The 56,782-nt window shown below is 75.9% G+C and carries 50 protein-coding genes and 1 pseudogene (1 of these 51 cut by a window edge); 33 read left to right on the top strand and 18 right to left on the bottom strand.

All coding sequences use genetic code 11. The features are described from left to right. Window positions 1–311, bottom strand: the 5' portion of a protein-coding gene (locus DMH08_RS11335) for an amidohydrolase family protein (RefSeq protein WP_026400403.1). It extends 589 nt beyond the left edge of the window; 311 of the gene's 900 nt are visible here — the first part of the coding sequence; it begins with the start codon at window positions 309–311; its stop codon lies beyond the left edge, outside the window. Window positions 312–473: 162 nt separating this feature from the next. Here DMH08_RS11335 and DMH08_RS11330 point away from each other — a divergent pair, with 162 nt between their 5' ends. Continuing rightward, the gene (locus DMH08_RS11330; RefSeq protein WP_125613507.1) at window positions 474–1,460 is read left to right on the top strand and encodes a diacylglycerol/lipid kinase family protein; all 987 of its coding nucleotides are present in this window, start codon (window positions 474–476) and stop codon (window positions 1,458–1,460) included. A gap of 43 nt (window positions 1,461–1,503) precedes the next feature. On the opposite strand, the gene DMH08_RS11325 is transcribed toward DMH08_RS11330, so the two are convergent. The 4 genes from DMH08_RS11325 to DMH08_RS11310 form a co-directional block, all read right to left on the bottom strand. Continuing rightward, window positions 1,504–2,136 (bottom strand): PadR family transcriptional regulator, encoded by a 633-nt coding sequence (locus tag DMH08_RS11325; protein ID WP_125613505.1) that lies wholly within the window; start codon window positions 2,134–2,136, stop codon window positions 1,504–1,506. Between the two features lie 68 nt (window positions 2,137–2,204). After that, complete coding sequence (locus tag DMH08_RS11320; RefSeq protein WP_233617529.1) at window positions 2,205–3,776, bottom strand: MFS transporter; 1,572 nt, start codon at window positions 3,774–3,776, stop codon at window positions 2,205–2,207. Beyond that, on the bottom strand, window positions 3,773–4,336 hold the full coding sequence (locus DMH08_RS11315; RefSeq protein ID WP_026400406.1) for a TetR/AcrR family transcriptional regulator: 564 nt from the start codon (window positions 4,334–4,336) through the stop codon (window positions 3,773–3,775). The genes DMH08_RS11320 and DMH08_RS11315 overlap by 4 nt, the downstream gene beginning before the upstream one ends. Window positions 4,337–4,413: 77 nt before the next feature. Further along, window positions 4,414–5,286 (bottom strand): oxidoreductase, encoded by an 873-nt coding sequence (locus tag DMH08_RS11310; protein ID WP_026400407.1) that lies wholly within the window; start codon window positions 5,284–5,286, stop codon window positions 4,414–4,416. 97 nt (window positions 5,287–5,383) lie between these two features. Here DMH08_RS11310 and DMH08_RS11305 point away from each other — a divergent pair, with 97 nt between their 5' ends. Further along, a complete protein-coding gene (locus DMH08_RS11305) occupies window positions 5,384–6,076 on the top strand; it encodes a helix-turn-helix transcriptional regulator (protein WP_051299979.1) in 693 nt (230 codons plus the stop codon). Window positions 6,077–6,078: 2 nt separating this feature from the next. Here the strand turns inward: DMH08_RS11305 and DMH08_RS11300 are convergent, their stop codons facing one another. The 3 genes from DMH08_RS11300 to DMH08_RS11290 are packed head-to-tail and all read right to left on the bottom strand — an operon-like array spanning window position 6,079 to window position 9,040. After that, window positions 6,079–6,474, bottom strand: coding sequence for a hypothetical protein (locus DMH08_RS11300; RefSeq protein ID WP_125613504.1), 396 nt, complete (start codon window positions 6,472–6,474; stop codon window positions 6,079–6,081). Beyond that, entirely contained in the window at window positions 6,471–8,825 is a 2,355-nt protein-coding gene (locus tag DMH08_RS11295; RefSeq protein ID WP_125613502.1) for a DUF4132 domain-containing protein, read from the bottom strand. The genes DMH08_RS11300 and DMH08_RS11295 overlap by 4 nt, the downstream gene beginning before the upstream one ends. Next, window positions 8,792–9,040, bottom strand: coding sequence for a hypothetical protein (locus DMH08_RS11290; RefSeq protein ID WP_125613499.1), 249 nt, complete (start codon window positions 9,038–9,040; stop codon window positions 8,792–8,794). Before DMH08_RS11290 ends, DMH08_RS11295 begins: the two co-directional genes overlap by 34 nt. A 97-nt stretch (window positions 9,041–9,137) precedes the next feature. Between DMH08_RS11290 and DMH08_RS11285 the strand changes: the two genes are divergently transcribed. The 5 genes from DMH08_RS11285 (at window position 9,138) to DMH08_RS11265 (ending at window position 13,737) form a co-directional block, all read left to right on the top strand. Further along, entirely contained in the window at window positions 9,138–10,595 is a 1,458-nt protein-coding gene (locus DMH08_RS11285; protein ID WP_034516267.1) for a flavin-containing monooxygenase, read from the top strand. A gap of 9 nt (window positions 10,596–10,604) precedes the next feature. Then, on the top strand, window positions 10,605–11,372 hold the full coding sequence (locus tag DMH08_RS11280) for an SDR family NAD(P)-dependent oxidoreductase (RefSeq protein ID WP_125613497.1): 768 nt from the start codon (window positions 10,605–10,607) through the stop codon (window positions 11,370–11,372). A 100-nt stretch (window positions 11,373–11,472) separates the two neighbouring features. Then, window positions 11,473–12,399, top strand: coding sequence for a DMT family transporter (locus DMH08_RS11275; RefSeq protein WP_051299982.1), 927 nt, complete (start codon window positions 11,473–11,475; stop codon window positions 12,397–12,399). Window positions 12,400–12,497: 98 nt separating this feature from the next. After that, entirely contained in the window at window positions 12,498–13,406 is a 909-nt protein-coding gene (locus tag DMH08_RS11270) for an NAD-dependent epimerase/dehydratase family protein (protein ID WP_034516073.1), read from the top strand. Between the two features lie 10 nt (window positions 13,407–13,416). Beyond that, a complete protein-coding gene (locus DMH08_RS11265) occupies window positions 13,417–13,737 on the top strand; it encodes a GroES family chaperonin (protein ID WP_026400412.1) in 321 nt (106 codons plus the stop codon). Here DMH08_RS11265 and aztA read toward each other — a convergent pair. Then, the gene (gene aztA / locus DMH08_RS11260) at window positions 13,728–14,393 is read right to left on the bottom strand and encodes a zinc ABC transporter ATP-binding protein AztA (RefSeq protein ID WP_125613495.1); all 666 of its coding nucleotides are present in this window, start codon (window positions 14,391–14,393) and stop codon (window positions 13,728–13,730) included. The genes DMH08_RS11265 and aztA overlap by 10 nt on opposite strands. Window positions 14,394–14,442: 49 nt before the next feature. Here aztA and aztB point away from each other — a divergent pair, with 49 nt between their 5' ends. The 4 genes from aztB to aztD are packed head-to-tail and all read left to right on the top strand — an operon-like array spanning window position 14,443 to window position 18,728. Beyond that, on the top strand, window positions 14,443–15,297 hold the full coding sequence (gene aztB / locus DMH08_RS11255) for a zinc ABC transporter permease AztB (RefSeq protein WP_034516086.1): 855 nt from the start codon (window positions 14,443–14,445) through the stop codon (window positions 15,295–15,297). A 20-nt stretch (window positions 15,298–15,317) separates the two neighbouring features. Continuing rightward, on the top strand, window positions 15,318–16,532 hold the full coding sequence (locus DMH08_RS11250; RefSeq protein WP_125613493.1) for a hypothetical protein: 1,215 nt from the start codon (window positions 15,318–15,320) through the stop codon (window positions 16,530–16,532). Further along, on the top strand, window positions 16,526–17,485 hold the full coding sequence (gene aztC, locus DMH08_RS11245; RefSeq protein WP_125613491.1) for a zinc ABC transporter substrate-binding protein AztC: 960 nt from the start codon (window positions 16,526–16,528) through the stop codon (window positions 17,483–17,485). The genes DMH08_RS11250 and aztC overlap by 7 nt, the downstream gene beginning before the upstream one ends. 55 nt (window positions 17,486–17,540) lie before the next feature. Further along, a complete protein-coding gene (gene aztD / locus DMH08_RS11240; RefSeq protein ID WP_125613489.1) occupies window positions 17,541–18,728 on the top strand; it encodes a zinc metallochaperone AztD in 1,188 nt (395 codons plus the stop codon). Window positions 18,729–18,839: 111 nt separating this feature from the next. Here the strand turns inward: aztD and DMH08_RS11235 are convergent, their stop codons facing one another. Next, window positions 18,840–19,067, bottom strand: coding sequence for a hypothetical protein (locus DMH08_RS11235; protein WP_034516088.1), 228 nt, complete (start codon window positions 19,065–19,067; stop codon window positions 18,840–18,842). A gap of 279 nt (window positions 19,068–19,346) precedes the next feature. On the opposite strand from DMH08_RS11235, the gene DMH08_RS11230 reads away from it, so the two are divergent. From DMH08_RS11230 to DMH08_RS11200, 7 genes are all read left to right on the top strand, one after another. Further along, entirely contained in the window at window positions 19,347–19,550 is a 204-nt protein-coding gene (locus DMH08_RS11230) for a cold-shock protein (RefSeq protein WP_026400418.1), read from the top strand. 111 nt (window positions 19,551–19,661) lie between these two features. Continuing rightward, on the top strand, window positions 19,662–21,221 hold the full coding sequence (locus DMH08_RS11225; protein WP_125613487.1) for a DEAD/DEAH box helicase: 1,560 nt from the start codon (window positions 19,662–19,664) through the stop codon (window positions 21,219–21,221). Window positions 21,222–21,289: 68 nt separating this feature from the next. Beyond that, entirely contained in the window at window positions 21,290–21,652 is a 363-nt protein-coding gene (locus DMH08_RS11220; RefSeq protein WP_026400419.1) for an STAS domain-containing protein, read from the top strand. Window positions 21,653–22,047: 395 nt separating this feature from the next. After that, complete coding sequence (gene chvE, locus DMH08_RS11215; RefSeq protein WP_325052919.1) at window positions 22,048–23,175, top strand: multiple monosaccharide ABC transporter substrate-binding protein; 1,128 nt, start codon at window positions 22,048–22,050, stop codon at window positions 23,173–23,175. A gap of 23 nt (window positions 23,176–23,198) precedes the next feature. Further along, a complete protein-coding gene (gene mmsA / locus DMH08_RS11210) occupies window positions 23,199–24,740 on the top strand; it encodes a multiple monosaccharide ABC transporter ATP-binding protein (RefSeq protein WP_125613485.1) in 1,542 nt (513 codons plus the stop codon). Next, window positions 24,737–25,978, top strand: coding sequence for a multiple monosaccharide ABC transporter permease (mmsB, locus tag DMH08_RS11205; RefSeq protein ID WP_125613483.1), 1,242 nt, complete (start codon window positions 24,737–24,739; stop codon window positions 25,976–25,978). Before mmsA ends, mmsB begins: the two co-directional genes overlap by 4 nt. A gap of 42 nt (window positions 25,979–26,020) precedes the next feature. Continuing rightward, window positions 26,021–27,031: a LacI family DNA-binding transcriptional regulator gene (locus tag DMH08_RS11200; RefSeq protein ID WP_125613481.1), complete on the top strand. Its 1,011-nt coding sequence runs from the start codon at window positions 26,021–26,023 to the stop codon at window positions 27,029–27,031. 71 nt (window positions 27,032–27,102) lie between these two features. On the opposite strand, the gene DMH08_RS40060 is transcribed toward DMH08_RS11200, so the two are convergent. The 3 genes from DMH08_RS40060 to DMH08_RS11185 form a co-directional block, all read right to left on the bottom strand. Further along, window positions 27,103–27,420: a PGPGW domain-containing protein gene (locus DMH08_RS40060; protein WP_158642294.1), complete on the bottom strand. Its 318-nt coding sequence runs from the start codon at window positions 27,418–27,420 to the stop codon at window positions 27,103–27,105. A 98-nt stretch (window positions 27,421–27,518) separates the two neighbouring features. Next, entirely contained in the window at window positions 27,519–28,514 is a 996-nt protein-coding gene (locus DMH08_RS11190; protein ID WP_125613477.1) for a pirin family protein, read from the bottom strand. A gap of 41 nt (window positions 28,515–28,555) precedes the next feature. Then, the gene (locus DMH08_RS11185; RefSeq protein ID WP_125613475.1) at window positions 28,556–29,545 is read right to left on the bottom strand and encodes an SMP-30/gluconolactonase/LRE family protein; all 990 of its coding nucleotides are present in this window, start codon (window positions 29,543–29,545) and stop codon (window positions 28,556–28,558) included. A gap of 101 nt (window positions 29,546–29,646) precedes the next feature. On the opposite strand from DMH08_RS11185, the gene DMH08_RS11180 reads away from it, so the two are divergent. After that, window positions 29,647–30,135, top strand: coding sequence for a MarR family winged helix-turn-helix transcriptional regulator (locus DMH08_RS11180; RefSeq protein ID WP_199747738.1), 489 nt, complete (start codon window positions 29,647–29,649; stop codon window positions 30,133–30,135). Between the two features lie 130 nt (window positions 30,136–30,265). Next, window positions 30,266–31,036, top strand: a complete 771-nt coding sequence (locus DMH08_RS11175; RefSeq protein ID WP_125613473.1) for an SAM-dependent methyltransferase — start codon at window positions 30,266–30,268, stop codon at window positions 31,034–31,036. A gap of 22 nt (window positions 31,037–31,058) precedes the next feature. Here the strand turns inward: DMH08_RS11175 and DMH08_RS42345 are convergent, their stop codons facing one another. Next, window positions 31,059–33,092 carry a DUF4132 domain-containing protein gene (locus tag DMH08_RS42345; protein WP_125613471.1) on the bottom strand — a complete coding sequence of 678 codons (2,034 nt, stop codon included), beginning with the start codon at window positions 33,090–33,092 and terminating at the stop codon, window positions 31,059–31,061. A 208-nt stretch (window positions 33,093–33,300) separates the two neighbouring features. Here DMH08_RS42345 and DMH08_RS11165 point away from each other — a divergent pair, with 208 nt between their 5' ends. Further along, entirely contained in the window at window positions 33,301–34,281 is a 981-nt protein-coding gene (locus tag DMH08_RS11165) for a hypothetical protein (RefSeq protein ID WP_125613469.1), read from the top strand. A gap of 24 nt (window positions 34,282–34,305) precedes the next feature. On the opposite strand, the gene DMH08_RS11160 is transcribed toward DMH08_RS11165, so the two are convergent. Genes DMH08_RS11160 through DMH08_RS11150 form a run of 3 tightly spaced genes read right to left on the bottom strand, consistent with a single transcriptional unit; the run spans window position 34,306 to window position 41,671 of the window. After that, on the bottom strand, window positions 34,306–37,476 hold the full coding sequence (locus DMH08_RS11160) for a DUF4132 domain-containing protein (protein WP_125613467.1): 3,171 nt from the start codon (window positions 37,474–37,476) through the stop codon (window positions 34,306–34,308). 38 nt (window positions 37,477–37,514) lie between these two features. Then, window positions 37,515–40,541, bottom strand: a complete 3,027-nt coding sequence (locus DMH08_RS11155) for an AAA family ATPase (protein WP_125613465.1) — start codon at window positions 40,539–40,541, stop codon at window positions 37,515–37,517. Next, window positions 40,538–41,671, bottom strand: coding sequence for an exonuclease SbcCD subunit D (locus DMH08_RS11150; RefSeq protein ID WP_026400430.1), 1,134 nt, complete (start codon window positions 41,669–41,671; stop codon window positions 40,538–40,540). The genes DMH08_RS11155 and DMH08_RS11150 overlap by 4 nt, the downstream gene beginning before the upstream one ends. Before the next feature lie 123 nt (window positions 41,672–41,794). Between DMH08_RS11150 and DMH08_RS11145 the strand changes: the two genes are divergently transcribed. Together DMH08_RS11145 and DMH08_RS11140 are read left to right on the top strand one after the other, a co-directional pair. Then, window positions 41,795–42,481 carry a RibD family protein gene (locus tag DMH08_RS11145; RefSeq protein WP_026400431.1) on the top strand — a complete coding sequence of 229 codons (687 nt, stop codon included), beginning with the start codon at window positions 41,795–41,797 and terminating at the stop codon, window positions 42,479–42,481. Between the two features lie 8 nt (window positions 42,482–42,489). Next, window positions 42,490–42,942, top strand: a complete 453-nt coding sequence (locus DMH08_RS11140; protein ID WP_026400432.1) for a deaminase — start codon at window positions 42,490–42,492, stop codon at window positions 42,940–42,942. A 61-nt stretch (window positions 42,943–43,003) separates the two neighbouring features. Here DMH08_RS11140 and DMH08_RS11135 read toward each other — a convergent pair whose 3' ends face one another. Next, the gene (locus tag DMH08_RS11135; protein ID WP_125613463.1) at window positions 43,004–43,615 is read right to left on the bottom strand and encodes a mycothiol-dependent nitroreductase Rv2466c family protein; all 612 of its coding nucleotides are present in this window, start codon (window positions 43,613–43,615) and stop codon (window positions 43,004–43,006) included. A gap of 139 nt (window positions 43,616–43,754) precedes the next feature. On the opposite strand from DMH08_RS11135, the gene DMH08_RS11130 reads away from it, so the two are divergent. From DMH08_RS11130 to DMH08_RS11080, 10 genes and pseudogenes are all read left to right on the top strand, one after another. Then, window positions 43,755–45,188, top strand: coding sequence for an aldehyde dehydrogenase (locus DMH08_RS11130; protein WP_125613461.1), 1,434 nt, complete (start codon window positions 43,755–43,757; stop codon window positions 45,186–45,188). A gap of 137 nt (window positions 45,189–45,325) precedes the next feature. Further along, on the top strand, window positions 45,326–46,285 hold the full coding sequence (locus DMH08_RS11125) for an ABC transporter ATP-binding protein (protein ID WP_051299985.1): 960 nt from the start codon (window positions 45,326–45,328) through the stop codon (window positions 46,283–46,285). A gap of 9 nt (window positions 46,286–46,294) precedes the next feature. Further along, complete coding sequence (locus tag DMH08_RS11120) at window positions 46,295–47,029, top strand: ABC transporter permease (protein ID WP_026400435.1); 735 nt, start codon at window positions 46,295–46,297, stop codon at window positions 47,027–47,029. A gap of 29 nt (window positions 47,030–47,058) precedes the next feature. Then, window positions 47,059–48,330 (top strand): sensor histidine kinase, encoded by a 1,272-nt coding sequence (locus DMH08_RS11115; RefSeq protein WP_233617527.1) that lies wholly within the window; start codon window positions 47,059–47,061, stop codon window positions 48,328–48,330. Between the two features lie 74 nt (window positions 48,331–48,404). Beyond that, window positions 48,405–49,025, top strand: a complete 621-nt coding sequence (locus DMH08_RS11110; RefSeq protein WP_199747739.1) for a response regulator transcription factor — start codon at window positions 48,405–48,407, stop codon at window positions 49,023–49,025. 49 nt (window positions 49,026–49,074) lie between these two features. Then, a complete protein-coding gene (locus DMH08_RS11105) occupies window positions 49,075–50,280 on the top strand; it encodes a hypothetical protein (protein WP_125613455.1) in 1,206 nt (401 codons plus the stop codon). Continuing rightward, window positions 50,277–51,134, top strand: coding sequence for a hypothetical protein (locus DMH08_RS41550; RefSeq protein WP_233617526.1), 858 nt, complete (start codon window positions 50,277–50,279; stop codon window positions 51,132–51,134). Before DMH08_RS11105 ends, DMH08_RS41550 begins: the two co-directional genes overlap by 4 nt. Beyond that, window positions 51,131–51,805, top strand: coding sequence for a hypothetical protein (locus tag DMH08_RS11090; protein ID WP_026400439.1), 675 nt, complete (start codon window positions 51,131–51,133; stop codon window positions 51,803–51,805). Before DMH08_RS41550 ends, DMH08_RS11090 begins: the two co-directional genes overlap by 4 nt. Further along, entirely contained in the window at window positions 51,802–54,918 is a 3,117-nt protein-coding gene (locus DMH08_RS11085; RefSeq protein WP_125613453.1) for a chromosome partitioning protein ParA, read from the top strand. Before DMH08_RS11090 ends, DMH08_RS11085 begins: the two co-directional genes overlap by 4 nt. Window positions 54,919–54,951: 33 nt before the next feature. After that, a pseudogene (locus tag DMH08_RS11080) lies at window positions 54,952–56,782 on the top strand (hypothetical protein); the annotation flags it as partial.

The following is a 56,782-nucleotide window of genomic DNA, read 5'->3' as shown; positions in this document are numbered from 1 at the left end:
GCGGCGAACTCCGCGGCCCACGCGTTCAGCGATTCGGCCATGCCGGGACGGTGCGGGTACAGCAGGGACGTGAACGCGCGGACGCCGCGGTCGCGCAGGAACGCGATCCGCTCGTCCTCGGGGAGCCGGTACCGGATGGGCCACTCGGTGCCGATCAGCGGTCCGGCCCGGTCGAAGTACTCCCACACCGCGTCCATCAGGCGCGGCGGCATGAAGTGGGTGTGGACGTCGATCAGCCCGGGGAGGCCCAGCGCCCGCCAGAAGCCGGTGATCTCGGCGTCCGAACGCGGCCCGGAACGTGGTTCGGTCACGCCCGCACTCTACGTGATCTCTGTCGGGAGCCCCGGCTCACACGGTGTTTCAACGTTGAGTAATCGGTTTATAAAATATCGGGCCGGGGATCGCGGTCCACGTCACCGGTAGGGTGGCGCCGAACGTGGAATGGGCGAGCGCCCGGAGGCGGAGCACCTGAGATGCGCAGCAAGACCGAACTGGAGTCGGCCATCCGGTCCGGCGGCCGGGCCGTGCTGGTGGTCAACGCGCGGTCGCGCCGCGGGCGCCGGCTGTACGGGACGGCGCGGCGGCTGCTGGACGAGGCCGGGCTCGAGTTCGTCCGCGTGTTCCCGGTGACCGACCCCGGCACGCTGCGCGGCATGTTCGAGGACGTCCTGGCGCTGGAGCCCGACCTCGTCGTGGTCGGCGGCGGCGACGGGACGGTCGCCGAGGCCGTCGGAAACCTCGCGCACCGCGACATCGCCCTCGGCGTCCTGCCGCTCGGCACCACCAACAACTTCGCGCGCAGCCTGGAGCTGCCGCTCGACCTGCCGGGCGCCGTCCGCACCCTGCGGGTCGGCGGTCCGGCGGGCGGCAAGGTCGCGGACGTGGACGTCGGCTGGTTCGACAGCACCGACGACCCGCGCGCCGAGGGCCCCGGCGACGACCGCGCGCACATCTTCGCGAACATGGTCAGCCTCGGGCTGTCGGTGCACGTCGCGGGCAAGGTCCCGCACCTGCTCAAGCGGTACGCCGGACGGGCGGCGTACGCGCTGACGGCCGCGGGCCTGCTGCCCCGGCACCGGGCGTTCACGGCGCGGATCACCATCGACGGCGAGACCCGCGAGATGAAGACCCACCAGCTGAACATCGCCAACGGCGCCCACCACAGCGGGACCCGCATCGCCCGCGACGCCAGCCCGGACGACCGGCTGCTGGCCGTCTACCGGCTGGGCGACGAGCGGCGGCTGCGGCTGGCGTCGGCGACGGCCCGGCACGTGCTGACCGGGCCGCGCCGCTCGCTCGCCGAGGACGTGTTCCTCACCACCGACCGCGTCGAGATCGAGACCGACCCGCCGCTGCGGGTCGACGTGGACGGCGAGGTCCGCGGCCGGACGCCGGTGACGATCCGGCTGCGCGGCAACGCGCTGCGCGTCGTCGTCCCGCAGACGTTCGTCGACACCTGATCCGGCCCGCACCCGGCCGCGCCGGGTACGGGCGGGACCGCGCCTACCCCGTGGTGCCGGCGGTCGCGGCGGCCTCGGACGTCCCGCCCGCCTCGGACGCCCCGCCCGCCTCGGCGGTCTCGGCGGTCTCGCCCGCCATAACGTACGCGCCCGCCTCGAGCCGCTCGATCAGCCCGTGCGTCCACGCGGTCGCGGCGTCCGCGGAGTGCGTCCACCAGCCGAGCAGCTCCCGCAGGTGGTCGCCCGGGTCGAGCCGCTCCGCGGGCGGGGCCACCGACGCCCGCCAGGCCGCGAGGCCGTCGAGCCGCCCCCGCAGCAGCGCGACCGCCTCGGCGCGCGGCAGCTCGGTGAGGAAGCCGAGCCCGGCGGTCAGCATCTCGGGGTGCCGGACGTCGACCGTCCCGATCGCGGACCGCAGCAGCCGCAGGAACTCCTCCCGGCCCGCGTCGGTGATCTCGTAGTCCACGTGCGGGGGGCCCGCGTCGCTCTCCTCGACGCCGTGGGCGTGCAGCAGGCCCTCCTTGGCGAGCTGCCTGAGCGCGTGGTAGATCGAGCCGGGGTTCACGTGCGCCCACTCGTCCGATCCCCACGACAGCAGTTCGCGCCGGACCGTGTAGCCGTGCGCCCGCCCCGACCGCCGCACGCCGCCGAGCACCAGCAGCCGCGTCGCCGACATCTGGCTCCCTTCCCATCGGTGACGCACCAGGCTACGGCCTCGGCGGGCCCGCGCGCGGCGCGCGGCGCTCAGTGGTCGGCGGCCGACAGATCGAGATCGCGGGGGGTGAGGCGCCACACGACGGCCGCGGCGGCCAGCATGAGGAGCGCGCCCGCGAGGCCGGTCAGCCCGAGGGAGTGCTCGAACGCGGTCCGCGCGGAGTCCGCCAGGGACGCGTTGACCGGGCCCGCGACGTCCAGCGCGCCGGTGAGGGACTCGCGGGCCGCGTCCGCGGCGCCGCCGGTGACGCCCAGCGACGCCAGCTCGCCGGTCGACAGGTCGCTCCGGTACACCGCGGCGGCGAGGCTGCCGAGCAGCGCGATGCCGAGCGCGCCGCCGATGTCGTAGCTGGTCTCCTCGACGGCGGCGGCGCTGCCCGCCTTCTCCGGCGGGGCGCCCGCCATGATGACGGCGGACGCGATCGCGAGCGACCCCATGCCGAGCCCGATCAGCATCAGCGCGAGGGCGACCGGCCAGTACCCGATCGGCTGCGGGGCCAGGCCGAGGACGGCGAAGCCGAGCGCGGCGACCGCGAGCCCGCCCGCCAGGACGGTCCGGGCGCCGACCCGCGCGGCGACGGCGGGCGCGGCCGGGGACGCGACGATCGCGGCGAGCGCCGTCGGCAGCAGCCGCAACCCCGTCTCCAGCGGCCCGTAGCCCTGGACGAGCTGCATCCACTGGGCCATCAGCAGCATCATGCCCGCCATCGCCAGCTCGGTGGTCATGGCCGCGAGGGCGCCCGCGCCGAACGAGGGCCGGCGGAACAGCCGCAGGTCCAGCAGCGGGTCGGGACGGCGGAGGCTGCGGCGCACGAACCAGCCGAGCGCCGCCGCGGCGACCGCGGCCGACACCAGCGCGGTGGCGTCGGTGAGGCCGTACTTGCCGGCGTTCTTGATGGCGTAGACGAGCGCGACCATGCCGGCCATCGACAGCACGACGGCGGGGAAGTCGAGCGGCCCGGGGCGTGGGTGGCGCGCCTCCGGCAGCAGGAGGAGCCCCGCGACGATCGCCGCGGCCATCACCGGCACGTTGACCAGGAACGCCGAGTGCCAGGAGAAGTGCTCCAGCAGGAACCCGCCGACGATGGGGCCGAACGCCGCGCCGAACGCCGCCATGGCCGCCCAGACGCCGAGCGCGGTGGCGCGCTCGCGCCCGTCCGGGAACAGGGTGCGGATCATGGACAGCGTGGACGGCATGATCATCGCGCCGCCGACGCCGAGCAGCGCCCGCACGGCGATGACGTCGCCCGGGCTGTCGGCGAACACGACCAGGACCGACGCGGTGCCGAAGACCGCGAACCCGCTGATCAGCATCCGCTTGCGGCCCCAGCGGTCGCCCAGCGCGCTGACGGTGACGAGCAGGCCCGCGACGACGAGCGCGTAGACGTCCACCATCCACAGCAGCGAGACGGTGTCGGGCCGCAGGTCGGCGGAGATCGCCGGGAGGGCGACGTTGAGGATGGTGATGTCCATGACGACGAGCAGCAGGCTCGCCGACAGGACGGCCAGGCCCGCCCAGCGGCGCGGGTCCGGCGCGGCGGCCGCGCGGGGCGCGTCCGGGGCGTCGGAGGCGTCCGGGGCGGGCGGCGTCTTCGAGGTCACGGCCGGGCCCCCGCCCCGGTCAGGAAGGTCTCGGCCATCAGCCGGGCGACGTCGCGGGGCGCGACGTCGCCGCGCCGCAGGCTCTCCCGGGCCGTGACGCACAGCCCGTAGACGCAGTTGCTCACCCACCGGACGGGCAGGTCGGGGCGGAGCACGCCGGACCGCTGGGCGGCGGTGTAGAGGCGCATCTCGCGCTCCTCCAGCCGGTCCGACCGCTCTTGCAGGCGGGCACGGGACTCCGCCGGGGCGAAGGTGATCGACCAGCCGTGCTCGTGGGCGAGGTCGGCGAAGACCTCCAGGAGCGCGCGGACGGTCGCCAGGTGCACGTCCGGGTCGGCGGACGCCGCGGCGGCGTCCACCCCGGTGGAGTCCAGGGCTGCCTCCCAGCGGTCGAGCGCCTGGGTGCCGATCTCGTCGATCAGCTCGTCGCGTCCGGCGAAGTGGCGGTGCAGGGTGGCCCGGCTGATCCCGGCGGCCTCGGCGAGGTCGGCCATCGAGGCCGCCGGGTCCTCGTTGAGGCGGCGCAGCGCCGCCTCGATGATCTTTTCGCGCATCTGCATGCGCGATACCCCCGTATCAAGTAAGACATATTTGTCTCACACGATACGCACGAGTTTCACCGTTTCGGTACCGATTTTTACCGCTCTGCTCCGCCCGCCAGGTCCGCGAGGTCCTCCGCGGTGAGCCGCAGGTCGGCCGCGGCCATGTTCTCCTCCAGGTGCTCGACCGAGCCCGTGCCGGGGATCGCGAGCATCACCGGGGACAGCGCGAGCAGGCCCGCGAGCAGCACCTGCGCGGGCGTCGCGCCGTGCCGGCCGGCGATCCGCGCGACGCGGGCGTCGTCCGGGATCCCGAAGCCGCCCAGGGGGAAGTACGGGACGCACGCGATCCCCGCGGCCTCGCACTCGGCGAGCAGGGCCGCGTCCTGCGGCATCGTGATGTCGAACCTGTTCTGGACGCACGCGACGGGGGCGATCGCCCGCGCCTCCGCGAACTGCGCCGCGTCCACGTGGCTGACTCCGAGATGCCGGATGAGCCCCTCCTCGCGGAGCGCGGCGAGCGCCTCGAACCGCTCGGCGATCGACTCGCCGCCCGGGTCCGCCAGGCCGCCGGGGCGCAGGTTGACGAGGTCGAGCCGGTCGAGGCCGAGCTCGGCCAGGTTCTGCTCGACCTGGGCGCGCAGCCCGTCCGCCGCCACCTGCCCGGTGGGGAACGGGTCGTCCGGCCCCTTGAACGGGCCGACCTTGGTGGCGATCACGAGCCCCTCCGGGTAGGGGCCGCCGAGGGCCTCCCGGATCAGCCGGTTCGCCGCGACGCCGCCCCGCGCGTAGAACGCGGCGGTGTCGATGTGGTCGACGCCGAGCTCCACGGCCCGCCGCAGGACCTTCAGCCCCGTGTCGGGATCGCGCGGCGGCCCGTCGACGTTCCCCGCGGCCAGCCGCATCGCACCGAACCCCATCCGGCGGACCCGCAGGTCCCCGCCCAGCATGAAATGCGTTTCATTCGTCATGACACCAACCGTGCCGTTTTGCCCCGGTACGGGCGAGCGGCTGGCAGCTTGCTGCCATCTGGCCGCCCGCACGGGCGCGGTGGCACACTGGATCCCGATGAGCGTCGGCACCCGTCCGGACACGAGCACCGGAAGCACGGACCTCAACGTCACGCTGCGCGGCGAGGCCGCGCTGCTCGAACGCGCCGGGCACCTGTTCGAGGCGCGCGAGGAGTTCGCCTGCGCGGCCCGCGACCTCGACACCTGGGCGCTCCCCGGCTTCCGCGAGCGGCTCCTCGCCAAGCGGCGGGCGATGCGGCACGCGCCCGCCGTCCGCAAGCTCTACACCCCGGCGGCGCTGGCGACCGAGGAGGCCGAGCGGCACCTGCTGGACGTCTCGCGCGCGGGCGTCGCCGTCCGCATCTGCACCGCCCCGCTGCCCCACGAGACGATCGTCGTCGACCGGCGCGTCGCGATCCTGGCGGGCCCGCCGCGCGCCGGGGTGCGCGAGTACACGGTCGTCCGCTCGCCGGGCGTGGTCGCGGGCGTCGTCTCGCTGCTGCAGGCCGCCTGGGACCGGTCGGCCGACCTCGCCGACCACCGCCGCGACCGGGCGCCCGCGCTCACCGACGAGAGCCGCCGCATCCTGCGGCTGCTCGCCGAGGGCCTGAAGGACGAGGCGGCGGCGCGGCGGCTCGGCATGTCGCTGCGCACCTACCGGCGGCGCGTCGCGGAGATCCTCGTGCTGCTGGACGCCGAGTCGCGCTTCCAGGCGGGGCTGCGCGCCCACGAGCTCGGGCTGCTCCCCTAGGGTCACCCGCCGGCGAGCGGGACGAGCCTGATGAAGACCAGCTCGGGATCGGCGGCGAGGTCGACCTCCTCGTCGAGGTCCTCCACCTGCCGGTCGCCGGCCAGCACGACGAACCCGTTCGCGGCGAACGCCCGCTCGGCGAGCTCGGCCTGCCGCTCCCAGTCGAGCCGCCGCGGCTCCCGCGGCCGGCGGCCGTCCGGTCCCGCCTCGGCGCCGCCCGGACGGACGAGCCCGTGGAACCGGTCGGACGCGGGCGCCGCGTCGTGCCGCGCGACCTCCTCCCGGACCCGCAGCCGGATCAGCTCCCGGACGGTCATCCGCGCGGGCAGCCCCGCCACGGCGAACTCCGCGACGGCCCGGCCGGCCGCGGTCTCGTCCCGGAAGGTCACCTCGGTCATCGCGCGCCCCGCCCGATCTGCTCCAGGATGGACGGGTCGGTGATCGCGTCGTCCGCGGCGAGCAGGAACGCCTTGCTGAGGATCAGCGCGAGCCGCTCCTCCTCGAACGGGAGGAGCACCCGCCCGGACGGCCGCCGGTCGGGGACGACGCACAGGTAGGCGTCGTCCGGGTCCATCCGGACGTTCGCCGACCCCAGGTGGATCCGGTACGTGCGCAGCGCGCCGCGCACCACGAGGAACCGGCCGTCCAGCTCGCACCGGTCGGCGATCTTCGTGCGGGGCAGGACGCGGGCGAGGGCGTCGCGACGGGTGAGCGCGCTCTCGTCCAGCTCGCCGAACCGGGCCCGCTCCCAGTACGCGAGGGCGGGGCCGTCGCCCGTCCAGTCGGGGTCGGCGGCGATGGAGGCGACGGAGACGAACAGGTCCACGTCCCGCATCGCCTCGCTGAACACGGCCGGGGGGACGTCGGGGAGTTCGGCCGCGCGCCACGCGCCGTCCGCGAACCGGTCGAACCGGACCCGGTCGGTGGCCGCGAGGTCCTCGGGCCCCGGCTCGGCCAGCACGTGCCCGAACCGGATCCGCCACTCCCCCGCCAGGACGCGCGACGCCTCGTCCGCCGAGCCGCCGTCCCACGGGCCGAGCATGCCGCTCGTCCAGCCGCGCGCCCGGAACAGCGCGTACATCCGCCGGTAGCGGACGAGGTGCCCGGCGAACCGGGCCGAGTCCGCGCGGGCCTCCCGCTCGGCGGGCGTGAGCCGGTAGGTCTCGCGGAACGCCTGCTTGAACGGCTGCCGCACGCCCCGCTCGACGACCGCGTCCCGCCAGGCCCGGACGTCCTCGGCCGGGGCGCCGACCGGGTGCCACAGCCGCACGGCGGCGTCGTCCGGCGCGTCCGGGAGCGCGCCCGTCTCGGGCAGGACCGCCGTCCACGCGCCCGGCGCCGTCTCGACCTCCCAGATCAGGGCGCGGACGGTCGCGCCCGCGACGGGGTGCCCGGCGAGCCGGTCGCGCCACCACCCGAACGGGTGCGCGGCCCGGCCGGCGAGGCCGCCCTCCAGCGCCCGGCAGAGCGTGGCGAGCTGGGCGCCGACCCGCTTGACGAGGTCGCGCAGCTCCTTCAGCGCGTCCTTGTGGTCGCGGCGGACGGCCGCCGGCGCGCTCCGCAGCTCCCGCCCGTCCTTGACGAACGCCAGCCGCGCCGCCGTGCCCTCGATCGCGACCACGGCGGTGTGCCCGCCGAGGTCGCGGCGGAGCACGCCGTCCGGGCCGAAGCCGAGGTCGGGCAGGCGGAGCGCCACCTCGGTCCGCTCGGCGAGGGCCGCGTCGGCCTTCTTCAGCATCCGGTCGAGCTGCTTGGGCACCGCCGCGTGCCGGACGGTCCCCCGCACGTCCCGCAGCGCCGTGACGAGCTCGGGCGTCGGGACGTCCTGGGCCGCGCGGGCGATCTCGTAGAGCAGCGCCTGGGACGGCAGCGTCTTCGCGGCGGTCGGGGCGACGGCGATGCCGGGCAGGAGCCGGTCGAGCAGGGCGGGGAGCCACGGCGCGTCGGCGGCGAGCGCGACGCGCGCGGCGCGGCCGAGCGCGACCACCTCGTCCGCCGCGAACGCCTTGTCGGCCTTGTAAGGGATCGTCCCGTCCTGGACGGCGTCGGCGCGGTCGGCCGCCTCCCGCAGCGCGCTCTCGGCCCACGCCGCGTACGCGGGGATCGCGGCGGCGCGGTGCCAGGCGTCCGGCAGCGGCGGCGGCGCGGTGTGCGTGCGGCGGCGGTCCAGCTCGGTCAGCCCGACCCGGTCGGACGGCCGCAGCCCGGCGATGACGCCGATCTCGCTCCGCGCGATCGGCCCGGCGCCCCGCGAGAGCCGCCCGGCGGCCTCCGCGAGGAGACCGCCCTCGCCGCCCGGTTCCGGCGGGTCCGCGGCGAGGCCCGCGGCCGCCAGCAGGGCGAGCGGCGCGCCCAGGTCGTCCGCGTCCAGCAGGAACCGGACGAGCGTGCGCGCGGGGGCGCCGAGATCGTCCGGCCACGGGCCGGTGCAGCGGACGAGCGCCGCCGTGCCGAGCGTGAGGTCGGCCCACTTGCGGCGCTCCAGCCCGGTGACGAGCGCGTCGAACATGCGGCGGCACGCGTCGGGGCCGAAGGCGGGCTGCCGCTCCTTGGCCGCGTCCTCGACGGCGAACCGCGCGCTCGTCGCCTCCCACGCCTTCACCGCGGACGGCACCGCGTACGCGGCGGGGAGCAGGTCCCCGAGCGCCGCGTCGGGCAGCGCGGCCAGTTCGGCACCGGTGACCGTGAAGCCCGCGTCCTCGGGGGCGGGGCCGGTCAGGACGCGGTGCAGACGGGCGACGAGGTCCATGCGGGGCTCCTGGGTCGGCGGGCGATCCGGCGGCGGACGGCCGGGTCGGTGATCTCGGCGGCGGCGAGGTGCGGGGCGGACGTGCCGCCGGTCAGCGCCGCCGCCCCCACGACGCCGCGCGCGAGGTCGGCGTCCCCGTCATGGACGAGGTCGTGCCGGGCGCGGCCGGGGAGAGCGCGGGTGCGTCGGACATGGGGGAGATCGTGACAGAACATCCCGACAAAAACGCCCGTTCCGCCGCTCTGGTCAGTGACCTCATGGTCACCTACGCTCGGACCAGAGTTCACCAGAACGACATTCGGGACGGCGCCCATGACGCACAGCGTGGTGATCATCGGAAGCGGGTTCGGCGGCATCGGGATGGCGATCCGGCTCGGCATGGCCGGGGTCCGCGACGTGGTCGTCCTCGAGAAGGCCGGCGAGCTGGGCGGGACCTGGCGCGACAACACCTATCCCGGCGCCGCCTGCGACATCCCCTCGCACCTCTACTCGTACTCCTTCGAGCCGAAGACCGACTGGACGCGCCGGTTCCCGCCGCAGCCGGAGATCCTCGACTACCTGCGGCACTGCGCCCGCAAGTACGGCGTGCTCGAGAAGATCCGGTTCGGCACCGAGGTCACCGAGGCCCGGTTCGACGAGGACGCCGCGCTGTGGCGGATCTCCACGACGGGCGGCGCACTGGAGGCGCGCGTCCTGGTGTCGGCGTCCGGGCAGCTCAACCGGCCCGCGCTCCCCGACATCGCGGGCCGCGAGTCGTTCGCCGGCCCGGCCTTCCACTCCGCGCGCTGGGACCACGGCGTCGACCTGCGCGGGCGCCGCGTCGCCCTGGTCGGGACGGGCGCCAGCGCGGTCCAGATCGTCCCCGAACTCGCCCGGGAGGCCGCCGAGCTGCACGTCTTCCAGCGGACGCCCCCGTACGTCATCGACAAGCCCGACCGGCCCTACCCGCCGTGGAAGCAGGCCGTCCTCCGGAACGTGCCGGGCGCGTACGGGCTGAGCCGCGCCCGCATCTACGCGCAGCTCGAGTCGCGCGCGCTGGGCTTCTTCAAGTACCCGAAGCTGATGGGGCTCATGGAGACCCGGTTCCGGCGCGACCTGCGCGACGCCGTCGACGACCCCGGCCTGCGGCGCGCCCTCCAGCCCGGCTACCGCATGGGCTGCAAGCGGATCCTGGTGTCCAACGACTACTATCCGGCGCTCACCAGGCCCGGCGTCCACCTGGTCACCGACCCGATCGAGCGGATCACGCCGGCGGGCGTCCGGACGTCCGGCGGCGAGCACGCGGCCGACGTGCTGGTGTACGCGACCGGGTTCAGCACCACCGACTTCCTCGCCCCCATGAAGATCGTCGGACGGGACGGGCGGGAGCTGAACGAGGCGTGGCGGGACGGCGCCCGCGCCCACCTCGGCATCACGGTCAGCGGCTTCCCGAACCTGTTCCTGCTCTACGGCCCGTACACCAACCTCGGGCACAACTCGATCATCTACATGCTGGAGTCGCAGTTCCGGTACGTCGTCGGCTGCGTGCAGGCCCTGCGCCGCCACCGGCTCGACTGGATCGACGTCCGCCCGCACGTCGAGGACGCGTTCGTCCGGGAGATGCGGGAGCGGATGCGGGCCACCGTGTGGGAGGCGGGCTGCGACAGCTGGTACCGGCAGGCGGACGGGACGGTCGTGAACAACTGGCCCGGGTTCACGTTCGCCTACCGCCGCGCCACCCGGCGCCCCGACCCGCGGCACTTCCGCGCACGCCCCGCTACCACTGGGTAGGCTCGGCGCATGCCGACCGCCTTCATCACCGGCGCGACCGCCGGCATCGGCGCCGCCTTCGCCCGGCGGCTCGCGTCCGACGGTTTCGACCTCGTGCTGCTCGCCCGCGACACCGCCCGGCTCGACGAGACCGCCGCCGGCCTGCGCGACCGGTACCGGGTGCGCGCCGAGACGCTGACCGCCGACCTCGCCACCGAGGAGGGCCTCGCCGCCGCCGAGGAGCGCGTCCGCAAGGACGTCGACCTCCTGGTCAACAACGCCGGGTTCGGAAACCGGGGCGTCTTCCTCGACGTCCCCGTCTCCGACGAGCTCACCATGCTGAAGGTGCACTGCGAGGCCGTCCTGCGCCTCACCCACGCGGTGCTGCCCGGCATGCTCGAGCGCGGCCGCGGCGGCGTCGTCAACGTGTCGTCGGTCGCGGCGTTCGCGACGCGCGGCACCTACGGCGCGTCCAAGTCCTGGGTGGTGGGCTTCAGCCAGGGCGTCGCCGCGGACATCGCGGCCCGCTCCGGCGGCCGCGTCCGCGTCATGGCGCTCTGCCCCGGCTTCGTGCACACGGAGTTCCACGAGCGCGCCCGAATGGACATGTCGGACGTCCCCGGCTTCATGTGGCTCGACAAGGACGCCGTCGTCGACGCCGGGCTCCGCGACCTGCGCCGCGGCGCGCGCGTCAGCGTCCCCGGCGTCCAGTACAAGGCGATCGTCGGCCTCACCCGGCTGGTCCCGCAGGGCCTCGTCGCGCGTCTCTCCTCCAAGCGCGGCCGCAGATACGACTGATCCCTTGTCAGGCGGGGTTCGGCGGGGCAAGGTATGAGTGCACGTTGCTCTTCCGGCGCGCGAGCGGCGTCCTTCGCCCTGCACGCCGGGAGGTATACGCATGCACGAACCGGGCCACGCGGCCCTGGCGCTGATCGCGACCACCACCTACTACGTCGCGTTCCTGATCTTCCGGGTGTCCGCCCGCCGGATGGAGCCGCTGCGCGGCGGGCGGCCGTTCCGCGTCGCCCGGCTGATGCTGACCGACCCGATCTGGCTCGGCGGCGGGCTGCTGCTGTTCCTCGGCCTCGGCTACGAGATCGTCGCGTTCTCCCTGCTGCCGCTCACCGTCGCCCAGCCGGTCTTCGCCGTCGGCCTCGTCCTGCTCGTCGCGTACGCCGTGTGGTTCCTCGACGAGCGGCTGACGCCCCGCGAATGGACGAGCATGGCGCTGTTCGTCCTCGCGACCCTGCTGATCGGCATGTCCGCCGACCCCGCCGGCGAGCCGGTCGCGGACGCGACCCTCGTCGGCACCCTCGCCGCGCCGTGGCCGATGCTCGCGCTGTGCGTCCCGGCGTTCCTCGTCGCGGCGCTCGTCTGGCTCGTCGGCGACCGGCGGGCCGGCGGCCGGCACGCCCGCCGCCTGTCGGGCGTCGCCTACGGCATCGGCGCCGGGGCCTGCGCGGGCCTCGCCGAGGCCGGGATCCGCGGCATCGCCCTCGTCCACGCCGAGACCGGCGGCCTCCGCGCGATCCTGGAGTCGCCGTACCCGTACCTCACGCTCGGGTTCGCCGCGATCGCGCTCGGACAGCTCCAGGTCGCGCTGCAGCGCTGCCGGGTGTCGATCGTCGCGGCCGTCCTGACCGTCATCGGACGGCTGTACCTGATCGTCAGCGGGACCGTGCTGTTCGGCGAGGCGTGGCCGCGCGAACCCGGCCCGTTCCTGCTGCGCACGGCCGGGTTCGGCCTGGCCCTCGCCGCGCTCGCCCTCTTCCCCCGCTACGAGGAGGACGCGCGCCGCGAAGAGCGCGTGAAGGCCGCCGCGTGACGGCCGCCGCGTGACGGCCGCCCGGCGGCGTCCGCTTCCGGCCGGGGAGCGCGCGGGTCGCCCCCGCATCGGCCCGCGCGATGGGCGATGCTGAACGCATGCGGATCCTGGTGACCGGGGCGGGCGGCTACATCGGTTACGCGGTGGCGCGGCGGCTCGCGGCGGCGGGCCACGAGGTGGACGGGCTCGTCCGCCGCGGCGCGGACCTCCCGCGCGGCGTCCGCCCCGTCGCGGGCGACCTGCTCGGCGCCCTGCCGGAGGGGCCCTACGACGGCGTGTGCCACCTCGCGGCGCTCACCCGCGTCCGCGCGTCGTTCGACGACCCCCTCGCCTACTACGAGACGAACGTGGGCGGCACCCTCGCCCTCCTGCGCGCCGTCGGCCGCGGCGGGACGCGCGTGGTGTTCGGCTCGACCGCCGCGGTGTACGGCGCCCCGCCCGGGGGCGGCCCCATCCCGGAGACGGCCGGGACGGCGCCGGCGAGCCCGTACGGCGCGACGAAGCTCGCCGCCGAGCAGATGATCCGCCACCACGCCCGCACGGGCGCGATCGGCGCGGCGGTCCTGCGCACGTTCAACGTGTCCGGGTCCGTCGACGGCCGTCCCGACCCCGACCTCACCCGGCTGATCCCGAAGGCGCTCGCGGTGGCCGCCGGGCACGAGCCGCACCTGGAAATCAACGGCGACGGCCTGGCGGTCCGCGAGTACCTGCACGTGGACGACCTCGCGGACGCGTACGTCCGCGCCCTGCGGGCCGTCCGTCCGGGCGAGGACCGCGTCTACAACGTCGGGACGGGCGCGGGCGCGGCCGTCCACGAGGTCGTCGCGACCGTCGAGCGGGTCACCGGGCGGCCCGTCCGCGCGCTGCGGCGCCCGGCCCGGCCGGAGCCGGCGGAGCTGGTCTGCGACGCCGCCGCGATCCGCGCGGACCTCGGCTGGCGGGCGTCCCGCGCCCTCCCGGAGATCGTCGCGGACGCCTGGAACGCCCTCACCCGCACAAACGACTAAACTCGCCCGCGTGTCCGAGCCGAAGTTCGAAGTCCAGATGCTTCACGACCGTGTCATGATCAAGGTCGAGAAGGACAGCGGGGAACGCCGCAGCACCGGCGGGATCGTGATCCCCGCGACGGTCGAGGAGACCAACCGCCTGGTCTGGGGCGAGGTCTGCGGGGTCGGCCACCACGTGCGCGTCGTCAAGCCCGGCGACCGCGTCCTGTTCCACCCCGAAGACCAGTACGAGGTCGAGATCAAGGGCGAGAACTACCTGGTCATGCGCGAGCGCGACCTGCACGCCATCGCCAGCGAGCGCCCCGAGCACGGGACCGGCCTCTACCTGTGATCCCGCGGTAGGGCCGGCCGCTCGGCGAGCAGCCGGCCCTCCTTCAGCGGCAGCCGGTGGTCGGCGCGCGCCGCCGCGCGGGCGTCGTGCGTCGCGTGGACGACCGTGACGCCGTCCGCGGCGAGGTCGTCGAAGATCTCGAGGAGCCGCTCCCGGGACTCCCGGTCGAGCCCCGCCCCCGGCTCGTCGAGCAGCAGCAGGTCCGACCGCTGCGCGAGCCCCTGCGCGATGAGCACGCGCTGGTACTGGCCGCCGGACAGCTCGCCGAGCTGCCTGCGGGCGAGCCCGGCGACGCCCACGCGCTCCATGCAGCCGGCGACCAGCGCCCGGTCGGCCCCGGTGAGCGGCCGCCACCAGCCGCGGTCCGCCCACCGCCCCATGGCCACGGCGTGCCGCACGGTCATGGGCAGGGCGGCGGGGACGTCGGTGTGCTGGAGCACCAGCGCGGGCCGCCGGTCCCCGGCGCGCTCCACCGTGCCCGCCGTCGGCGCGAGCGCCCCCGCGAGGACGCCGAGCAGCGTCGACTTTCCCGAACCGTTGTGGCCCACGAGGGCGGTCACGCGCGCCCGCGGCACGCGGGCCGTGATGTCGTGCAGCACCGTCGTGGCGCCGTAGCCCGCCCGGATCCCGCGCATCGTGATCGCCGTCTCGTCCATCGACCCTCCCTTGCAAACGATAACGGTTTTCATTGTACGATCCTTGCTCATGGAGTGGCTTTTCGCCCCCTTTGGGGTGTCTTTTGTCGAGCGGGCGCTGGTGGGCGGGCTGCTGGTCTCCGGCATCTGCGCGCTCGCGGGCACCTGGGTCGTGCTGCGCGGCATGGCCTTCCTCGGCGACGCGATGTCGCACGGCATGCTGCCCGGCGTCGCGGCGGCGTCCCTGCTGAACGGGAGCCTGTTCGTCGGCGCCCTGCTCAGCGCGGCCGCGATGGCGCTGGGCGTGACGGCGCTGTCGCGGTCGCCGCGGCTGTCCCGGGACACCGGCATCGGGCTGCTGTTCGTCGGCATGCTCGCCGCCGGCGTGATCCTGGTGTCGCACTCGCAGAGCTACGCGGTGGACCTGACCGCCTTCCTGTTCGGCGACGTCCTCGCGGTGCGGCCGCGCGACCTGGCCGTCCTGGCGGCGGCGCTGGGCGCCGCGGCCGGCATCGCCGCCGCGGGCCACCGCGCGTTCGTCGCGCTGGCCTTCGATCCGCGCAAGGCGCGGACCCTGGGCCTGCGGCCCCGGCTCGCCAACGCCCTGCTGCTGGCGCTGCTGACGCTCGCGATCACCGCGTCCTTCCACGTGGTGGGCACCCTGCTGGTGTTCGGGCTGCTGATCGCGCCGCCCGCGGCGGTGGTGCTGTGGGCGCGCAGCGTCCCGCTGGTGATGGCCGGGGCGGCGCTGCTCGGCGCGCTCTCGACCTTCACCGGCCTGCTCGTCTCCTGGCACCTGGGCACCGCGGCGGGCGCGACGATCGCCGCGACCGCGGTGGCCCTGTTCTTCCTCTCCGCGCTGGGCGCCGGCCTGCGCGACCGCCGCCCGCGCGGCGCCCCGGCACGGCCCGGAGGCCCCCGATGAAAGGAACCCGAGTACCCGTCATGAACTGTGGCAGCACGAGACGCGCCCGGTGGCGCGCGCCGGCGACCGTCCTCGCGGCGGGGGTCCTCCTCGCGGCGTGCGGCGGCTCCGGCGGCGAGCGGGAGCGCGCGGACGCCGCGCCGGTCCCGCACGGCCACGTCGAGGGCGCCGAGGAGACGGCCGAGGCGCAGTGGCGGCTCGTCCTGACCGAGGCGGACGGCGGCCGCGTCCGCACGCTGGACCCCGCCACCGGCGAGACCGCGCCCGCCGGAGAAGGCGCCGGAGAACCCGCCGGGGTCACGGCGGTGGGCACCGACGGCCGCTTCGCCTACCTGTCGACCCCGGACGGCCTGCGCGTCTTCGACGGCGGAACCTGGACCGTCGACCACGGCGACCACGTGCACCACTACCGCGCGGACGCGCGGACGGTGGGCCGCCTGGACGTCCCGGAGGCGCCCGGCGTCAGCGGCGACCCCGCCGTGACCGCCCTCGCGGCCGGCGGCAAGGTGCGCGTCCTCGACCGGAAGGCCCTCGACGCCGGGAAGGTCGCCGAGCTCGCCCGCATCCCCGGCCGGGTGGCCGTCGCCCATGCCGGGCACCTGGTCGTCGCCTCCGCGGACGGCGAGGTGGCGGTCCACGGACGGGACGGCCGCCGCGTGTCGCGGCTCCCCGCGGCGTGCCCCGAGCCGCGCGGGCAGGCGGCGACCCGGCGCGGCGCCGTCCTCGGCTGCGCGGACGGCGCCCTGCTGGTGACCGGCGAGGGCGGAGCGTTCCGCGCGGCGAAGATCGCCTACCCGGGCGCGGTGCCGCGCGCCGAGCGCGCGGCGGAGTTCCGCCACCGCCCCGGATCGGACGTGCTGGCGGCCCGGGCCGGGGACGCGGGCGCCTGGGTCCTCGACGTCCGCGCCCGCGCGTGGCACCGCGTCGGCGACGGTCCCGCGGTCGCGGTGAACGCGGTCGGCGCGGACGCGCCCGTCCTCCTGCTCGGCCGGGACGGCGCGCTGCGCTCCTACGACCCGGCGACGGGCGAGGAGCTGGCGCGCACCGACCTGCTGGACGACCCGGACGGCGCGGACGGTGCGGCGCCGGTGATCGAGGTCGACACGGCGCGCGCGTACGTCAGCGACCCGGCCGCCCGGGCCGTCCACGAGATCGACTACAACGACGACCTGCGGACGGCGCGCACGTTCGACCTGCCCTTCTCACCCGCGCACATGGTGGAGACGGGATGGTGACCGCACCGGCGGCCCGCCCCGCGGACGGCCGCCGCCGGGACCTCGCCGCGCTCCGCGCCGCGCTCCTCGCCGTGCTCTGCCTGGCGGTCGCGGGCTGCTCCGTTCCGGGCTCCAAACGGACCGGGATCGTCGTCACGACGAACATCCTCGGCGACGTCGCGCGCGCCGTCGCCGGCGACCGGGCCGAGGTGACGGTGCTGATGGAGCCCGGCGCCGACCCGCACTCGTTCGGCGTCTCCGCGCGGGACGCGGCCCGCATCGAGGAGGCCGCGCTGCTGATCCACAACGGGCTCGGCCTCGAGGAGGGCGTGGCCCGCAACGTCCGGGCGGCCGAGGAGCAGGGCGTCCCGGTCCTCGCCGTCGGCGCGGAGGTCGACCCGATCCCCTACGCCGGGGGCGACACCGCCCGCGCACCGGACCCGCACTTCTGGACCGACCCCGTCCGGATGCTCGAGGCCGTCGACGTCATCGCCGACCGGATCGTCGAGCACGTCGACGGGATCGACGAGGCGGGGGTCCGCGCGGCCGCGGCCGCGTACCGCGCGGAGGTCGCGGAACTCCACGCGCACATGCGCGGCGCGTTCGCGCGGATCCCGCCGGACCGCCGCAAGCTCGTGACCAACCACCATGTGTTCGGGTACCTCGCCCGGCGCTACGGCTTCGAGGTCGTCGGGGCCGTCATCCCGAGCGGCACCACGCTCGCCTCGCCCAGCGGCTCGGACCTGAAGTCGCTGGCCGACGCGGTCCGCGGCGCGGGCGTCCGCACCGTGTTCGCCGACTCCTCCCAGCCGGACCGGCTCGCCCGCGTCATGGCGCGGGAGACCGGGCTCGACATCGCCGTCGTCCCGCTCCACTCCGAGTCGCTCACCGGCGCCGGCGGCGGCGCCCCCACCTACCTGCGGATGATGCGCGCCAACACCGCGGCCATCACCGAGGGCCTCGCGGCGCGCTGACCCCGCCGCACCCCGTCCGATCCCCACCCGATCTCCAGCGGAAGTGAGACGAGAGATGAGACACCCCGAACGGTTCCGGCCCGGCGCGCGGGCCGCGCTGCCCGCGGCGCTGGTCGCGCTCGGCCTCGCGCTGAGCGCGTGCGGCCAGGGCGACGGCGGCTCCGCCGCGCGGAGCGAGGCGTCCGCGCCCGCCGCCGCGGTGCGGGACCCGCTCGTCGCGACCTACGACGGCGGCCTGTACGTCCTCGACCCCGCGACGCTCGAGGTCGTCGAGGACATCCCCCTGGACGGCTTCAACCGCGTCAACCCCGCCGGCGACGGGCGCCACGTGCTGGTCTCGACCGCCACCGGGTTCCGCGTCCTCGACGCGGCCGGCGCCCGGCTCACCGACCGGGAGTTCGCCGCCCCCAAGCCCGGGCACGTGGTGCACCACGCGGGCAAGACCGTCCTGTTCTCCGACGGCACCGGGAGGGTGACCCTCTTCGACCCGGCCGGGCTCGGCGGCGGCGGGCTGCCCGAGACGCAGACCCACGACAGCGAGCACCCGCACCACGGCGTCGCCGTCGCGCTCTCCGACGGCGCGCTGCTGACCACGCTCGGCACCGAGGAGGAGCGCACCGGCGTGCACGTCCTCGACGCGGACCGCGAGGAGATCGCCCGCAGCGAGGAGTGCCCCGGCGTGCACGGCGAGGCGACCGCTCGGGGCGGGGCCGTCGTCATCGGCTGCGAGGACGGCGCCCTGATCTACCGGGACGGCGAGATCACCAAGGTGAAGGCGCCCGACGGGTACGGGCGCATCGGCAACCAGGCCGGCCACGAGGAGTCCCCGATCGTCCTCGGCGACTACAAGACCGACCCCGACGCCGAACTCGAACGCCCCGAGCGGGTCTCCCTCATCGACACCCGGACCGGCGGCCTCGAACTGGTCGACCTCGGGACGAGCTACACGTTCCGGTCCCTGGCGCGCGGGCCCCACGGGGAGGCGCTCGTCCTCGGCACCGACGGGGCCCTGCACGTCATCGACCCCGAGCGCGCCGAGGTGACGCGGAAGGTCGAGATCATGGGCGCGTGGCGGGAGCCGCTGGAGTGGCAGCGGCCCCGTCCCGCGATCTTCGTCCGCGACCACACGGCGTACGTCACCGACCCGGGCGGCGGCATGGTGTACGCCGTCGACGTCGAGTCGGGCGAGGTGAAGGCGAAGGCGCGGACGCCGCGCCCCGCCAACGAGCTGACGGGCGCCTGAGGACGGCCGCGGACCGGCCGCGGGCGCCCGCTCCACGGGCGTCCCGCGGCCTCCGCCCCGGGTCGGGCGGGCGGAGCGCGGCGGACGGGGCCCCGGGCGGGGCCGGCGGCGTCAGAGCTTGAAGAGCTTCGTGAACGGCGCGAGGATCCGGACCTTCTCCGTCCCGAAGTCGACGAGGACGGCGCGTCCGGGCTCGACCTCCAGGACGCGGCCGAGCCCGTACTTGTCGTGGCTGACGCGGTCCTCGGGCTCGAACTCCTTGACCGGCGGCGCCGCGGGCGGCGGCGCGAACGGACTGGTCGGCAGGTGTCGCCGCTGGGCGGGCTTCGACGTTTTCATCACCCCTAAGTATGCGCTCACCGGGCCACCGCCGGGAGTCGCCCCGATGTCTGACATGAAATTTACCCGTGCGTCACAGCAGCTCGCGCAGGATTTCCCTGCATCCGCGGATTCGTGTGGTAGCGTACTAATCGGTTGCGGTTCCCATAGACATGTTTCTGGTGCGCTTGCGGCGTTCGGCCTCAAGCGCATTTTTGTTGTTCTGGATCTTCCGGATGGGCCATCGCGGCAGCTCGGCGCGCAGGTGGCGCGCCGGGGACCGACCTGAAGGAGATCGACATGTCCACCGGTACCGTCAAGTGGTTCAACTCGGAAAAGGGCTTCGGATTCATCGAGCAGGACGGCGGCGGCCCCGACGTCTTCGCCCACTACTCCAACATCGCGTCCCAGGGGTTCCGTGAACTCCTCGAGGGCCAGAAGGTGTCGTTCGACATCACCCAGGGCCAGAAGGGCCTGCAGGCGGAGAACATCGTCCCCGCTTGATCGTCCGTCGGCGGAGGGCGGCCCGCGCGGCCGCCCTCCGCCGACGCGCGCCACGGCATCGCCCGCACGAGCGTGCGACGCGACGCACCGCTCCTGTGGAAGGCTCCCAGCATGGCCCGTCCCGCACGCACCCGCTCGTCCAGACCGCGCCCGGCCAAGGGCGGCCGCCGCCCCGACGAGGGCGGGCGCCCCGCCGCCGAGTTCGCGACCCCGCAGGGGACCACGCCGCCGCTGCCCCCGGTCGAGTCGTTCGCCGACCTCCCGCTGCCGCCGGCGGTCCTCGCGACGCTCGCCGACCAGGGCGTGACCGAGCCGTTCCCGATCCAGGCCGCGACCCTGCCGAACGCGCTCGCCGGACGGGACGTCCTCGGCCGCGGCCGCACCGGCTCCGGCAAGACCCTCGCCTTCGGCCTGCCGCTGCTCGCCCGCACCGCCGGCCGCCGCGCCGAGCCCCGCGCTCCGCTGGCGCTCGTCCTGGTGCCCACGCGGGAACTCGCGCAGCAGGTCACCGAGGCGCTCGAGCCGTACGCGCGGGCGCTGGACCTGCGGCTGACCGCCGTGGTCGGCGGCCTGTCGATCAACCGCCAGGCGAACGCCCTGGAACGCGGCGCGGAACTCGTGGTCGCCACCCCCGGACGGCTCGCCGACCTCATCGAGCGCGGCGACTGCCGGCTCGGCCGGGTCCGGACGACCGTCCTCGACGAGGCCGACCAGATGACCGACATGGGCTTCCTGCCCCAGGTGACCTCGCTCCTCGAGCAGACCCCGCCCGACGGGCAGCGGATGCTCTTCTCCGCGACGCTCGACCGCAACGTCGACCGGCTCGTCCGCGCGTTCCTCAGCGACCCCGTCACCCACTCGGTCGACCCGCCGAAGGGCGCGGTCACCACCATGGAGCACCACCTGCTGCACGTGGCCGACACCGACAAGCACGAGACGCTCGTGCACGTCGCGGCCCGCCGCGACCGGGTGATCATGTTCGTGGCGAAGAAGCACGCCGCCGACCGCCTCGTCCGCAAGCTGACGACCCGCGGCGTGCGCGCCGCCGCGCTGCACGGCGGCAAGAGCCAGTCCCAGCGCAACCGCGCCCTGGACGGCTTCCGCACCGACGCCGTCACCGTGCTGGTCGCCACCGACGTCGCGGCCCGCGGCATCCACATCGACGACCTCGACCTCGTCGTCAACATCGACCCGCCCGCCGACCCGAAGGACTACCTGCACCGCAGCGGCCGCACCGCGCGCGCCGGACGGCGCGGCACCGTGGTCACCCTCGTGGTCCCCGACCAGCAGCGCGAGGTGGACGCGATGATGGCCGCGGCGGGCATCACCCCGCGCACCACCAGCGTGAGCCCCGGCGACCCCGAACTCGCCCGCATCACCGGCGCCCGGCCCCCGGCCAACCCTCCGGCGTCCGCGGCCCCCCGGCAGGCGGCCCGCGACGGCCGCCGCGGGGGCGGCGCGCAGACCGCCGCATCGGGGCCCGGGAACACGCGGACCGCCGAACCGCGCCGCGGCACCGCCCAGGCGGGCGAGCCGCGCCGGGGGAACGCGCGGGCCGCCGAGCCGCGCCGCGGCAAGCCGCAGCAGGGCGCCGAGCCCCGCCGCGGGAACGCGCAGGGCGCCGAACCGCGGCGCCGGCCGCGGCGCAGGCCGTCCGCGCAGAACACGTGAGGGCACGGTGAGCGGACCGCCGGCGGCCGGGGAATGACCGGTCGCCCACGGGGCACATCCTGGACACCATGGCCCTGACCGTGCACAGCCGGTTCCATCCGCTCCACACCGACCTGGCCGTCGTGACGCTCGGGGGCGACGTGGACATCTCCACCGCCGCCCGGCTGCGCGACGACCTCGCCGCGCTGCTCGGCGACGGCGCCCGCCACCTGGTCCTGGACTTCGGCGACGTCGAGTTCATGGACTCCAGCGGGCTCAGCGTCCTGGCCGGGATCTTCCCGCTGCTGCCGGACGCCGGCGCGCTCGCCCTGGTCGCGGTGAGCCCCCGCATCCGGGACGTCCTGCGCACCACCGGGCTCACCCGGCTCTTCCCGATCTACTCGTCGGTGGACACGGCCGTCCTCGTGCTGCGGTCCGAACCGGAGCCGTAGCCCGGCCCGACCGGCGCCGTCCCGCTCGTGTGCCGCGCTCCCGCCGGACGCGCGGGAGCCCCCGTTCGAGGCGCGCCCCCCCCGAGCGGCAGGCGATGGCGGCCGACTCCGCCGCGCTCGCGGTGCCGGGTCGCCGAACCCGGCCGAACGGCTCGCGTTCGTCCTGCGCGGCACTTCCGGCATGCCTGTCGAGGAAATCCGCCCCCATCGTGGAGCGCATCCTGGCGGGAGCCGGGTCCCGCGGTCGGGGCAGGTGGGGGCGGGGTCCGCGGGCGGCGGCCGTCCGGCACGGGGGATCACGGTTGTGATGCGGAGCACAGAGGGGTCTTGACATGCTTGTGTGACCGGTAACAGTGTGGCTCGCGAACCATCCGCCACCACCCCCGAGGTGAGATGTGAAGCCACGGAAGCTCGTCACCATGGCCCTGGGCATCGGGCTCGCGCTCGGCATGACCGCGTGCGGGTCCAGCGAGAAGACGATCGACAAGGAGCGGGCGGACCGGCCCGTGAAGGGCGCGCTCGTCGGCGTGACGATGCCGACGCGGTCGTCCGAGCGGTGGATCCACGACGGCGACAACGTCAAGAAGCATCTCGAGGGACTCGGCTACAAGGTCGACCTCCAGTACGCCGAGGACGACATCCCGACGCAGGCCAACCAGATCGACAACCAGATCACCAAGGGCGCCCGGCTGCTGATCGTCGCGCCGATCGACGGCACCGCCCTCACCACGCAGCTGCAGAAGGCCGCCGACCAGGAGATCCCCGTCATCTCCTACGACCGGCTGATCCTCAACTCGCCGAACGTCGACTACTACGCGACGTTCGACAACTACCAGGTGGGCGTGCAGCAGGCGACGTCGCTGCTGGTCGGGCTGGGCGTGAAGAAGGCGGACGGCTCGGAGGGCGGCGAGAAGGGGCCGTTCAACATCGAGTTGTTCGCCGGCTCCCCCGACGACAACAACGCCAAGTACTTCTACGACGGCGCGATGGACACCCTGAAGCCCTACATCGACAAGGGCACGCTGGTCGTGAAGAGCAAGCAGACCGACTTCGACACCATGGCGACGCTGCGCTGGGAGGGGGCCCGCGCGCAGGCCCGCATGGAGGACCTCATCACGCGGCACTACCGCGACGGCGCGAAGGTGGACGGCGTCCTGTCCCCGTTCGACGGCATGTCGATCGGGATCCTGTCGGCGCTGAAGTCGAACGGCTACGGCGGCGGCGCGCAGCCGTACCCGGTGGTCACCGGGCAGGACGCCGAGGTGGCGTCGGTCAAGTCGATCATCGCGGGCGAGCAGTACTCGACGATCTTCAAGGACACCCGGAAGCTCGCCGAGGTCACGGTGCAGATGGCGGACGCCGTCCTGAAGGGGCAGGACCCGCCGGTCAACAACACGAAGGACTACGACAACGGCGAGAAGACGGTGCCGTCCAACCTGCTGCAGCCGGTGATCGTCACCGAGGAGAACTACCGGAAGGTGCTCGTCGACAGCGGCTACTACACCGCGGGCGACTTGCAGTAGCGGCGTCCCCCGGAAGGAGGAGCATGACGGACGCGATACTGCGGATGCGCGGGATCACCAAGAGCTTCCCCGCGGTCAAGGCCCTGCAGGACGTGAACCTGGACGTCGCGCGCGGCGAGATCCACGCGATCTGCGGCGAGAACGGGGCCGGGAAGTCGACCCTGATGAAGGTGCTGTCGGGCGTCTACCCGCACGGCGACTACAGCGGGGAGATCGAGTTCGACGGGGAGCCGTGCCGGTTCTCGGGCATCCGCGACAGCGAGCGGCGCGGCATCGTGATCATCCACCAGGAGCTGGCGCTGAGCCCGTACCTGTCGATCGCCGAGAACATCTACCTCGGCAACGAGCGGCGCGGCCGGTTCGGGCTGATCGACTGGGACCGGACGAACGCGGACGCGGCGGCGCTGCTGGAGCGGGTGGGCCTGCGGGAGAACCCGGTGACGCCCGCGATGGAGCTCGGCGTCGGCAAGCAGCAGCTCGTCGAGATCGCGAAAGCGCTTTCGAAGGAGGTGCGGCTGCTGATCCTGGACGAGCCGACCGCGGCGCTGAACGACGCCGACTCGCGGCACCTGCTCGACCTGCTGCGCGGGCTGCGGGCGGACGGCATCACCTGCGTGATCATCTCGCACAAGCTGAACGAGATCCGGTCGATCGCCGACTCGACGACGATCCTGCGGGACGGGCGGACCATCGAGACGCTCGACATGCGCGGCGACGCCGTCTCGGAGGACCGCATCATCTCCGGGATGGTGGGCCGCGACCTGGGCCACCGCTACCCCGAGCGCGTCCCCGACGTGGGCGCGGAGGTGTTCCGGATCGAGGACTGGACGGTGCACAGCCCCACCCAGCGGGACCGGGTGGTGGTCGACGGCGCCGCGCTGACGCTGCGCCGCGGCGAGGTCGTCGGGCTCGCGGGGCTGATGGGCGCGGGCCGGACGGAGCTGGCGATGAGCGTGTTCGGGCGCAGCTGGGGCGCCCGGATCAGCGGCCAGCTGTTCAAGGACGGCGCGGAGGTGCGGATCCGGACGGTCGGGGACGCGATCGCGCACGGTCTCGCGTACGCGACCGAGGACCGCAAGACCTACGGCCTGAACCTCATCGAGAGCATCACGCGGAACGTGTCCGCGGCGGGGCTCGGCAAGCTCGCGAAGGCGGGCTGGGTGGACGACGGGCGCGAGTACGAGGTCGCCGAGCGGTTCCGCCGGGAGATGAACATCAAGGCGCCGAGCGTCCTGGCGCCCGCCGGGGAGCTGAGCGGCGGCAACCAGCAGAAGGTCGTGCTGTCGAAGTGGATGTTCACCGACGCCGACGTCCTGATCCTGGACGAGCCGACCCGCGGCATCGACGTCGGCGCGAAGTACGAGATCTACTCGATCATCAACACGATGGCCGAGCAGGGCCGCGCGGTGCTGGTGATCTCGTCCGAACTGCCGGAGCTGATCGGGATCTGCGACCGCGTGTACGCGATGGCGGAGGGCCGGATCACCGGTGAGGTGTCGCGGGCGGAGGCGACGCCCGAGCGCCTGATGCAGTACATGACCCAGACCGAGGAGGCCAGTCCATGAGCAGCGTCGCCAAGGCCGGGGAGTCCGTCTCCCCGCCGGCGGCCGGGCCGCCGAAGGGCCGCCGCGGCCTGCCGGTCAACCTGCGGCAGAGCGGGATCTACATCGCGTTCGCGATCATCGTCGCGCTGTTCGCCGTGCTGACCGACGGGCAGCTGCTGTCGCCCGGGAACATCTCGAACATCATCGTCCAGAACTCCTACATCCTGATCCTGGCGATCGGGATGATCCTGGTGATCATCGGCGGGCACATCGACCTGTCGGTGGGGTCGGTGGTCGCGCTGACCGGCGCGATCGCGGCGGTGCTGATGGTGAACCACGACGTGCCGTGGCCGCTGGCGCTGCTGCTGACGCTGCTCGCCGGGGCGGCGATCGGCGCGTGGCAGGGGTACTGGATCGCCTACTTCGGGATCCCCGCGTTCATCGTCACGCTCGGCGGGATGCTGATGTTCCGCGCGCTGACGCTGACCGTGCTCGACAACCAGCGCATCGGCCCGTTCCCGGACGACGTCCGGACGATCGCGAACGGGTTCCTGTCGGGCTACCTCGGCAACATCGGCCTCGGCTTCCTCGGCGGCGCGGACCTGTTCACGCTGCTGGTGGCGCTCGCCCTGGTCGGCGGGTTCGTGGCGCTCGGGTGGCGGCGGCGGCAGGCCCGGATCGGGTACGGGCAGCAGGTCGACCCGATCGCGGTGTTCGCGGCGAAGAACGCGCTGGCCGTCGTCGTGGTGATGTTCATCGCCGTGCAGCTCGCCCGGTTCAAGAACCTCCCGTGGGTGCTCGTCCTGCTCGGCGCGCTGGCGCTGGCCTACACGACGCTGACGAACCGGTCGGTGTTCGGGCGCCGCATCTACGCGATGGGCGGCAACCCCCTCGCGGCGCGGCTGTCCGGCGTGAACGTCAAGTCGGTGTCGTTCTGGCTGTTCGTGAACATGGGGGTGCTGTCGGCGGTCGCCGGGATCGTGTTCGCCGGGCGGCTCAACCAGGCGGGCCCGACCGCGGGCAACATGTTCGAGCTGGACGCCATCGCGGCGGCGTTCATCGGCGGCGCGGCCGTGCAGGGCGGCGTCGGGCGGGTCATCGGCGCCATCACCGGCGGCCTGATCATGGGTGTGATCAACAACGGGATGTCGCTGCTCGGCGCGCCCAGCGAGCGGGTCATGCTGATCAAGGGGCTGGTGCTGCTGGCCGCGGTCGCGTTCGACGTCTGGACCAAGCGGCGCAGCGGCGCGGCCCGGTGAACGGCGGCGTCGCCCCCGCCCGCCCGGTATGTTCGGGGTGACATGACCGCCACGCCACCCACCCGGCCGGGCCTGCGCGACGTCGCGCGGCTGGCCGGAGTCTCGCACCAGACGGTGTCCCGGGTCTTCAAGAACCATCCGATGGTGAGCCCGAAGACCCGGGACCGGGTCCTGGCCGCCGCCGCGCAGCTCGACTTCCGCCCGAACGCGGCGGCCCGGGCCCTGGCGACCGGACGGTCCAGCACCCTCGGCGTCGTGAGCTTCGACACCGCCCTGCACGGGCCGGCGTCGATCATCGCGGCGATCGAGCGGCACGCCCGCGACGCCGGGTTCTTCACCAGCGTGGCGGGGCTGGGGTCGGCGGGCCGCGACACGGTCGCCGGGGCCGTCGAGCGGTTCCGTGACCAGGGCGTGGACGGGCTCATCATGATCCCGGGGCACGTGCCGCCGGACGAGGCGGTGCGGCACCTGCCGGGCGACCTGCCGACGGTGCTGCTGGGGCCGCCCGCGGCGGTCCCGACGGTGGAGGCCGACCACTACCGCGCCCCCGGCGAGGCCACCCGGTACCTGCTGGGCCTCGGGCACCGGACCGTCCACCACCTGCCGGGGCCGGCGGACTGGTCGGAGGCCACCGAGCGCACCCGCGGCTGGCGGGACGCGCTCGTCGCGGCGGGCGCCGAGGTGCCCGACTGCGCGCCGGGCGACTGGAGCGCCCGCTCCGGCTACGAGCGCGGCCGGCGGCTGGCGGCCGACCCGGACGTGACGGCGGTGTTCGCGGCCAACGACCAGATCGCGCTCGGGCTGCTGTGGGCGATCCACGAGAGCGGGCGCCGGGTGCCCGAGGACGTCAGCGTGATCGGCTTCGACGACATCCCGGAGGCCGCGTTCCTCACCCCGCCGCTCACCACCGTCCGGCAGGACTTCGCGGCCCTCGGCCGGCACTGCGTGGAGCTGCTGGTCGCCTGGCTCGCCGACCCGGGCGGCGCGCCGCCCGGCCGGGCCGGCGTGGTGCCGAGCGAGCTGGTGGTCCGCCGCAGCACCGGTCCCGCGTGACCCTTCCGACGTGACGGACCCGCGTCGCCTCGGCGGCGGCGCGGGTCCGGTCCGGTCCTCGCGGGCGGCCGTCAGTCCTTCTTGCGGCGGATCTTCGCCCAGGCCGTCCGGAGGTAGCCGTAGCAGCGCTCGCTGACCCGCTTGGCGGCGGGGAACTCGGTGCCGAGCAGCCCGATGCCGGCGAGGATGACGACCACGCCCGGGCCGGGGATGACCAGCATCACGATGCCCGCGGCGATCACCACCGTCCCGGCCACGGCCACGGCGATCTTGCGCACCGGCCGGAGCCGGCCCCGCGGGGCCGCGGTCGCGGCGTCGGCCGCGGCGGTCTCGGCCGGCGTGTCCGCCGCGGTCTCGGGGGCGGGACGGTGCGGCGCGGTCGTGGTCACAGGGCCTCCTGCGGAGCATCGGGAACGGTCCTTGCTCCGTATGACGCACGGAATCGGCCGGTTGCGCCCGAACGCGACCCGACTGTGACGAGGACCACTCAGTGCCGGTGGTACCGGCCGCGCGCCTTCAGCCGCGCGTTCGGCAGCGCGGGGGCCGGCAGGGCGGGGCCGTCGTAACCGGTCACGGGGGCGAAGCGGGGGGCGTCCCGGCCGCCCGGGCGGTGGCGCTCCCAGTCCGCCCGGGCCTCCACGATGTCGTCGTGGGTGCGGCCGACGAAGTTCCACCACATCACGAGGTCCTCGGCGAAGGGTTCGCCGCCGAGGAGCAGGGCGTGGGCGGGCCGCCCGGCCGACAGCGCGAGTCCGGTGCGTCCCCGGCCGAGGTACAGCATGTCGCCCGCCGGCACCTCCCGGCCCTCGACGGTCAGCTCGGCGGACAGGACGAGCACCGCGTGCTCGAACCCGGGATCCAGCGGCAGCCGGACGTCCGCGGAGACGTGGAGCGCGGCGCCGACGAGGGGCGAGTGGACGCCCGCCGGGGACTCGACGCCGCCGAGCCCGCCGACGAACACCGTGACGTCCGCGCCCGGGACGTCGAGCCGGGGCAGGCCGGTGTGGAACTCGTAGGCGGGCGCGGTCGCGCGTGCGGCCTCGGGGAGCGCCACCCACAGCTGGGCGCCGTGGAGCACCGGGGAGTGGTCGGGCGGGGACTGCTCGGAGTGCGCGATGCCGGGGCCCGCCGTCATCAGCGACAGGTCGCCGGGACGGACGAGGGCGCGGCTGCCGAGGCCGTCCCGGTGGAGCACCTCGCCCTCCAGCAGCCACGTCACCGTCTGCAACCCGATGTGGGGGTGCGGCGGGACCTGCATGCCGGCGCGGCCGGTGATGTCGTCGGGTCCGTAGGAGTCGGCGAAGCACCAGGCGCCGACCATGCGGCGGTCGCGGTTGGGCAGGACGCGCCGCACCCGCATCGCGCGGGGCCCGCCGAGCGGGACGTCGCGCGGGTGCAGCGCTTCGAGCTCCGGTTCGTCGGCGACGGCCGCGTCGGCGGAACAGACGTCCTGCTCGACGGGGCGATCCTCAACATTGCTCACGAGCCGCTCCCCTCGCCTCGAAGGCTACCGCGCGGGCGCCGTCAGAGGCCGCGGACGGCGGCGACGGTGAACGGGGTCTCGGGGACGCCCTCGCCGAGCGGGCCGCCGTCGTCGAACTGGGACCGGACGACGTAGAGCCCGCCGCGCACGCGGACGAGCGTGGTCGGGGCGTCCAGGGCGGCGTCGACGACGCGGCGCTCCAGCCGCGCGCGGCGCCCGTCGCGGGAGACGCGCCAGCGGGTGAGCGCGTCGCTGATGTTGTGGGCGGCCCACAGCCGGCCGTGCCGCAGGTCGAGCCCGTCCGCGAGCGCCATGTCGCCGCCGTCCAGCGCGACCCGCTCGACCGCGCCGGACGCCGGGTCGAGCCGGTGGAGGTCGCCGCCGGCGGAGTCGGCGACGAGGAGGTACCGGCCGTCCGGGGCGGCGACGACGCCGTTCAGCGTGTAGGCGCCCGGCGCGAACGGGTCGAGGGCGGGCGCCAGGTCGGCGAACGGCTCCAGGACGCCGGTGCCGCCGCGGGCCGCGGCGAGGTCGCGCGGGGCGACCCGGTAGACGACGGCGCGGAGGCTGTCGGTGAGGTAGGCGGTGCCGTCGGGCGTGATCGCGAGGTCGTTGACGAAGCGCGGGCCGTCCCCGGGCACGTCGAACCGGGCGAGCGGGCGCCGGGTGCGGACGTCGTAGACGGTGACGCCCGCGGACGAGTCGGTGACCCAGAGGCGGCCGTGCCGGTCGACCGCGAGCCCGTTCGCGGTGTCGCGGCCGTCGGCCCCGGCGGGCAGGAAGACCTCGGCGACGCGGCCGCGGCCGGACATGCGGTAGACCGTGCCGTCGGCGAAGGAGCCCGCGTACAGGGTGCCGGTGCGGGGATCGGCGGCGATGCCCTCCGGGTAGACGCGGTCGCCCGGCAGCTCGTAGGCGGTGGTGACGCGGACGCGGTGCGCGGCCGGTTCGGCGGCGGCCGCCGGTGCGGCGGCCGGCAGCAGCGCCGCCGCGAGGACGGCGGCGGAGACGGAGCGCGGGAAGCGGGACATCATTCTCCATACGTAGACGTACATTCGAACGCGTCGATACGATAGTTAGAGCTCTAATGCTTGTCAACGGGCTTCGATTCGAGGGCGGATACCATGCGCGGATGACCTCGATGCCCGCCCAGGAGCGGATCGGCCACCACGTCAAGCGCGCCGAGCAGGCGCTCAGCGCGGCCAAGCACGCGGCGCTGAAGCCGAGCGGCCTGACGGTGCCGCAGTACGCGGCGCTCCTCCAGCTGTCCGCCAGTCCCGGCATCTCGGCCGCCGCGCTGGCGCGGGCCTGCGCGGTCACCCCGCCGACGATGAACACCGTGCTCAAGAACCTGCGGGAGCGCGGCCTCATCGAGCGCACCCCGCACGAGTGGCACCGCAACATCCTCGAGACCCGGCTGACGGCGGAGGGCGAGGCGGTGCTGAAGAGCGCGGACGAACGGGCCGTCCGGGTCGAGCGCGGGCTGGCCGCCGAGTTCACCGCCGCCGAACGGGAGACGCTCATCGCGCTGCTGGACCGCTGCACCGCGTTCCTCGACGCCGACCGCGCGTCCCGTCCCGCCGCGGACCGTCCCGCCGCGGACCGTCCCGCCGCGGACTGACACGTCGCAGACTGACAAGGCCGATCGGCACTTTCCGTTGCGCAGGCCGTGCGCACCGTGATCACGATGAACTAGACTCGGGGTTCGCGTTCCTCGACCCACCCCGCTCACTCGTCGAGGTGATCCCCCCATGCTCGATCGGCCCGGCGCCGCCAGCTCCCGCGTCTACGACTTCTCGCTCGGCGGCAAGGACAACTACGGCCCCGACCGCGACGCCGCCATGGCCGCGCTCGCCCTGCACCGGGTGGCGCACCTGCTCCCCCGCGAGAACCGCAAGTTCATGCGCCGCGCCGTCCGGTACCTGCTGGACGCGGGCGTCCGGCAGTTCATCGACGTCGGCTGCGGCCTGCCCGGCAAGGGCAACGTGCACGAGCTCGCCCGGCGCGCCGATCCCGCGGCCCGCACCGTCTACGTCGACCACGACCCGGTCGCCGTCGTCCACTACCAGGCGCTGCTGCACGCCGTCCCGACCGCGACGGCCGTGCGCGGCGACGCCCGCCGCCCCGCCGACGTTCTGGGCGACCCCGACCTGACCGCGCTCATCGACCTCGACCGCCCGGTCGCGGTGCTGATGATCGCGATGCTGGACCAGATCCCGGAGGCCGACGACCCGGACGGCGTCGTGCGGGCGTTCCGCGACGCGATGGCGCCCGGCAGCCACCTGGTGGTCTGCGACCTGGCGTCCGACCGGCTCACCCCCGCCGACCTCGACAGGCACGAGAAGATCGTCGAACTGCTCGGCTTCCCCGTCGAGTTCCGCCCGGCGTCCCGGCTGGCCGGGTTCTTCGCGGGCCTCGACCTCGTCGACCCCGGCCTCGTCCCCGCGCCGGAGTGGCGGCCCGACCGCCCCTACGACCCGCCGTCCGGCTGGCTGATGGCGGGCGTCGGCCGCAAGCCCTGACCGGACGCGGCCGCACCGGCGGTCACGGGCGCCGCGCCGCCGCGATCCGGCGGGGGCCGATGAGCCGCACGACGTCGGCGAGCGCCTCGGACGCGAGCGCCGCGTCCGGCGCGTCGATCGTCAGCTCGCGGACCCGCCACCGGTCGCAGTTTTCCTCCTCCGCGGCGAACTCCCACTCCAGCTCCAGCCCGACCGCGAGCCCGCCCGGATGCCGGCGGGAGAACCGCTCGTCCATGCCCGCCCGGCCCTTCGCCCGCTCCCAGCCCCGGTGCTCCATCGCCCGGAACCGGCGGTGGTGCACGGCCAGGCCGTCGAACCGCCGGATCCTCCCCGCCGCGCGCTCGTTCTCGGTCACGAGGTGAACGGGGCGGTGGAGCTGGTGGAACGGCTGGTCGAGCTCGTAGTCGTCGAACGTCGCCCGCCAGCGCGCGAGGTCGTCGCCCAGGTCGAGCGGGTGCGCCACCCGGACGGCCGCGCCCGCGGGCGGGACGAACGCGTCGTCGTGGACGTCGGCGAGCGTGCCGTCCTCGGCGAGCCGGAAGGCCGCGCCGCCGGCCGTCCACACCAGGCGCCGCGCGATGTGCCGGACGATCGGGTGCTCGGCGAACAGGGCGCGGAACTCGTCCGGAGTCCACGCGTACCGCCGGGCCATCGCCTTCTCCAGCCGCTCGACGAGGTACGCCGACGCCGTCCGCACCTCCGCCTTCATCGCGGTGAAGCGGCGCCGCGCCGCCGCCGCGAGCTCGGGGTCGTCGCGCGTCCCGGGCTCGGGCGGGGCCGCGAGCCGCCGCCCCGACCCGTCGGCGACGTACGGTTCGAGCCGCTCGTCGAAGCCCGCGCGGAACCGGCGCGGCCCGTAGTCGAGCGTCATCCCGCCCTCCGCGTCGAGGTCGTAGCCGGGCACGAGGCGTTCGGCGAGCCGTTCCGGCGGCACGCCCGCCCGCGCCGCCCACTGGTGGAACAGCTCCCGCGCCCGCGCCTTGACCCCCGGGTACCCGCGGCCCCGGGTCAGCCCGTGCAGGTGCAGGAGCGCGACGGGCGTGCCGAGGGCGGCGAGGACGTCCAGTCCCGCGGCGGCCCTGTGGTGCAGGCCCTCGCCCGGCCAGTCGCGGATCAGCGGGACCAGCCGCCGCACGGTCTCGTCGTCGCCGAGCAGGCCGAGCGACGCCATCGCCCACGCGTGCCGGGGCGGCGCGCCGTGGTCGAGCCACCGCTCGAACAGCGCCCACGCGAACTCCGCCAGGGAGACGGGGTCGCAGGCCGCGGCGGCGGGCCGCACGCCGTCGAAGACCGGGTCCGCGTCCGCGATCATGAGCATGGTGACCAGCGAGGTCACCGCACCGGCGGGCAGCGCGGCGGCGCGGCCGCGCAGCGGCACCTGCGGCAGTGCGGCCGGATCGGCCCACGCCGGCGGCCTGGGGGCGCGGCCCGGCACGCCGACGAACGGCGTGTCGGCCAGGAACGCGCGGACCGCGCCCACCGCGGCGTCCCCGTACCCGCGCGCGGCCTCGACGACGGACGCGTCACCGGTCCGGGCCGCGACGAACCGCAGCGCCCGCTCGGCCCGCCCGCGCTCGGCGCCCGGCGCGGCCAGGGCGGCCGGGACGAGCAGCCGCGCGGCCTCGGCGCCGTGCCGGTCGAACCACGCCCGGACGTGCGTGCGCGCGGCCGGGCGGCGGTCGAGCCACTCCGCCATGAGCGCGGCGACCTCGGCGTCCCGGAACGGCACGAGCAGGCCCCCGGCGCCGGCCGGATTCGCGCGCGCCGCCCGCACGGCGTGGTCGCGGACGCCCGCTCCGTGCCGGGCGACGAGCGGGCGGGTCCACTCGGGGACCCGGCCGAGGCCCGCCGGGGGCGTCCACGCGGGAAGCAGCGGCCCGACCATGTCGTCGGGGGCGTGCAGGAACATGACCACTTCCTGCTGGGGGGAGGCGTTTCTCCTCCGGTACTGCTTGACGGCCCGCGCCAGTTCCTCGTCGTACCGCCCGTACCCGAGCCTCTCGGGCCGGTACCCGGGGGCGTCGGCCCAGCGCTCGCGCTCGCCCGGAGCCCACACGACCGTCCGCTCGGCGGGGGCGGCGAGGCCGGGGACGACGATCGGGTCGGGCGCCGGGGTCCGCCACGTCCACGGCGGATGGACGAGCGTCGGCGGCAGGTCGCGGTCCGGCGCGTCGGGAAACCGCCGCGGCGCGGGGGCGGGGCGGCAGGAGGCGGCGGGCCCGCTCCGGGAAGCGCCGCGCGGCGGCGTCGAGGGCGCGCCGGACGTGCATGCTCCCGTCCCGTCCGGCGCGTTCGGCCAGGACGGCGAACGTCGCGTCGGCGGGCACGGCCGTCAGCAGGTCGAGGACCGCGTCGCGCTCGGCGCCCCGGAGCGCCCCGTCCAGGACCTCGCCGAGGACGGGCGCGAGCGCCGCCGGGCCGACCCGTTCGAGCACCGTGGCGAGGACGTCCGGCACCAGCTCGTACGGGCCGAGGCCCAGCACGTCGCGGGCGCGCTCGAACTGCGCGGCCGACGAGACCGAGCACCACGGCATCCAGCGTGCGGTCCGTTCGCGGCGGGTGGGGGGCGCGTCGGCCTCGGCGAGGCACGCGTCCAGCCAGTCCGTCCGGGCGGGGGCCAGGTAGGAAGCGACGATCCGGCGCACGGGCGTGGTGCGCAGCCGCGCGAGCCGGTCGAGCACCGCGCCGTCGGCGGCGGCCGCCAGCTCGCGCATCCGGCGGGCGCCGCCGTGCCGGGCCGCCCACCACAGGTCCATCGGGTACCCGTCGAGCGCGTAGCGGGCGCCCTTCGTGCACTCGCTCCGGGCGATCTTGTACTCGGGTTCGATCGCGCTCAGCTCGACGAACGCCGCGACGGCGAACGCGAGGCCGTGCTCGGCGGTCCAGGCGTCGGCGAAGCCGTCGTAACGGGTCGCGGCGCGCGGTCCCCCGGGGCCGTGGAACCCCGTCGCGATCTTCCCCTTGTGGGAGAGCGCGACGAGCGTCGCGGCGGCTCCCACCGGGTCGGCCTCACCGTTCAGGTACGCGTGCGCCCGTTCGGTCAGGCCGTCCTCGAAGTGCCAGTCCTTGCCCAGCCACTTCCCCATGGGCGCGCGCATCGCGTCGATCCTGCGGAGCGTGTCCTCCGCGAGGGACGCGTTCACCTCGGCGTCCGGGGGGACCGGGCCGTCGGCGCGGGGGTGCAGGCGGTCGTGCCACGCGGCGGGGAACACGGGAGCGTCGTCGGACATGGCACACCACGGTAGGGATGATCAACGACATTCCGCCCGTCAGCCGACCAGCCAGAGGAGGTCGGCGACGGCCTCGGACACGAACGCGGGATCCGGCGTGCCGACCGTGGCCGTGCCGATGCGGTGCTCGAGCCCGGTGGGGACGTGCCATCGCAGCACCGTGACCTCGACCGCGCGAGCGTCCGGGTCCTCGCGGGCGAGGAGCACGGCCGCGAGGTCGCCGCCCGGGTGGCCGTCCCGTCCGATGAGGGAGACCGACCAGCGGCGGCGCTCCATGGCGTGGACCCGGCCCCCGTCGACGACCCGTCCCTCGAACCGCGTCATCCGGCCCGCCGCGCGCTCGTCCTCGGTCAGCAGGTGGAACGGGCGGCCGAGCTGCCGGAACGGCTGGTCGAGCCCGTAGTCGGCGAAGGTCTCCGCCCACGCGTCCAGGTCGCCGCCCAGTTCGGCGGGGTGCGCGAGGCGCACGACGGCCGTACCGGGCAGGACGAACGCGTCGTCGTGGACGTCGGCGAACGTGCGGTCCTCGGCGATGCGGAAGGCGGCGCCGTCGGCCGTCCACACGAGGCGGCGGGCGATGTGGCGGACGAGGGGGTGCTCGGCGAACAGGGCGCGGAACTCCTCCGCCCTCCACGAGCGGCGCCGGATCATGGCCTTCTCCAGCCGCTCCACGAGGTAGGTCGACGCGGTCCGCACCTCGGCCTTCATCGCGGTGAAGCGGCGGCGGGCGGCCTCGGCGCGTTCGAGGTCGTCGCCCGCGCCCGGCTCGGGCAGGGCCTTCAGCGGACGCCCGGCGTGATCGGCGACGTAGGGTTCGAGGGAGCCGCCGAAGCCGACGCGGAAGCGGCGCGGACCGTAGTCGAGGGTCGTGCCGCCGTCGGCGTCCAGACCGTAGTCGGGGACGATCCGTTCGGACAGCCCCTCGACGGTCAGGTGCGCGCGTGCCGCGACCTGACCGAACAGCGTCCGGGCCGCCTCCCTGACCCCGGAGGCCCCGCCCTTGCGCCGCATCTCGTGCAGGTGCAGCAGCGCGACCGGCGTGCCGATCGCGACGAGGACCTCCAGTCCCTTCACCGCCCGGTCGTGCAGCTTCTTCGTCCCGGCCCACTCGCGGACGAGCGGCGCCAGGCGCCGCGCGCCGTCGTCGTCGCCGACCAGGCCGAGGGACCGCAGCGCCCAGCCGTCCCCGGGCGGGGCGCCCTCGGCCAGCCACCGCTCGAACAGCGCCCACGCGAACCCGGCCAGCGACGCCGGGTCGCACGCCTCCCGCACCTCGTCCAGCCCCGGCGCCGCGAGCGCGAGGGCCGTCACGAGGTGGCCGGCCGCCTCGTCCGGCAGGACGGCGTCCCGGTCGCGCAGCCGCACCCGCGGCAGGACGCCCGGCGCCGCCCACGCGGGGATCTTCGGCGGCTCCGGCGGGGGCGCGGGCTCCGCCAGGAGCCGCCGCACGGCCTCCCCGTGCTCCCCCGCCGCCGCGGCGACGCGTCCGGGGTCCGTCAGCTCGGCGACGAACCGCAGCGCGTGCTCCGCCCGCCGCCGCCGCGCGCCCGGACGTCCGAGGGCGGCGGGCACGAGCAGCGGGACGGCCGCGGCGCCGTGCCGTCCGAACCAGTCGCGGACGGGGCCGAGCGGCTCGACCTCCCGGGCGAGCCACCCGGCCATCCGCTCGGCGACCTCGGCGTCCCGGAACGGCAGGAGCGCTTCGCGCGCCGCCTGGGCGTGGTCCTTGCGCGGGCGGAGCGCGAACCGCAGCGCGACCTCGCGGGCGCCCAGCCCGAAGCGCGCGATGAACGGGCGGATCCAGCCGTCGGTGAAGTCGTGGCTGTACGGCTCCCAGCCCGGGACGAGCGTGTCCACGATGTCGTCGGGGGCGTGCAGGAACACGGTCATCGTTTCCCTGATGCCGCCGCCCGCCCCGGCGCGGACCGCGTCGATCGCCTTCGCCAGCGCCGCTTCGGGGTCCTTCCCGCCCAGCACCTCGGGGCGCCACTTCGCGGCCTCGGCGGCCCACCGCTCCCGCTCGCCGGGCTCCCACACGACGGCCTGCTCGGGCGGCGTTCTCAGGCCGGGGACGCCGCGGGGCGCGGGACGGGCCCACGGCGGGCGGACGAGCAGCTCCGGCAGCGCGATCGACGCGTCCGGGGCCTCGCCGGACGCGTCCGGCACGGGACGCCCGGCCGCTCCGGGCTCGGACGGCATGAGCCGCCGGGCGCGGTCGGGGAAGCGCCGCGCGGCGGCGCCGAGGGCCCGGCGCACGGCCGCGTCGCCCGTGCGCTCGACGAGGACGGCGAACGCCTCGTCGTACGGCATCCTCGCCAGCAGGGTGAGGACCGCGTCGCGGTTCTGCGCGAGCGGGCGTCCGTCCAGCGCGGCGCCGAGCACGGGCACGAGCGCCGGGCCCGCCCCCGCGTAGACGGTGGCGAGGACGTCCGGCACCAGTTCGTACCGGCCGCCGTGCAGGACGCCGCGGGCCCGCTCGAACCGCGCCGCCGAGCCGAGGCAGCACCACAGCATCCAGGCGGCCTTCCCCTCCCACCCGATGGTGGGCGGGTCGACGAGGCACTCGTCCAGCCACGCGTCCCGCTGCGGGACGAGATACGACACGACGATGCCGCGCGGCACCGTGGTGCGCAGGGCACCGAGCCGGTCGAGCACCGCCCCGTCGGCGGCCGTCAGCAGCTCCCGCATCCGGCGGACGCCGCCGTGCCTGGCGTCCCACAGCAGTGCCAGCGAGTGCTCGATGGACGCGTGGACGCCGAGCGCGCAGTGGTCGTCGGTGCCGGGCCAGGCCATCCGGGGGCCGATCCCGCTCAGCTCGACGAACGCGCTCGCGGCGAACGCGAGCCCGTGCTCGGCCGTCCAGGCGTCGGCCAGCCCGTCGAAACGGGTCCGGGTCCGCGGCCCGGCCGCGCCGTAGAAACCCGACGCGACGGTCTTGTCGGAGAGCAGTACGAGCGTCGCGGCGGCGCCCACCGGGTCGGCCTCGCCGCTCAGGTAGGCGCGGGCCGGGTCGATCAGCTCCTCGTCGAAGAGGAAGCGCTCGCAGGTCTCGATGTACTCGACGAGGCGCTCGCGCATTCCGGAGACGCGCCGCAGCACGTCCCCGGCGAGGGCCTCGTCGACCGCGGGGTCCGGCGCCGTCGGACCGTCCTTCCGGGGATGGACACGCGACCGCCATGAAGCCGGAATGACCGACAAGTCCTGCCACATGGGACGCGACTCTAGAGCGCGCCCCCGACGTTCCGCCGTCAGACGACGATCTCGGCGGTGGAGCCGCCGCGCTCCTTCGCGATGCGCAGCTGGGCGGGGATGCGGGCGCGCAGCTCGGGGACGTGGCTGACGATGCCGACGGCGCGGCCGCCGTCGCGCAGGCCGTCCAGGACGTCCATGACCTCGTCGAGGGTCTCGGCGTCGAGGGTGCCGAAGCCCTCGTCGACGAAGAGGGTGCCGATCTCGGCGCCGCCGGTCTCGGCGGTGACGACGTCGGCGAGGCCGAGCGCGAGGGACAGCGAGGTGATGAACGACTCGCCGCCCGACAGCGTCACCGGGTCGCGCTCCTGGCCCGTCCAGGCGTCGGCGACGCGCAGGCCGAGGCCGCCGGCGCTGCGGCTGCGGTCGCCCGCCGCCTTCTCGATGGTGTGGACGAGCTCGTAGCGGCCCCCCGACATCCGCGCCAGGCGTTCGTTCGCCGCCGCGACGACCTGCTCGAGGCGGGCGGCCAGGACGTACGCGGGCAGCGACATGGCGCGCCGGTTGGCCGGGTCCTTGCCGGACGCCAGGCCGGCGAGCCGCCGGGCGACCTCGTGCCGGTCGGCGGCGGGCCGCCAGGCGCGGACGGCCGTGTCGAGCCGGGCGCGCAGATCGGCGAGCCGGTCGCAGCGGAGGGCGGCGGCGTGCGCGTCGGACGCGGCCGCGGTGTGCGCGGACTCGGCGGCGGCGAAGCGGGCGTGCAGACCGGGCAGGTCGGGGGCGGGCGCGGCCGCGGCGGCGACCAGGTCGGGGTCGGCGAGCAGGGCGCGGACGGCGCCCTCCTCGGACTCGAAGCGGCGGAGGATGTCGCGCAGTTCGCCCTGGTCCTCGTCGGGCAGCGCGGCGGCGAGCACCTCGTCAAACGTACGGAACCCCTGGGCCTCCGCGTCCGTCTCCGCGCGGGCGCGCGCCGCGGTCAGCTCCTCGGCGGCGCGGGCCGCGTCGCGCTGCGCCGCCATGGCGCCGGCGAGCGCGTCGGCCTCCTCGCCGAGCCGGGCGATGCGGTCCTCCAGCGTCGCGTCGCCGCCGCGCGCCTCGTCCAGCGAGGCGCGCAGCCGGGCCTGCTCGGTGGCGAGGTCCCGGTCGCGGGTGCGGTTCGCGGTGAGCGCCAGCTCGTTGTCGCGGGCGGCCGTCTGGACGCGCCGCAGTTCCTGCTCGTCCCGGTGCAGGGCCGCTTCGAGGCGGTCGGCCGCGGTGGCGCGCGCCTCGGCGTCCTCGAGCGCGCGGCGGGCGTCGTCCAGTTCGGCGGCGAGGTCGGCGGCGGGCGCGTCCCCCACGGTGTCGAGGAGCCCGTCGCGTTCGGTCCGCAGCGCCCCGGCCTCGCCGGACGCGCGTTCGCGGTCGCCCTGCGCGCGCTCGTAGGCGGCTTGCGCCTCCTCGATCTCCTCCTCGGTCGGGACCGCTCCGGAAGACGTGACGGGCGCGGGATGCCCGGTCGATCCGCAGACGCGGCACGGTTCGCCGTCCCGCAGGTCCGCGGCGAGCACGGCCGCCATCCCGTCGAGGCGCGCCTGCCGCAGCTCCTGCGCCCGGTCGCGGGCGTCCTGGGCGGCGTCGACGGCATCGCGGTGCGCGGCCTCGGCCTCGGCGAGCAGGTGCGCGACCTGGTCGCGGCGCTGCGCGGCGCCGAGCCGGCGCCGCGCGTCCTCCAGGGCGGCCGCGGCCCCCGCGCGGCCGGCCGCCGCGAGCTTCGCCCGCTCCAGCTCGGCGCGGCGGGCCTCGACCGCGCCGGGCAGCTCGGCGAGCGCGGCGGCGAGCCGCTCCCGCTCGGGTTCGAGCCGCCCGGACTCGGCCGCGAGCGACGCCCGTTCGGCGTCGACGGCGCGGAGCCGGTCCGCGTCGGCGCGCGCGCTCTCCAGCGTCGCGATCTCGTGGCGGCGCGTCCGTTCGGCCTTGACGAGCACGTCCTCGGACGGGTTCGGCGGCAGCAGTCCGGCGACGCGCGCCCGCGCGTCCTCCAGCCGGCGGCGGGCCTGCACCGCGTGCCCGTGCCGTTCCTCCACCGCGCGGACGAGCGCGACGACCCGGTCGGCCCGGGCCGCCGCGTCCAGCCGCGACCCGACGCGGGACCGCTCCTCCGCCTCGTCGCGCAGCCGGGCCTGCCGGGCGAGCGCGTCGGCGTGCCGACGGCGCCGTTCGGTGAGGACCCGGCCGTCTTCCAGCGCGGCGCGGGCGGCCTCCAGGTCGGCGGCGGCCGCGGCGCGGCGCTCGTCCGCGGCCGCGCGCATGCCGGCGTGCTCGTCCGCCAGCCGCTCCGCCCACCCGGGCAGCTCCGCGACGTCGTCCAGCGGTCCGGCGGCCGGCTCCCCGGTGCGCGGGCGCGGGACGGCCCCGGGGTCCGGCGCGTGCGGCGGCGGAGCGCCCGTCACCTCGGCGATGCGGTCGGCGACCGAGACCACGTCGGCGCGGAGCCGTTCGGCTTCGCGGTGCGCGGCGGCGCGGCGCTCGCCCAGCCACTTCTCGACGTCCGTGAACACCTCGGTGGCGAACAGCTGCTCCAGGACCTTGCGGCGCTCGTCCGCCTTGGCGCGCAGGAAACCCGCGAACTCGCCCTGCGGCAGCATCGCGACCTGGCAGAACTGGCCGGCGTTCATGCCGAGCAGGTCGCCGATCAGGTCGGCCGTCTCGTCGATGCGGTTGGACACGCCCGTCCACGCGCCGCGGACGAACTCCTCCAGCAGGACCTTGTGCTGCTCTTTCCTGGTGCCGGTGCCGCGGAGTTTGGGACGTTCCCACTCCGGGGACCGGGTGAGGCGCAGCCGGCGGCCCCGGATCGTCGTCTCCAGCACCACCTGCGGCACGGCACCGGCGGCGGCGTGGTCGCTGCGCAGTCCCTTCGCCCGGTTGCGGGCGCCGGGCACCTGCCCGTACAGGGCGAAGCACACGGCGTCGAGCACGCTGGTCTTGCCCGCGCCGGTCCGCCCCTGGACGAGGAACAGCCCGGCGTCCGACAGCGCGTCGAAGTCGATCTCCTCGGTGCCGGAGAACGGGCCGAACGCCGTGACCTCCAGCCGGTGCAGCCTCACGCCATCGCCTCTTTCCGGCGGCAGTGCTCGAACGCCTCGTGCAGCAGCGTGCGCTCGTCCTCGCTCGCGGGCGCCCCGGTCACCTCGGCGACGAAGTCGCCCGCGATCTGCAGCTCCGACCTGTCCCGCACCCGCTCCGTCCAGGTGCGCGCCGGGGCACCGGCCGCGCCCTCGGGCGCGTAGCCGAGGACGAGCGCGTGCGGGAAGCGGCGGCGCAGCCTCTCCATCGCGCCGGACGGCCGCTCCGGGTCGGTCAGCGTGATCTGCAGCCAGTGGTCCTCGTACTCCGCGTACCGGGCGCTCTCCAGCAGGTCGTCGATGCGGCCCTCGACGCGGGCCAGGCGGCGCGGGACGGGCGCCTCGGCGAACTCGGCGTGGACGCCGTCCGCGCGCAGGTCGACCAGCCAGGAGCCCTTGACGTGGCTCGCCTCGGAGAACGAGTAGGCCAGCGGCGAACCGGAGTACCGGACGCGGTCGTTGACCTTCCACCTGCCGTGCAGGTGGCCGAGGGCGGCGTAGTCGACGCCGTCGAACACCGACACCGGGACGTGCGAGGAGCCGCCGACGGAGATGTCGCGCTCGCTGTCGCTGGCCTCGCCGCCGGTGACGAACGCGTGCGCGAGGACGACCGAGCGGACGTCCGGGCCGCGGGACGCGGCGTCGGCGCGGACGCGGCGCATCGCCTCGGCGAGCACGGCGGCGTGGCTGCGCTCGTCCAGCTCCCACTCGTGCCGGGCGAACTCGGGTTCGAGGTAGGGGACGCCGTAGATCGCGGCGTCGCCGACGAGGACGGGCTCCCCCACGCGGGCGAACTCGGTGCGGACGTGCACGCCCGCGTCGTCCAGGAGCCGCGACCCCCAGCCGAGCCGGCTCGCCGAGTCGTGGTTGCCGGCGATCAGCACCACCCGGGTCAGCTCCTTGAGCCGCGCCAGCGCGTCGCTGCACAGCCGGACGGCGTCCACGCTCGGCAGCGCCCGGTCGTAGACGTCGCCGGAGACGAGCAGGCAGTCCACCCGCTCCGCGCGGACCGTGTCGACGAGGTGGTCGACGAACGCTTCCTGCGCGTCCTTCAGGGATTCGCGGTGGAAGGATCTGCCGAGATGCCAGTCGGAGGTGTGGAGGATTCGCATGTCGGGGGCAACCCTAGGACTCCCCTCCGACACATCCGGCGCAGAAACGCCGAGTCACCACAAAGGATCTTCGAATCCCCGCTTCCGGACCGGGGCGCGTCCGGGACGTTCTAGTGTCGACGGGTGAGCGAACGTCCCTACGTCCTGTTGAGCTGCGCGATGTCCGTCGACGGGTACATCGACGACGCGGGTCCGGAGCGGCTGCGGCTGTCGAGTCCCGCGGACTTCGACCGGGTCGACGCGGTGCGGGCCGGCTGCGACGCGATCCTCGTCGGCGCCGGGACGATCCGCGCCGACGACCCGAGGCTGCTGGTCCGCTCGCCCGCGCGGCGGGAGCGCAGGGTCGCGCGGGGGCTGCCGCCCGACCTGACGAAGGTCACGCTGACCTGGAGCGGCGACGTCGATCCGGACGCCCGGTTCTTCACCACCGGGGAGTCGCCGAAGCTCGTCTACACCGCGTCGGCGGCGGTCGCGCCGCTGGCGGAGCGGCTCGCCGGCCGCGCCGAGGTGGTTGGCGCCGGCGACCCGCCGGAGCTGCCGCGCGTGCTCGCCGACCTCGCGGGCCGGGGCGTCCGGCGGCTGATGGTGGAGGGCGGCGGCGGGATCCACACCGCGTTCCTCACCGCCGGGCTCGCCGACGAGCTGCAGCTCGTCGTGGCGCCGTTCTTCGTCGGCGACCCGTCCGCGCCGCGGTTCGCGCACTCGGGCGTGTTCCCGCAGCGCCCGGACCGTCCGATGCGGCTGGAGGAGGTGACCCGCATCGGCGACCTGGTGCTGCTGCGGTACCTGACGGCGGGCCGGCGCGGCTGACGGGCAGGATGGGTCCCATGGACGACACGGAGTGGCTGCGGCTGGCGTGCGGGCTGGCGGCGCTGTGCCCGCCGTCGCGGACCGCGTTCTCCGTCGGCGCGGTGATCGTCGGCGCGGACGGGCGGGAGGTCGCGCGCGGGCACTCGCGGGAGGGCGACCCGCGCGACCACGCGGAGGAGGCCGCGCTCGCGAAGGCGTCCGGCGACCTGGCGGGCGCGACCGTCTACAGCTCGCTCGAACCGTGCGGGCGGCGCGCGTCGCGGCCGCGGACGTGCGCGGAGCTGATCGTCGCGTCGGGCGCGCGGCGCGTGGTGTTCGCGTGGCGGGAGCCGTCGCTGTTCGTGGAGGGCACGGGCGCGGAGGTGCTGGAGGCCGCGGGCGTCGAGCTGGTGGAACTGCCCGCGCTGGCGGACCTGGCCCGCGCGCCCAACGCGCACCTGCTCCGCCCGGACGGCCCCTGACCGGCGGGCCCGGCCGGACGGGACGGGACGGACGGGACGGGACGGACGGGCGCGCGGCCCGTCAGGCGAAGCCGGGCGCGGCGTGCGGGCGTCCCTTGAGCTCGTGGAAGCCCGCGGTGCCCGCGACGAGGAGCGTCCCGTCCCAGAGCCGCCCGGCGTCCTCGCCGCGCGGAATGCGGGACAGCACCGGGCCGAAGAACGCGGTGCCGCCGACCGCGACGATCGGGGTCCCGACGTGGGCGCCGCCGATGTCGCCGCCGATCCTGCGCAGCCCCGCCGCGGTGGACGCGCGGACCGCGTCGTCGCGCTCGTCCGACCCGGCCGCCGCGGCGAGCGCCGCCGGCAGCCCGGCGTCGGCGAGCGCGGCGGGGATGGTCCGCTCGTCCATCTCGCCGCGCTCGTGGACGCGGGCGCCGAGCGCGAGGTGGAAGCGTCCGAGCCCGTCGTGGCCGGCGTGCTCCTCGGCGGCGGCGCAGACCCGGGCGGGCAGCCACAGGTACCCTTCCGGGTCGCCCTCGGGGTCGTCGTCGCGGCCCTCGTTGAGCGCGGCGAGGCTCAGCAGCCGCCAGCGGAGCTCCAGCGGACGGACGCGCGCGGCCTCCAGCAGCCAGCGGGTCGCGGCCCAGGTGTACGGGCAGACGGGATCGACCCAGACGTCCACGATGTCGGTCATGCCGCCCTTCCTACCGGATGAGACTGGAGTCTCATCCGCTCTTCCAAGATCCCGGGGGCGCGTGCGATGCTGTGGCCAAGCAAGCACTCGGTTTGACCACGTGGTCACGTCCGCCCCCGAGGGCAGGAGGCACCCCAGCATGCGCGAGCACGATCGGTTCTTCATCGGCGGCGGATGGACCGCCCCGGCCGGAACCGGCACGATCGAGGTCATCTCCCCCCACACCGAAGAGGTCATCGGCCGCGTCCCCGAGGGCACCGAGGCCGACATGGACGCCGCCGTCGCGGCGGCGCGGCGGGCGTTCGACGAGGGCCCGTGGCCGCGGATGACCCCGGCCGAGCGCGCCGAGATCCTGGGGCGGCTGTCGGCGATCTACGCCGAGCGGCAGCAGGGGATGGCGGAGCTCGTCACCGCCGAGATGGGCTCGCCGATCGGGTTCTCGATCTTCGGGCAGGCCGCGATCCCGCAGATGGTGCTCCAGTACTACACCGACCTCGCCGTCACCTACACCTGGGAGGACGAGCGCCCCGGGATGCTCGGGCCGGTCACCGTGACCCGCGAGCCCGTCGGCGTCGTCGCGGCGATCGTCCCCTGGAACGTCCCGCAGTTCACGCTCATGCTCAAGCTCGCGCCCGCGCTCATCGCCGGGTGCACCGTGGTCGCCAAGCCGTCCCCGGAGACGCCCCTGGACACCTACCTGCTCGCCGAGTGGATCCAGGAGGCGGGCCTCCCGGAGGGCGTGGTGAACATCGTCCCCGCCGGGCGCGAGGTCGGCGCGTACCTGGTGGCGCACCCGGACGTCGACAAGGTGTCCTTCACCGGCTCCACCGAAGCCGGCCGCAAGATCGGCGCCGTCTGCGGCGAGCAGCTGAAGCGGGTGACGCTCGAACTCGGCGGCAAGTCCGCCGCGATCGTCCTGGAGGACGCCGACCTCGCCGCGACCGTCGAGGGGTTCAAGCTGGCGTCGCTGATGAACAACGGCGAGGCGTGCGCCGCGCAGACCCGCATCCTCGCCCCGCGCAGCCGCTACGACGAGGTCGCCGACGCGCTCGCCGCGATGGTCGGCGGGCTCACCGTCGGCGACCCGGCCGACTACACCAGCGAGATCGGCCCCCTGGTCGCGCGGCGCCAGCAGGAGCGCGTCGAGGGCTACATCCGCCTCGGCCAGGACGAGGGCGCCAAGCTCATCACCGGCGGGCTGGACCGCCCGCACGACCGCGGCTGGTACGTCGCGCCGACCGTCTTCGGGGACGTCCGCAACGACATGCGCATCGCCCGCGAGGAGATCTTCGGGCCGGTCCTGGTCCTCATCCCCTACGAGGACGAGGACGACGCCGTCCGCATCGCCAACGACAGCGAGTACGGCCTCGGCGGCTCGGTGTGGACCGCCGACCCCGACCACGGCGTCGAGGTCGCGCGCCGCATCCGCACCGGGAGCTGCGGCGTCAACATGTACGTCATCGACCCCAACACCCCCTTCGGCGGCTACAAGAACAGCGGCATGGGCCGCGAGCTCGGCCCCGAGGGGCTGGCCGCCTACCTGGAGCACAAGGCCATCCCGCGCCAGGGCTGAGCCGGGCCGTCCACCGTTCGGTCGATGCGGGACCGCGCGGGATCAGCCCCGCGCCGACCGGACGGTCGATGCCCGCGCGGGCGTCCCGCCGCGAGCCTGGAGCCGCAAGGCTCGGGTCGGCGGCGGAAGGACGCGCGTTGGGCATCATCGAAGTAGAGGGCCTCGTCAAGCGGTACGGCGGCCGCGCCGCGCTGGACGGGGTGTCGTTCGAGGTCGGGGACGGCGAGATCTTCGGGATCCTCGGCCCGAACGGCGCGGGGAAGACGACGGCGGTGGAGTGCCTGGAGGGCCTCCGCCGCCCCGACGCGGGACGCGTCCGCGTCCTCGGGCTCGACCCGCGCGCCGACGGCGACCGGCTGCGCGAGCGGATCGGCGTGCAGCTCCAGCAGACCGGCCTGCCCGCGTCGATCCGGGTGCGCGAGGCGCTGGAGCTGTACGCGTCCTTCTACCGGTCCCCGCGCGACCCGGGCGAACTGCTCGCCGAATGGGACCTGGAGGACAAGCGGCGGGCGCGCGTCCGCAGGCTGTCCGGCGGGCAGGCGCAGCGGCTGCACATCGCGCTCGCCCTCGTCGGCCGCCCCGACCTGGTCTTCCTGGACGAGCCGACCACCGGCCTCGACCCGCAGGCGCGCCGCGCCGCCTGGAACCTGATCCGCCGGGTCCGGGACGGCGGCGTCACGGTCGTGCTCATCAGCCACTTCATGGACGAGGCCGAAGAGCTGTGCGACCGGCTCGCGGTGTTCGACCGCGGCCGCGTCGCGGCGTCCGGCACGCCGGAGGCGCTGATCGAGCAGGCGACCGGCGGCGGCGGCCGGATGCGGTTCCGCCCGTCCGCCGAGCCCGACCTCGCCGAGCTGGCCGGGCTGCCCGGCGTCACCGGCGTGGCACGGTCCGGACGGCACGTCGTCGTCGACGGCACGGGCGACTTCGCCGCCGCCGTCGCGTCGGCGCTGGCGCGCCGGCACGTCCTGGTCGCCGACCTGCGCGTCGAGCAGACGAGCCTCGACGACGCGTACGTCGCGCTGACCGGCGGCCCGCCCGCGGCGGAGCCGGACGGCCCGGCCGATCCGCCCGCCCGCCCGTCCGACCGCGCCTGAGGAGCCGCCGTGTACGCCAAGATCATCGCCACCGAGTTCCGGCTGCGGCTGCGGGAGGGGCACACGCTCGTCTTCGCGTTCGTCCTGCCGCTCGCCCTGCTGACCGGGTTCGCCGTCGTACCGGGTTCCGGCGACCCCGCCGAGGACCTCGGCGGGCAGACCCTCGCCGAGTACATCGCGTCGCTCGGCATCGGCATCGCCTTCGCGATCCTCGCGCTGATGATGATGCCCGCGATCCTCGCCGAGTACCGGGAGCGGGGCGTGCTGCGCCGGATGCGCGCCACGCCCGCGCGGCCGTCCGCGCTGCTCGTCGCGCAACTGCTGTTCAACGCCGTGATGGCGGCGGTCAGCGCGCTCGTCCTGATCGGGTTCGGCGCGGCGGTGTTCGGCATCGCGGCGCCGCGCAGCCCCGGCTGGTTCGTGCTGTCCGCCGCGGCGTGCATGCTGGCGCTGCTGGCGGTCGGCGCGGTGGTGACGGCCGTCGCGCCCACCGCCCGCGCGGGCAACGCCGCCGGGTCGCTGCTGTTCTTCCCGAGCCTGTTCCTCGCCGGCGTGTACGTCCCCTACGACCAGATGCCCGCGGCGCTGCAGCGGGTCTGCGACGCCACGCCGCTGGGCGCCGGGCTGAAGGCGGTCCGCGGCGCGTGGCTGGGCGAGGCGCCCGAATGGTCCGGTCTTGCGATAATGGCCGCGTACGGGGTGGTCGCCACCGCTGTGGCGGCACGGATCTTCCGCTGGGAGTGACGGCCGCCGGGACGAGCCGGGAGGGCGATGTGACGAGCGTCGGCGGGACGGTCCGCGCACCCGACTACGACCCCTGGGAGCTGCGGGAACAGGTCGCCCTGGGCGCCGTCCCGTACGTCCTGCTCGGGATCTCCACCCTGCTGGGCCTGCTCGTCTACCCCAACACCCCCGCCGGGATCGCGGCGATGCTGGGCCTCACCGCGCTGGCCGCCGGGTGGATCGCGTGGATGGTGACGCTGCACCCCCGCTGGCGGGAGCGGACCGTCCTCGCGGCCGTCTACTACACCGGCCTGCTGGCGGTCCTCGGCGCCCTGATCGCGGTCAACCCGCTGTACGGGTTCGCGGTCATGGTCGGGTACGTCCACGCGTTCATGCTGCCGTCCCCCTGGCGCTTCGCCGGGATCGGCGTCACCGCGGCCTTCTCCGCCGCGTCCCAGCTCGGCGGGTTCGCCGTCATCGTCGAGGCGACGCCCGTCTACCTGCTGGCGCTGCTCATCAACGCGGCGGTCGCGACCACGTTCTGCATGTTCGGATGGCGGGTGGAGGAGCAGTCCGCGCAGCGCAAGCGGGTGATCGACGAGCTGGCCGAGGCGAACGCGCGGCTCGAGGCCGCGCTGGAGGAGAACGCCGGGCTCCAGGCGCAGCTGCTCACGCAGGCCCGCGAGGCGGGCGTGCAGGACGAGCGGCAGCGGATGGCCGGCGAGATCCACGACACGGTCGCGCAGGGCCTCGCCGGGGTCGTCGCGCAGCTCCAGGCCGCCCGGCAGGCCCACGAGCGCGGCGCCGACTGGCTCCGGCACGTGGACGTCGCGCACGAGATGGCGCGCGAGAGCCTCACCGAGGCCCGCCGGTCGGTGCACGCGCTGCGCCCCAGCGAACTGGAGGACGCCGCGCTGCCCGACGCGCTCGGCGAGATCGCGGAGCGCTGGACGGCGGCCCACGGGGTCCCCGCGCGGTTCACCACGACCGGTACCGTGCAGGCCGTGCACCCGGAGGTCGAGGGGACGCTGCTGCGCACCGCGCAGGAAGCGCTCGTCAACGTCGCCAAACACGCGGCCGCGTCCCGCGTCGCGCTCACCCTCTCCTACATGGGGGACGTCGTGATGCTGGACGTCCGCGACGACGGCGCCGGGTTCGCCCCCGACCTGGTGCGCCCCACCGCCGGCGGCGGGCACGGGCTCGCCGCGATGCGGCGGCGCGTCGCGCGGGTCGCGGGCCGGCTGGAGATCGAGTCGGCGCCCGGCGCGGGCACCGCGCTGTCGGCGTGCGTCCCGGCGGTCCCCGCCGAGGCGCTGCCGTGACCGCGCCGCACGGGCCGGTCGTCCGGCTGCTGATCGTCGACGACCACCCGGTGGTGCGGGACGGGCTGCGCGGCATGTTCACCGGCGAACCCGGCCTGGAGGTGGTCGGCGAGGCCGCGGACGGCGCCGAGGCGCTGCGGCTCGCCGCCGAGCTGCTGCCCGACGTCGTGCTGATGGACCTGCGGATGCCCGGCATGGACGGCGTCACCGCGATCACCCGGCTGGCCGAGTCCGGGTCGCCGTGCCGGGTGCTGGTCCTGACCACGTACGACACCGACCGGGACGTCCTGCCCGCGATCGAGGCGGGCGCGACCGGCTACCTGCTGAAGGACGCCCGCAAGGACGAGCTGTTCCGCGCGGTGCGGGCGGCGGCGCGCGGCGAGGCCGTCCTGTCGCCGCCGGTCGCGACGCTGCTGATGAGCCGGATGCGGGCGGGCGCCGCGCCCGCGCCGCCGGCGGCCCCGGACGTCCCGCCGGACGGCGGGGAGCCGCTCAGCCCGCGCGAGCTGGAGGTCCTCGGGCTGGTGGCGCGCGGCAGCACCAACCGGGAGGCCGCCGCGAAGCTGTTCGTCAGCGAGGCCACGATCAAGACGCACCTGCTGCACATCTACGCCAAGCTGGGCGTGAACGACCGCGCGGCGGCGGTCGGGGCGGCGTTCGAGCGCGGCCTGCTGCGGCCCGGCTCGACGCGCTGACGGCGTCCGATTCCGCGATCGTCGGTCCGGAGCCGTACGGTAGTGCGCCGTGTCCCCTACCACCGACGATGAAGCCGCCAGCCTGGACGACGTCCTGGTCGGCGAGGCCGTCCTCGGCGTCTACCGGCAGATGTTCGCGGCCCTCGCGCGCGACAGCGGCGCGGTCGTCGACGACCCCGAGCTGGTCGACGTCGCCGAGACGCTCCTCGCCGCGTTCGCCGACGCGGGCGAGGAGGGGCTGAGCCGCGAGCAGATGCGGTACGTGTGCCGCGGCTACCCGTCCGAGGTGTTCGAGAACCGGCTGCGGGTGCTGAAGGGGCTCGGCGCCGTCCGCGAGGTGTTTCCGAAACCGAACCAGCTCCGGTACCGGGCGTCGTTCACGAGCGTGGTCGGGCTGATGTTCGTCCGGCGGATGATGCTGGACGGCGGGCAGAGCGAAATGCACCGGCTGCTCGCCCTCGAACAGCTCAACGTCGCCGACCCGCGGATGACGGCCGAGCAGGCGCGCGACGGCGCGGACGGGCTCGCGCGCGCGTTCCGGCTGTGGAGCGTGGAGCTGCTGACGCTGACGAACGGCACGATCGAGGAGCTGCGCGAGCAGGCGCCGAAGCTGTGGGGCACCGAGGAGATCCTGGTGCGCGCCGAGCGGCTGCACGGCGCGATCCTGCGCCGCTGGCCGCAGCTCGACCGCGTCTGCACCGACCTGCGCGCCGCGATCTACGCCTACGGGGACGCGTCGCGGCGGGCCGCGGCCCGCCTGTCGGACTCGGCGGGCACCACCCGGAACCTGACGCTGCTGCCGCCGGAGACGTGGCGGACGTTCTCCCGCACCGCGTCCCGTGAGGAGCTGGCGGCCGTCCTCGACGGGTTCGTGTTCGACGCGCCCGCGCCGTGGCACGAGCCGGCGGCGGTGGTGACCGCCGTCGAGGACGGCCCCCGCGCGACGCCGCCGCGGCCCGCGCCGCCGCGCCCGTCCGTCCCGGACGCGGGCCTGTCCCGCGACACCGGTGCGGAGGACGCCGCCGCCGCGCGGCTGCGGGCGGTCGCCGAGGAGGCGCTGCGCGGCCGCGACCGCGCCGCCGTCGCCGACGTCCTCGGCGCCGACTGGGCGTCCGCGCGGCGCATGCTCGCCGACCTGTCGGCCGCGCACCTGCACCCCGAGCTGCCGTACCGGCTCGTGTGGGAGGACGGCCTGGACGCGCGGCCCGGCGGGGTCCCCGCGTGGCTGTCCCCGGGCTGGTTCGAGCGGGCATGAGCGAGCGGCACGACGTGGATCCGCAGGTGCTGGCCCGCGCACGCGCCCGCGTGCTGGGCGTCCCGTCGATCGACGCGGCGGAGCCCGTCCCGTCCGGGGTCCGCACGGCGTCGGACGGGACGCGCGTGTGGCTGCTGCCGGAGTGGCCGGACGGCGCGACGCCCGCGCTGCTGGAGGAGTACGACACGGCGCCGATGCCGCTGGACCGCGCGGGGCAGGCGCGCCGCGTGCTGGCCGCCGCGCTGCGCTGCTGCTGGCTGCGGCTGGACGACGCCCCGTGGCCCGGGACGCCCGCGCCGGTCGGGCACGTGCTGGAGGTGTACGGGGGGATGACGCGGGGCGACGCCGACCTCGCGCGCCGCTGGGCGACCGGGGAGCTGCGGCGGCTCGCCGACACGGGGTGGCTGCTGCTGGACGAGGGCGCGGGCACGGTCCGCCCGGGCCCGCGCACCGCGCTGTGGCCGGAGGGCTCCCTCGCCTCCCTACGCGACCTCCTCCGCCGCCTCCCCCACCCCCCACAGGCGGCGGAGCCGCCGCAGCCGCCGGAGGGCGGGTCGGCGCCGGCGGCCGCGGAGGACCCGCAGGCGCCGGAGGCGGCAAAGCCGCCGCCGGAGGGCGAACCGCCGACGGCGGGGGCGCCGCCCTCGCAGACGGCGACGGCGCCGGAGACGGCGGGGGCGCCGGGGGCGCCGGAGACGGCGGAATCTCCGACGGTGGAGCCGCCGGAGGGCGAACCGCGGGCGGCGGGGCTGGCGCAACCGGACGAGCCGGCGGAGGCGTCGGAGGCGTCGGTGGCGTCGGAGCCCTCGGACGCGGCGGCGGAGCCCTCGGCAGACGGAGGGGGCGGGCGGTGAGTGAGGTGTTCGAGGCGCTGCTGCGGCCCTACGACGAGCGGCGGCGGGCGGAGCTGGTCGCGGCGTACACGGCGGTGGAGCACGCGGCGGAGCCGGTGCCGGAGGTGCGGTTCCCGGCGCTGCGCGAGCCGGCGCTGCGCCGCACGGTCGAGGGGATGCTCGCGCTGAGCGGCCGGACGCTCGTGCGGTCCGACCGGACGAAGTGGATCTCGGGCTACCGCGACGACGTCGCCGCCGAGCTGGCGCGCGACCCCGCGTGCGTCCCGTCCGTCCGGGACCGGGCGGTGCTGGCCCTCGTGCTGATCCACTCGGTGGCGATCCCGCGCGCCGCCGGGCGGCTCGGCGACGACTCGTGGCTGTCGCCGTTCCCGACGCCCGTCGACGAGCTGCGCCGCCGCACCCAGCTGCCGGTGGGCGAGCTGGACGCGGCGCTGCGGCGGCTGCGCCTCGCCGGGCTGGTGTCGCAGGTCAAGGCGGCCGCGGACGGCAAGGGCGAGCAGGGGTCGGGCGGGTTCGTGCCGGGCCCGCAGTTCCACCGGCTGACGCCCGCCGCGCGGCGGCGGCTGCAGGAGGAGCTGATCCTGGCGGCCGGGCCGGACTCGCCGCTCGCGGCGGCGATCCGGGCGCGCCGCCGCAACCGGGAACACGATCAGGGGGAGAGCGAGAGATGACGGCCGTCCTGGAACCGCTCGTCCCGGGCCCGGCCCGGGACGCCGAGAACATCGTCGGCGAACGCACGCTCGTCGCCGTCCAGGCGGTGAACATCTCGCGGCTGTCGACGCACCCGGTGCCGACCGTGCCCGGCACGCTGATCGTGGTGGCCGGGCAGGGGCCGAAGGACTCCAACGGCGCGGGCAAGTCGTCGTTCATCGCGGCGATCACCGCGCTGCTCGGGGACGAGCAGTGGCGGTTCGCGTCCGGGGCCCGCGCGGTCGCGGAGCTGCTGTTCAACGCGGAGCTGGCGGCGCAGGGCGACAGCCGGTGGGCCAGCGCCGACCACGGCTACATCGTCGGCGTCTTCGACCACGCCGACCCACCGGCCGACCCGCCGGCCGACCCGCCGGAGGACGCCGGGGACGGCGAGGCGGAGGAGACGGCGCTGACCGTCTGGCTGCGCGTCAACGTGGACGCCCCGCACCTGGAGATCCGGTGGCGGCGGGGCGTCCACCTGGCGGCGGCGCCGTCGGAGGCCGACCGGGTCGCGCTGGCCGACCGGCTGTGGGCGGGGCTGCCGCGCAGCGCGGGCCGCCGCGACCTCGTCGCGAAGGACCTGGGCCGCGTCCTGTACGGCGGGCAGGTCCGGTGCGTGTCGTTCCTGTCGACGTCGGTGCGCAGCAAGGTCGCGACGAACCTGCTGTCGCAGCCGCTCAACGAGATCAGCCCGGAGCGCATCTTCAGCGCGATCGCGGCGCTGACCGGACTGGACCGGGAGCTGGAGGCCGAGCGGCGGTCCCGCGCGGAGGAGCACCGGGAGCGGGCGAAGGCCGCGGAGGCGACCGAGCGGCTCGCCGAGTGGGAGCGGGAGGCGGCGGCGCTGCTGAAGACGTTCGACCGCCGCGACCGGGCCCGCGCGGACGTCGACGCGGCGCTGCGGCACTGGCGGACCCGGCAGGCGCGGCTGCTCGCCGACGCCGCCGCGGCCGACGCGGCGCTCGCCGCCGAGCAGGAGGCGCTGCGCGCCGAGGCCGAGAGCCTGGCCGCCGCGGCGAGGGCGGCCGAGCAGGAGATGGAGCAGCTCACCGGCGGGGCGCTGGACGAGCAGGTCGCGTCCGCGGAGTCGGCGCTCGCCGAGCTGAAGGGGCGGGTGGACCGGCTCGGCGCGGACAAGGCCGTCGCGCAGGACCGCCTGGAGGAGCTGCGCCGCCGCGTCGCCGAACTGGAGGAGCGGCGCCGCGACGCCGACGGCCGCGACGAGGCCGCCGCCCGGGAGGGCCTCGCCGCCGCGGAGACCCGCCGGGACGAGGCGCAGCAGGAGTTCGGGATGGCGCGCGGCGCCGTCGCCCGCGCCGAGCGGGCCGTCGCCGAGGCGGAGGCGGGGGCGAGCAGCGCGCCCGCGCAGATCCGCGCGCTCGCCGCCGCCGGGATCGCGGCGGTCGGTCTGCTGGACGCGGTCGAGCTGGCCGCCGGCGTCCGGGACCGGTGGGAGGCCGCGCTGTGGCCGTTCCGGGAGGCCGTGGCCGTCGGGACGGACGACCTGGACGCCGCGGCCGGCGCGCTCAAGGACCTGCCCGGCTCGATGATCGTCCCGGCGGACGGCGACGTCGCGGCCGGCGGGGAGCCCCTGGACGGGCACCCGGACGGCGTCCGGTGCGCGCTGCCGCTCGCGGGCTTCTTCGCGGCGCTGGAGGGCGGCGCCCCCGGCGGCGTCGTCATCGTCGGCGGGTTCCCCGAGCCGGTGACCGGACGGGTCGCGCGGATGCAGGCGGCCCGCGCGGAACTGGAGGCGGCGCAGGAGGCGCTCGAGACCGCGCGGCGGGCGACGTCCGACGCGGCCGCCGAGGTCGCGCTGGCCGGACGTCGGCTCGCGGGCGCGCGCGCAGCGGCCGAACTGGACGACGTCCGGTCCCGCATGGCGGAGCTGCGGGCGGAACTGGAGGAGCTCGCGGCGGGCGAGGCGCGCCTCGCCCGCCTGGGCGCGGCCGAGCAGACGCTCCGGCGCCTGCAGGCCAAGGCCGACACGCGCGCCCTCGAGGCGGACCGCCTCCGGAGCCGCCGCGACGGGCACGACCGGGACCGCGACCGGGTGCGGGCGCGCTCGGCCGAGCTGGCCGACCGGCGCGCCGCCCTCGGCGTCGAGGCGCTCGAGAAGGAGTGGGGCGGGTCCCGCGACGGCGCCGCCGAATGGCTGTCGGGCCTCACCGACGACGAGGCGACGTGGACGCCCGCCGAGTGGTGGCACACGGCCGAGAAGCACCTGTCGGAGGCGCTGCGCCGCGTGTTCCCGGACGGGACGTCCGACGAGGACATGCCGGAGGAGGTGCGGTTCCTGCTCCGCGAGCGCACCGACGGCGACGGCCGCCGCACCGAGCGCGAGCAGGCCACGTTCCCCCGCCTCGTGAAGGCCGTCCAGGCGTACCTGCGGCAGCAGGAGGACTACGAGCGGCACCAGCGGCGGCAGATCGAGGTGCAGCTCGGGGCGCGTCGCGCCGACCTGGAGAAGGCGCAGAAGGGCGCGGCGGACGCAGCCGGCGCCGCCGAGGCGCACCGCACCGCGCTGACCGCCGCGATCCGCGCCCGCCTGCAGCGCGTGTCGGAGGAGTTCGGGAAGCTCGACGTGGACTACGGCGGCTACGGCGCCACCCTCGAGTTCCCCACCCCGGAGCCGCCCGGCGACCCCGAGCAGGAGTGGCGCTGGCGGGTCGTGCCGAAGTGGCGGCGCTCCGACGGGCAGCGGTACGTCCCGTACAACCGGCGCGCCAACACCGCCCTCATGGACGAGAAGGCCGTCAAGCTCGTGTGCGCGGCGGCGCTCGCCAGCTCCGGCGGCGGGCGGCTGTGCCTCGTCCTCGACGAGCTCGGCCGCAACCTCGGCAAGGAGCACCGCAAGGAGGCCGTCGCGCTGTTCCGCGAGATCGGCGAGACGCACGGCATCACGGTCATCGGCGCGCTGCAGGACGACATGGAGCCGTACGCGATCGACGCGTGCGGCCAGTACGTGAAGCTGCGCCGCTCGTCCGACACGATGCCGTACAACGAGCCGCCGGTCGTCGTCGCGTACGACGAGCACGAGGAGCGGGTCCGCCGCCTCGCCGCGCAGATCTCCGCCGGGCGCGGAACCGGGTGAACCCGGTGGGCTGACCCCGGCATGATGCGGGGCATGCGCACGGACATGCGTCCCGCCGACGCCCTGCTCGCCGAGGTCGAGCCGCTCGCCCACGCCGAGCGCCGCCGCCGCGTCGCGGACCTGCGCCGGCTCGCGGGCGGGCGGGACCTCGTCCCGCTGCTCGTCGACCTCGGGCAGCGGGGCCCGTACGAGCGGGGGCTGGCGCTCGCGCTCGCGGCGGCCGCGCGGGACGAGGCGTCCCGCGAGCACATCGCCGTCACCGCGAGGGTCGGGCCGCTCGGGCTCGCGGGCCCGGCCGTCCGGCTCGCGGTGCGGTTCGGGGCGGGCGCCGGCGAGCTGCTCGACCTCCTCGCGGACGCCTCCGCGCCCGTCCGGAAGGCCGCCTGGAGCGCCGTCCGCAAGCACCGCCGCGACGGCCTCGCCGACGCGCTCGTCGACCGGGTCGCCGAGCGGTGGGGCGACGCGGAGGCCGCGTCGCTCCTCCCCGCGTGCCGCCCGGCGGCGGTCGCGTCCCGCCTGGAGGCGCTCGCGCCCGCCGTCCCGTCCTGGCGGCTCCTCGGCCGCGCGCACCCGGACCTCGTCCTGGACCACGCGGAGCGCGCCCCCTCGCGGCTGCGGACGCTCGCCCCCGGCCTCGCCGAGGCCGCGCACCGCTCCCCCGCCCGGGTCGTCGCCCTGCTGGAGCACCTGGACGACCTGCCGGCGCCGCTCGCCGGGAAGGCGGGCGTGCTCATGGACGCCGAGCCCGAGCGGATGCTGCGCGTCCTGCTCGGGCCGCTGCGTCCCCGGCTGTGGCTCCTGATCGTGAACCGGCGCTGCGTCCGGACCCGCCTGCGCCGGTACGGCGACGACGACCTGGCGGCGGTCGCCCGCGCCGTCCACGAGCACGCGGGCGGCGCCCGGGGGCCCGCCGTGCGGAGCCTGCTGCGGGCCGTCCCGCCCGGCCGCCGCGAGCGCCTCTTCGCCGCCGTCCGCGCCGCGGCCGAGGCCGACGGCGCACGCGCGCACCTGGACGCGCTGCTCGACCTCCTCCCCCGCCCGCTGCGGGCCCGCGAGGCCCGCCGCAACGCGCCCCGGGGCATCGAGCGCAACCTGCCGCTGTTCGCGCACCTCCCCTACGCCGAGGCCCGCCCGCTGCTGGAGGGCATGACGCACCGGGAGGACGCCGACGCCCGCGCCCGGGGCGCCGCGCTGCTCATCCGGTGCGCCGAACGCGACGGCCGGCCGGAAACCCTCTCCGACGCCCTGCGGTTCCTGCACCGCGTGGACCCGGCGGGCCCGTCCCTCGACACCGTCGCGCTCGCCCTCTACGGGCTCCCGGACGCCGCCCTGCGCGCCGAGCACGCGGCCGCCGTCGAGCACTTCGCCCGCCGCCTCCTCGACGCGCGCGAGGACCCCCGGAACGCCATGCCCGCCGTCGACCGGCTCGCCGCCGGACTCGTCCGCACGGGCCTCGCCCGCGAGGACCCCGCCGTCCTGGAGCGCGGCCTCGGCCTGCTCCACCGCCGGCCGGGCCCCGTGGCGCAGCGGCTCGGCCACCTCCTGCCGCGCGGCCGCGAGACCTTCCTGAGCGACGCGCTCGCCCCGCACCTCGGCGACCACCGGTTCACGCTCCTGTTCGCGAACCTCCTGGGGCGCCGCACCGAGGACGTCCCGTCCCTGCGGAGCGCGCTGGCCCGGACCGTCGACGAGGCCGAAGGGCGAACCCGCGACACGGCCATCACCCTCTGGCTCGCCCCGCCCCGGCCCGCGCGGACTCCGCGGCGCCCTCGTCGCCCGCCGCCCGCTCCAGCAGCCGCAGGTACGCGGCGTGCTGCCGCGCCGTCCAGCGCCGCGTCCACGCGCCCTCCGCCCGCGGGACGTA

The sequence above is a fragment of the Actinomadura sp. WAC 06369 genome, assembly GCF_003947565.1.
GTDB lineage: Bacteria > Actinomycetota > Actinomycetes > Streptosporangiales > Streptosporangiaceae > Spirillospora > Spirillospora rifamycini.
Note: the sequence above shows the minus strand (reverse complement) of the source record. Positions and strands in the feature narration are given on the sequence as shown.

Excerpts from the sequence above, each read along its gene's own strand:
- DMH08_RS11330 (WP_125613507.1), top strand. The coding sequence starts at position 474 with ATGCGCAGCAAGACCGAACTGGAGTCGGCCATCCGGTCCGGCGGCCGG.
- DMH08_RS11325 (WP_125613505.1), bottom strand. The coding sequence starts at position 2,136 with ATGTCGGCGACGCGGCTGCTGGTGCTCGGCGGCGTGCGGCGGTCGGGG.
- DMH08_RS11315 (WP_026400406.1), bottom strand. The coding sequence starts at position 4,336 with ATGCAGATGCGCGAAAAGATCATCGAGGCGGCGCTGCGCCGCCTCAAC.
- DMH08_RS11310 (WP_026400407.1), bottom strand. The coding sequence starts at position 5,286 with ATGACGAATGAAACGCATTTCATGCTGGGCGGGGACCTGCGGGTCCGC.
- DMH08_RS11305 (WP_051299979.1), top strand. The coding sequence starts at position 5,384 with ATGAGCGTCGGCACCCGTCCGGACACGAGCACCGGAAGCACGGACCTC.
- DMH08_RS11300 (WP_125613504.1), bottom strand. The coding sequence starts at position 6,474 with ATGACCGAGGTGACCTTCCGGGACGAGACCGCGGCCGGCCGGGCCGTC.
- DMH08_RS11295 (WP_125613502.1), bottom strand. The coding sequence starts at position 8,825 with ATGGACCTCGTCGCCCGTCTGCACCGCGTCCTGACCGGCCCCGCCCCC.
- DMH08_RS11290 (WP_125613499.1), bottom strand. The coding sequence starts at position 9,040 with ATGTTCTGTCACGATCTCCCCCATGTCCGACGCACCCGCGCTCTCCCC.
- DMH08_RS11285 (WP_034516267.1), top strand. The coding sequence starts at position 9,138 with ATGACGCACAGCGTGGTGATCATCGGAAGCGGGTTCGGCGGCATCGGG.
- DMH08_RS11280 (WP_125613497.1), top strand. The coding sequence starts at position 10,605 with ATGCCGACCGCCTTCATCACCGGCGCGACCGCCGGCATCGGCGCCGCC.
- DMH08_RS11275 (WP_051299982.1), top strand. The coding sequence starts at position 11,473 with ATGCACGAACCGGGCCACGCGGCCCTGGCGCTGATCGCGACCACCACC.
- DMH08_RS11270 (WP_034516073.1), top strand. The coding sequence starts at position 12,498 with ATGCGGATCCTGGTGACCGGGGCGGGCGGCTACATCGGTTACGCGGTG.
- aztA (WP_125613495.1), bottom strand. The coding sequence starts at position 14,393 with ATGGACGAGACGGCGATCACGATGCGCGGGATCCGGGCGGGCTACGGC.
- aztB (WP_034516086.1), top strand. The coding sequence starts at position 14,443 with ATGGAGTGGCTTTTCGCCCCCTTTGGGGTGTCTTTTGTCGAGCGGGCG.
- DMH08_RS11250 (WP_125613493.1), top strand. The coding sequence starts at position 15,318 with ATGAACTGTGGCAGCACGAGACGCGCCCGGTGGCGCGCGCCGGCGACC.
- aztC (WP_125613491.1), top strand. The coding sequence starts at position 16,526 with ATGGTGACCGCACCGGCGGCCCGCCCCGCGGACGGCCGCCGCCGGGAC.
- aztD (WP_125613489.1), top strand. The coding sequence starts at position 17,541 with ATGAGACACCCCGAACGGTTCCGGCCCGGCGCGCGGGCCGCGCTGCCC.
- DMH08_RS11235 (WP_034516088.1), bottom strand. The coding sequence starts at position 19,067 with ATGAAAACGTCGAAGCCCGCCCAGCGGCGACACCTGCCGACCAGTCCG.
- DMH08_RS11230 (WP_026400418.1), top strand. The coding sequence starts at position 19,347 with ATGTCCACCGGTACCGTCAAGTGGTTCAACTCGGAAAAGGGCTTCGGA.
- DMH08_RS11225 (WP_125613487.1), top strand. The coding sequence starts at position 19,662 with ATGGCCCGTCCCGCACGCACCCGCTCGTCCAGACCGCGCCCGGCCAAG.
- DMH08_RS11220 (WP_026400419.1), top strand. The coding sequence starts at position 21,290 with ATGGCCCTGACCGTGCACAGCCGGTTCCATCCGCTCCACACCGACCTG.
- mmsA (WP_125613485.1), top strand. The coding sequence starts at position 23,199 with ATGACGGACGCGATACTGCGGATGCGCGGGATCACCAAGAGCTTCCCC.
- mmsB (WP_125613483.1), top strand. The coding sequence starts at position 24,737 with ATGAGCAGCGTCGCCAAGGCCGGGGAGTCCGTCTCCCCGCCGGCGGCC.
- DMH08_RS11200 (WP_125613481.1), top strand. The coding sequence starts at position 26,021 with ATGACCGCCACGCCACCCACCCGGCCGGGCCTGCGCGACGTCGCGCGG.
- DMH08_RS11185 (WP_125613475.1), bottom strand. The coding sequence starts at position 29,545 with ATGTCCCGCTTCCCGCGCTCCGTCTCCGCCGCCGTCCTCGCGGCGGCG.
- DMH08_RS11180 (WP_199747738.1), top strand. The coding sequence starts at position 29,647 with ATGACCTCGATGCCCGCCCAGGAGCGGATCGGCCACCACGTCAAGCGC.
- DMH08_RS11175 (WP_125613473.1), top strand. The coding sequence starts at position 30,266 with ATGCTCGATCGGCCCGGCGCCGCCAGCTCCCGCGTCTACGACTTCTCG.
- DMH08_RS11160 (WP_125613467.1), bottom strand. The coding sequence starts at position 37,476 with ATGTGGCAGGACTTGTCGGTCATTCCGGCTTCATGGCGGTCGCGTGTC.
- DMH08_RS11150 (WP_026400430.1), bottom strand. The coding sequence starts at position 41,671 with ATGCGAATCCTCCACACCTCCGACTGGCATCTCGGCAGATCCTTCCAC.
- DMH08_RS11140 (WP_026400432.1), top strand. The coding sequence starts at position 42,490 with ATGGGTCCCATGGACGACACGGAGTGGCTGCGGCTGGCGTGCGGGCTG.
- DMH08_RS11135 (WP_125613463.1), bottom strand. The coding sequence starts at position 43,615 with ATGACCGACATCGTGGACGTCTGGGTCGATCCCGTCTGCCCGTACACC.
- DMH08_RS11130 (WP_125613461.1), top strand. The coding sequence starts at position 43,755 with ATGCGCGAGCACGATCGGTTCTTCATCGGCGGCGGATGGACCGCCCCG.
- DMH08_RS11110 (WP_199747739.1), top strand. The coding sequence starts at position 48,405 with ATGTTCACCGGCGAACCCGGCCTGGAGGTGGTCGGCGAGGCCGCGGAC.
- DMH08_RS41550 (WP_233617526.1), top strand. The coding sequence starts at position 50,277 with ATGAGCGAGCGGCACGACGTGGATCCGCAGGTGCTGGCCCGCGCACGC.
- DMH08_RS11085 (WP_125613453.1), top strand. The coding sequence starts at position 51,802 with ATGACGGCCGTCCTGGAACCGCTCGTCCCGGGCCCGGCCCGGGACGCC.